57 protein-coding genes and 2 tRNA genes are annotated in these 57,083 nt (G+C 43.7%); 4 read left to right on the plus strand and 55 right to left on the minus strand.

Translation table 11 applies throughout. From position 1 onward, the window contains the following. Positions 1-303 precede the first annotated feature (303 nt). The 19 genes from lysS to spoIIE all read right to left on the minus strand — a co-directional run bounded on the left by lysS (position 304) and on the right by spoIIE (position 20,527). Entirely contained in the window at positions 304-1,794 is a 1,491-nt protein-coding gene (gene lysS, locus AC6CHU_RS21480) for a lysine--tRNA ligase (RefSeq protein WP_311315961.1), read from the minus strand. 210 nt (positions 1,795-2,004) lie between these two features. Continuing rightward, entirely contained in the window at positions 2,005-3,006 is a 1,002-nt protein-coding gene (gene dusB, locus AC6CHU_RS21485; protein ID WP_159870053.1) for a tRNA dihydrouridine synthase DusB, read from the minus strand. 37 nt (positions 3,007-3,043) lie between these two features. Next, on the minus strand, positions 3,044-3,259 hold the full coding sequence (locus AC6CHU_RS21490) for a helix-turn-helix domain-containing protein (protein WP_159870038.1): 216 nt from the start codon (positions 3,257-3,259) through the stop codon (positions 3,044-3,046). Further along, positions 3,211-3,738 (minus strand): 2-amino-4-hydroxy-6-hydroxymethyldihydropteridine diphosphokinase, encoded by a 528-nt coding sequence (folK, locus tag AC6CHU_RS21495; RefSeq protein WP_159870035.1) that lies wholly within the window; start codon positions 3,736-3,738, stop codon positions 3,211-3,213. The genes AC6CHU_RS21490 and folK overlap by 49 nt, the downstream gene beginning before the upstream one ends. Next, the gene (gene folB, locus AC6CHU_RS21500) at positions 3,735-4,097 is read right to left on the minus strand and encodes a dihydroneopterin aldolase (protein ID WP_498122759.1); all 363 of its coding nucleotides are present in this window, start codon (positions 4,095-4,097) and stop codon (positions 3,735-3,737) included. The genes folK and folB overlap by 4 nt, the downstream gene beginning before the upstream one ends. Beyond that, complete coding sequence (gene folP, locus AC6CHU_RS21505) at positions 4,090-4,926, minus strand: dihydropteroate synthase (protein WP_159870029.1); 837 nt, start codon at positions 4,924-4,926, stop codon at positions 4,090-4,092. The genes folB and folP overlap by 8 nt, the downstream gene beginning before the upstream one ends. Beyond that, entirely contained in the window at positions 4,926-5,795 is an 870-nt protein-coding gene (gene pabC / locus AC6CHU_RS21510) for an aminodeoxychorismate lyase (RefSeq protein WP_498122760.1), read from the minus strand. Before pabC ends, folP begins: the two co-directional genes overlap by 1 nt. 3 nt (positions 5,796-5,798) lie before the next feature. Beyond that, complete coding sequence (pabA, locus tag AC6CHU_RS21515; protein WP_159870023.1) at positions 5,799-6,392, minus strand: aminodeoxychorismate/anthranilate synthase component II; 594 nt, start codon at positions 6,390-6,392, stop codon at positions 5,799-5,801. After that, positions 6,389-7,804 carry an aminodeoxychorismate synthase, component I gene (gene pabB / locus AC6CHU_RS21520; protein WP_159870020.1) on the minus strand — a complete coding sequence of 472 codons (1,416 nt, stop codon included), beginning with the start codon at positions 7,802-7,804 and terminating at the stop codon, positions 6,389-6,391. The genes pabA and pabB overlap by 4 nt, the downstream gene beginning before the upstream one ends. Positions 7,805-7,962: 158 nt before the next feature. Further along, positions 7,963-8,892 (minus strand): cysteine synthase A, encoded by a 930-nt coding sequence (gene cysK, locus AC6CHU_RS21525; protein ID WP_159870017.1) that lies wholly within the window; start codon positions 8,890-8,892, stop codon positions 7,963-7,965. Between the two features lie 195 nt (positions 8,893-9,087). After that, complete coding sequence (locus AC6CHU_RS21530) at positions 9,088-9,954, minus strand: peptidyl-prolyl cis-trans isomerase (protein WP_251284661.1); 867 nt, start codon at positions 9,952-9,954, stop codon at positions 9,088-9,090. Positions 9,955-10,105: 151 nt separating this feature from the next. Then, complete coding sequence (hslO, locus tag AC6CHU_RS21535) at positions 10,106-10,984, minus strand: Hsp33 family molecular chaperone HslO (protein ID WP_159870011.1); 879 nt, start codon at positions 10,982-10,984, stop codon at positions 10,106-10,108. A gap of 100 nt (positions 10,985-11,084) precedes the next feature. After that, on the minus strand, positions 11,085-11,864 hold the full coding sequence (locus AC6CHU_RS21540) for a type III pantothenate kinase (protein ID WP_201306604.1): 780 nt from the start codon (positions 11,862-11,864) through the stop codon (positions 11,085-11,087). Between the two features lie 154 nt (positions 11,865-12,018). Next, positions 12,019-14,010, minus strand: coding sequence for an ATP-dependent zinc metalloprotease FtsH (gene ftsH, locus AC6CHU_RS21545; RefSeq protein WP_159870008.1), 1,992 nt, complete (start codon positions 14,008-14,010; stop codon positions 12,019-12,021). Between the two features lie 142 nt (positions 14,011-14,152). Then, positions 14,153-14,698: a hypoxanthine phosphoribosyltransferase gene (gene hpt, locus AC6CHU_RS21550; protein WP_251284678.1), complete on the minus strand. Its 546-nt coding sequence runs from the start codon at positions 14,696-14,698 to the stop codon at positions 14,153-14,155. A 23-nt stretch (positions 14,699-14,721) separates the two neighbouring features. Continuing rightward, complete coding sequence (gene tilS / locus AC6CHU_RS21555; protein ID WP_159870002.1) at positions 14,722-16,110, minus strand: tRNA lysidine(34) synthetase TilS; 1,389 nt, start codon at positions 16,108-16,110, stop codon at positions 14,722-14,724. A gap of 161 nt (positions 16,111-16,271) precedes the next feature. Continuing rightward, complete coding sequence (gene prkT / locus AC6CHU_RS21560; RefSeq protein ID WP_159870047.1) at positions 16,272-17,249, minus strand: serine/threonine protein kinase PrkT; 978 nt, start codon at positions 17,247-17,249, stop codon at positions 16,272-16,274. Then, on the minus strand, positions 17,218-18,012 hold the full coding sequence (locus AC6CHU_RS21565; protein ID WP_268891685.1) for a VWA domain-containing protein: 795 nt from the start codon (positions 18,010-18,012) through the stop codon (positions 17,218-17,220). The genes prkT and AC6CHU_RS21565 overlap by 32 nt, the downstream gene beginning before the upstream one ends. Positions 18,013-18,046: 34 nt before the next feature. After that, entirely contained in the window at positions 18,047-20,527 is a 2,481-nt protein-coding gene (gene spoIIE, locus AC6CHU_RS21570) for a stage II sporulation protein E (RefSeq protein ID WP_498122762.1), read from the minus strand. 356 nt (positions 20,528-20,883) lie between these two features. Between spoIIE and AC6CHU_RS21575 the strand changes: the two genes are divergently transcribed. Both AC6CHU_RS21575 and AC6CHU_RS21580 read left to right on the plus strand, forming a co-directional pair. Then, positions 20,884-20,957, plus strand: a tRNA-Met gene (locus AC6CHU_RS21575). A gap of 53 nt (positions 20,958-21,010) precedes the next feature. Continuing rightward, positions 21,011-21,082, plus strand: a tRNA-Glu gene (locus AC6CHU_RS21580). 126 nt (positions 21,083-21,208) lie between these two features. Here the strand turns inward: AC6CHU_RS21580 and AC6CHU_RS21585 are convergent. The 26 genes from AC6CHU_RS21585 to metG all read right to left on the minus strand — a co-directional run bounded on the left by AC6CHU_RS21585 (position 21,209) and on the right by metG (position 47,754). Further along, positions 21,209-21,664 carry a S1 domain-containing RNA-binding protein gene (locus AC6CHU_RS21585; RefSeq protein WP_159869993.1) on the minus strand — a complete coding sequence of 152 codons (456 nt, stop codon included), beginning with the start codon at positions 21,662-21,664 and terminating at the stop codon, positions 21,209-21,211. 83 nt (positions 21,665-21,747) lie between these two features. Beyond that, positions 21,748-22,158 carry an FtsB family cell division protein gene (locus AC6CHU_RS21590; RefSeq protein WP_159869990.1) on the minus strand — a complete coding sequence of 137 codons (411 nt, stop codon included), beginning with the start codon at positions 22,156-22,158 and terminating at the stop codon, positions 21,748-21,750. 15 nt (positions 22,159-22,173) lie between these two features. Further along, complete coding sequence (gene yabQ / locus AC6CHU_RS21595; protein ID WP_159869987.1) at positions 22,174-22,806, minus strand: spore cortex biosynthesis protein YabQ; 633 nt, start codon at positions 22,804-22,806, stop codon at positions 22,174-22,176. Beyond that, a complete protein-coding gene (gene yabP, locus AC6CHU_RS21600; RefSeq protein ID WP_159869984.1) occupies positions 22,803-23,105 on the minus strand; it encodes a sporulation protein YabP in 303 nt (100 codons plus the stop codon). Before yabP ends, yabQ begins: the two co-directional genes overlap by 4 nt. 154 nt (positions 23,106-23,259) lie before the next feature. Then, entirely contained in the window at positions 23,260-23,526 is a 267-nt protein-coding gene (locus AC6CHU_RS21605; protein WP_159869981.1) for an RNA-binding S4 domain-containing protein, read from the minus strand. Positions 23,527-23,542: 16 nt separating this feature from the next. After that, on the minus strand, positions 23,543-24,997 hold the full coding sequence (yabN, locus tag AC6CHU_RS21610) for a bifunctional methyltransferase/pyrophosphohydrolase YabN (RefSeq protein ID WP_498122764.1): 1,455 nt from the start codon (positions 24,995-24,997) through the stop codon (positions 23,543-23,545). An 8-nt stretch (positions 24,998-25,005) separates the two neighbouring features. Beyond that, a complete protein-coding gene (locus AC6CHU_RS21615; protein ID WP_498122780.1) occupies positions 25,006-26,613 on the minus strand; it encodes a putative polysaccharide biosynthesis protein in 1,608 nt (535 codons plus the stop codon). Positions 26,614-26,774: 161 nt separating this feature from the next. After that, positions 26,775-27,311, minus strand: a complete 537-nt coding sequence (gene spoVT, locus AC6CHU_RS21620; protein WP_159869975.1) for a stage V sporulation protein T — start codon at positions 27,309-27,311, stop codon at positions 26,775-26,777. Between the two features lie 410 nt (positions 27,312-27,721). After that, on the minus strand, positions 27,722-31,261 hold the full coding sequence (gene mfd, locus AC6CHU_RS21625; RefSeq protein ID WP_251284667.1) for a transcription-repair coupling factor: 3,540 nt from the start codon (positions 31,259-31,261) through the stop codon (positions 27,722-27,724). Positions 31,262-31,655: 394 nt separating this feature from the next. Then, on the minus strand, positions 31,656-31,886 hold the full coding sequence (gene fin, locus AC6CHU_RS21630; protein ID WP_251284668.1) for an anti-sigma-F factor Fin: 231 nt from the start codon (positions 31,884-31,886) through the stop codon (positions 31,656-31,658). 129 nt (positions 31,887-32,015) lie between these two features. Continuing rightward, complete coding sequence (gene pth, locus AC6CHU_RS21635; protein WP_498122765.1) at positions 32,016-32,576, minus strand: aminoacyl-tRNA hydrolase; 561 nt, start codon at positions 32,574-32,576, stop codon at positions 32,016-32,018. 365 nt (positions 32,577-32,941) lie between these two features. Further along, on the minus strand, positions 32,942-33,592 hold the full coding sequence (locus AC6CHU_RS21640) for a 50S ribosomal protein L25/general stress protein Ctc (RefSeq protein ID WP_251284670.1): 651 nt from the start codon (positions 33,590-33,592) through the stop codon (positions 32,942-32,944). A gap of 168 nt (positions 33,593-33,760) precedes the next feature. Beyond that, a complete protein-coding gene (locus AC6CHU_RS21645; protein ID WP_095246046.1) occupies positions 33,761-34,717 on the minus strand; it encodes a ribose-phosphate diphosphokinase in 957 nt (318 codons plus the stop codon). A 44-nt stretch (positions 34,718-34,761) separates the two neighbouring features. Beyond that, positions 34,762-36,135 (minus strand): bifunctional UDP-N-acetylglucosamine diphosphorylase/glucosamine-1-phosphate N-acetyltransferase GlmU, encoded by a 1,374-nt coding sequence (glmU, locus tag AC6CHU_RS21650; RefSeq protein ID WP_095246045.1) that lies wholly within the window; start codon positions 36,133-36,135, stop codon positions 34,762-34,764. A gap of 269 nt (positions 36,136-36,404) precedes the next feature. After that, positions 36,405-36,695, minus strand: coding sequence for a septation regulator SpoVG (gene spoVG, locus AC6CHU_RS21655; protein ID WP_009336662.1), 291 nt, complete (start codon positions 36,693-36,695; stop codon positions 36,405-36,407). Positions 36,696-36,859: 164 nt separating this feature from the next. Continuing rightward, the gene (locus AC6CHU_RS21660) at positions 36,860-37,234 is read right to left on the minus strand and encodes a RidA family protein (RefSeq protein ID WP_095246044.1); all 375 of its coding nucleotides are present in this window, start codon (positions 37,232-37,234) and stop codon (positions 36,860-36,862) included. Positions 37,235-37,258: 24 nt separating this feature from the next. Continuing rightward, a complete protein-coding gene (gene purR, locus AC6CHU_RS21665) occupies positions 37,259-38,077 on the minus strand; it encodes a pur operon repressor (protein ID WP_498122767.1) in 819 nt (272 codons plus the stop codon). A gap of 60 nt (positions 38,078-38,137) precedes the next feature. Beyond that, on the minus strand, positions 38,138-39,007 hold the full coding sequence (gene ispE, locus AC6CHU_RS21670) for a 4-(cytidine 5'-diphospho)-2-C-methyl-D-erythritol kinase (protein WP_095246042.1): 870 nt from the start codon (positions 39,005-39,007) through the stop codon (positions 38,138-38,140). A gap of 316 nt (positions 39,008-39,323) precedes the next feature. Then, the gene (locus tag AC6CHU_RS21675; RefSeq protein WP_026041722.1) at positions 39,324-39,497 is read right to left on the minus strand and encodes a small, acid-soluble spore protein, alpha/beta type; all 174 of its coding nucleotides are present in this window, start codon (positions 39,495-39,497) and stop codon (positions 39,324-39,326) included. 118 nt (positions 39,498-39,615) lie between these two features. After that, positions 39,616-39,879 carry a biofilm formation stimulator Veg gene (gene veg / locus AC6CHU_RS21680; RefSeq protein WP_009336667.1) on the minus strand — a complete coding sequence of 88 codons (264 nt, stop codon included), beginning with the start codon at positions 39,877-39,879 and terminating at the stop codon, positions 39,616-39,618. Between the two features lie 310 nt (positions 39,880-40,189). Continuing rightward, the gene (yabG, locus tag AC6CHU_RS21685; RefSeq protein WP_159869957.1) at positions 40,190-41,074 is read right to left on the minus strand and encodes a sporulation peptidase YabG; all 885 of its coding nucleotides are present in this window, start codon (positions 41,072-41,074) and stop codon (positions 40,190-40,192) included. Between the two features lie 177 nt (positions 41,075-41,251). After that, the gene (gene rsmA / locus AC6CHU_RS21690) at positions 41,252-42,130 is read right to left on the minus strand and encodes a 16S rRNA (adenine(1518)-N(6)/adenine(1519)-N(6))-dimethyltransferase RsmA (RefSeq protein WP_159869954.1); all 879 of its coding nucleotides are present in this window, start codon (positions 42,128-42,130) and stop codon (positions 41,252-41,254) included. Beyond that, positions 42,123-42,683, minus strand: coding sequence for a ribonuclease M5 (gene rnmV, locus AC6CHU_RS21695; RefSeq protein ID WP_498122768.1), 561 nt, complete (start codon positions 42,681-42,683; stop codon positions 42,123-42,125). The genes rsmA and rnmV overlap by 8 nt, the downstream gene beginning before the upstream one ends. 305 nt (positions 42,684-42,988) lie before the next feature. Then, positions 42,989-44,182: a G5 and 3D domain-containing protein gene (locus tag AC6CHU_RS21700; RefSeq protein ID WP_159870041.1), complete on the minus strand. Its 1,194-nt coding sequence runs from the start codon at positions 44,180-44,182 to the stop codon at positions 42,989-42,991. Between the two features lie 622 nt (positions 44,183-44,804). Continuing rightward, entirely contained in the window at positions 44,805-45,572 is a 768-nt protein-coding gene (locus AC6CHU_RS21705) for a TatD family hydrolase (protein WP_251284673.1), read from the minus strand. Positions 45,573-45,786: 214 nt separating this feature from the next. Next, positions 45,787-47,754, minus strand: a complete 1,968-nt coding sequence (gene metG / locus AC6CHU_RS21710) for a methionine--tRNA ligase (protein WP_498122770.1) — start codon at positions 47,752-47,754, stop codon at positions 45,787-45,789. Between the two features lie 838 nt (positions 47,755-48,592). Between metG and abrB the strand changes: the two genes are divergently transcribed. Next, on the plus strand, positions 48,593-48,877 hold the full coding sequence (gene abrB / locus AC6CHU_RS21715; protein WP_144546004.1) for a transition state genes transcriptional regulator AbrB: 285 nt from the start codon (positions 48,593-48,595) through the stop codon (positions 48,875-48,877). A 35-nt stretch (positions 48,878-48,912) separates the two neighbouring features. Here abrB and rsmI read toward each other — a convergent pair whose 3' ends face one another. From rsmI to AC6CHU_RS21765, 10 genes are all read right to left on the minus strand, one after another. Beyond that, positions 48,913-49,794 (minus strand): 16S rRNA (cytidine(1402)-2'-O)-methyltransferase, encoded by an 882-nt coding sequence (rsmI, locus tag AC6CHU_RS21720; RefSeq protein ID WP_498122771.1) that lies wholly within the window; start codon positions 49,792-49,794, stop codon positions 48,913-48,915. A gap of 97 nt (positions 49,795-49,891) precedes the next feature. Next, positions 49,892-50,155 (minus strand): GIY-YIG nuclease family protein, encoded by a 264-nt coding sequence (locus AC6CHU_RS21725; protein ID WP_159869939.1) that lies wholly within the window; start codon positions 50,153-50,155, stop codon positions 49,892-49,894. After that, the gene (locus tag AC6CHU_RS21730) at positions 50,145-50,885 is read right to left on the minus strand and encodes a tRNA1(Val) (adenine(37)-N6)-methyltransferase (RefSeq protein ID WP_159869936.1); all 741 of its coding nucleotides are present in this window, start codon (positions 50,883-50,885) and stop codon (positions 50,145-50,147) included. Before AC6CHU_RS21730 ends, AC6CHU_RS21725 begins: the two co-directional genes overlap by 11 nt. 72 nt (positions 50,886-50,957) lie before the next feature. Next, positions 50,958-51,332 (minus strand): DNA replication initiation control protein YabA, encoded by a 375-nt coding sequence (gene yabA / locus AC6CHU_RS21735; protein ID WP_159869933.1) that lies wholly within the window; start codon positions 51,330-51,332, stop codon positions 50,958-50,960. Between the two features lie 12 nt (positions 51,333-51,344). Then, positions 51,345-52,172, minus strand: coding sequence for a PSP1 domain-containing protein (locus AC6CHU_RS21740; RefSeq protein ID WP_035332950.1), 828 nt, complete (start codon positions 52,170-52,172; stop codon positions 51,345-51,347). Next, positions 52,165-53,172 carry a DNA polymerase III subunit delta' gene (gene holB, locus AC6CHU_RS21745; protein WP_498122774.1) on the minus strand — a complete coding sequence of 336 codons (1,008 nt, stop codon included), beginning with the start codon at positions 53,170-53,172 and terminating at the stop codon, positions 52,165-52,167. Before holB ends, AC6CHU_RS21740 begins: the two co-directional genes overlap by 8 nt. A gap of 13 nt (positions 53,173-53,185) precedes the next feature. Continuing rightward, on the minus strand, positions 53,186-53,626 hold the full coding sequence (locus tag AC6CHU_RS21750) for a YaaR family protein (protein ID WP_159869927.1): 441 nt from the start codon (positions 53,624-53,626) through the stop codon (positions 53,186-53,188). Positions 53,627-53,661: 35 nt separating this feature from the next. Continuing rightward, positions 53,662-53,991 carry a cyclic di-AMP receptor DarA gene (gene darA / locus AC6CHU_RS21755; RefSeq protein WP_159869924.1) on the minus strand — a complete coding sequence of 110 codons (330 nt, stop codon included), beginning with the start codon at positions 53,989-53,991 and terminating at the stop codon, positions 53,662-53,664. A gap of 153 nt (positions 53,992-54,144) precedes the next feature. After that, a complete protein-coding gene (tmk, locus tag AC6CHU_RS21760) occupies positions 54,145-54,771 on the minus strand; it encodes a dTMP kinase (RefSeq protein ID WP_159869921.1) in 627 nt (208 codons plus the stop codon). 21 nt (positions 54,772-54,792) lie between these two features. Then, positions 54,793-56,229, minus strand: coding sequence for an aminotransferase class I/II-fold pyridoxal phosphate-dependent enzyme (locus AC6CHU_RS21765; protein WP_498122776.1), 1,437 nt, complete (start codon positions 56,227-56,229; stop codon positions 54,793-54,795). 258 nt (positions 56,230-56,487) lie between these two features. Between AC6CHU_RS21765 and AC6CHU_RS21770 the strand changes: the two genes are divergently transcribed. Beyond that, positions 56,488-56,691, plus strand: coding sequence for a sigma factor G inhibitor Gin (locus AC6CHU_RS21770; protein ID WP_159869916.1), 204 nt, complete (start codon positions 56,488-56,490; stop codon positions 56,689-56,691). The last annotated feature ends 392 nt before the right edge of the window (positions 56,692-57,083 follow it).

The raw sequence follows: 57,083 nt of genomic DNA on the forward strand, positions 1-57,083 counted from the left end.
TATGTTCGTTCAGTTTTCAAAGACCAATCCGCCGCTCAAGAGCGACTTTATTATCTTATCAGATTCAATCATCTGAGTCAATAACTTTTTTTAAAATCTTTTTTCGTAAGTCGCTGTCTTGCAGCAACGAATATAAATATATCACCTCACAGGACAACATGCAACATGTTTTTATCTTTTTTATACGCAAAAATGAAAGAAAAAATATTCCCATTATTCTGCCCGGAAAAACGCATTATTTGTACTCCCCATATAACAGAAAAGACAGAGTACGCATTGTACTCTGCCTTTTTTTATTGAATTTTAACGATGGCGCATTAACGGGAATAACAGAACATCTCTAATAGAAGGTGAATTTGTCAGCAGCATGACAACACGATCGATGCCAATGCCCAGTCCGCCTGTTGGCGGCATGCCATATTCTAGAGCTTCAATGAAATCATCATCCATCATATGAGCTTCATCATTGCCCTCTTCACGTTCTTTCAGCTGTGCTTCAAAGCGCTCGCGCTGGTCAATCGGATCGTTCAGCTCAGTGAAGGCATTTGCATGCTCACGGGCTACAATAAATAATTCAAAACGATCGGTAAAGCGAGGGTCTTCCTCATTTTTCTTCGCAAGCGGCGAGATCTCAACAGGATGTCCATAGATGAATGTAGGCTGAATTAATTTCTCTTCAACCTTCTGCTCGAAGAATTCATTAACAATATGACCATATTCCATATTGTCTTTGATTTCAACGCCATGTTCTTTGGCAAGCTGCTGGGCTTCTTCCTTGCTTGTTTCTTTCCAGAAGTCTACCCCTGTGTATTCCTTAATGGCATCTACCATATGAAGCCTTTTCCATTCAGGCTTTAGATCCACTTCGTACTCGCCGTATTGCACAGTAGTTGTACCAAGCACTTCTTGGGCAATATGTGCAATAAGGTTTTCAGTAAGGCTCATGATATCTCTATAGTCAGCATACGCTTCGTATAATTCAATCATAGTGAATTCAGGGTTGTGACGTGTAGATACACCTTCATTACGGAATACCCGGCCAATTTCATAGACCTTTTCAAGGCCGCCCACAATCAGGCGCTTCAGATGAAGTTCAATCGCGATACGCATATAAAGCTCCATATCCAACGCATTATGGTGAGTAATAAACGGGCGGGCAGAAGCTCCTCCTGCAATGGAATGCATCATAGGAGTTTCAACTTCAAGATAGCCATGGCTGTCAAGGTAGCGGCGCATGGATTGGATAATGCGGCTTCTTGTAATGAAGGTCCGTTTGCTTTCCTCACTCATAATAAGATCCAGGTAACGCTGGCGGTAGCGCTGCTCAACGTCCTTTAATCCGTGGAACTTATCCGGAAGCGGACGCAGGGATTTTGTCAGAAGGACAAATTCCTCCGCTTTAACAGACAGTTCGCCTACCTTTGTTTTAAAGAGATTTCCGCTGATTCCAACGATATCTCCAAGGTCCGCAGTCTCAAAAACGGCGTAGCTTTCTTCTCCAACTGCGTCTTTGCGGACATAGATTTGAATTTGCCCTGATAAATCCTGTATATGAGCAAATCCGGCTTTTCCTTTTCCGCGCTTGGTCATGATGCGCCCTGCCAGTGTAACAGAAACGTTCTTTTCTTCAATTTCTTCCTTCTCAAGCTCACCATAATGCTCAATCAGTTCATTACTTTGGTGTGAACGGTCGAAACGTTTTCCGAAAGGATCCATTCCCTGTTCGCGCATGCTGTTCATTTTCTCGCGTCTTACTTTCAACTGGTCATTTAATTCTTCATGACTCTGGCTCACTGAAATCATCTCCATTTTGTAAATCTTTTTATGTACGCACAATTCTGCGATCCTTCAAAAATGTATATCTCTATTATTTTACACAAACATGGTAAATCAGACATCCTAAATAGTTAAATAGAATAAAAACTGCCAGTTCATGCACTGGCAGTTTCCATTTATCAAAAGTATTATAGGCAAAGAATGTCAGCCTGTCAAACTTTAAGCAGCTTAAACAGCCGGTATTTGGCTTCTTTCTTTTTCTTCTGCTTCAATGGCAAGAGCATTAAGAAGTGTCACCAATTCATCTCTTGTATTGCATTCATTGATTCCATTGCGGACCTTCGCATTCCCGCGGATTCCTTTCAGATACCACGCAGCATGCTTTCTCATTTCGCGGACTGCTATATGCTCGTTCTTCAATGCAATCAGGCGATCCAGATGAAGGATGCACACATCCATTTTCTCGCGTACAGAAGGCTCGCCCATTAATTCCCCGGTCTCCAGGTATTTAACAGTACGGTAAATCATCCAAGGGTTTCCCAGCGCAGCCCGGCCGATCATCACACCGTCACAGCCTGTTTCATCAAGCATGCGCTTGGCGTCCTGGGGTGTTTCCACATCACCGTTCCCAATCAGCGGAATGTTAATGCTCTGCTTTACTTCACGGATAATATCCCAGTTCGCTTGCCCTTCATACAGCTGGACGCGCGTACGGCCATGGAGGGCTACCGCTTTTCCCCCTGCGCGTTCAACTGCCTGCGCGTTTTTAACAGCGTAGATGTGATCTTCATCCCAGCCCATCCGCATTTTTACGGTAACCGGCTTTTCCACTGCAGCTGTTACAGCAGAAACCATTTCGTAGATTTTATCTGGGTCCAGAAGCCACTTGGCACCTGCATCACATTTGGTGATCTTAGGGACAGGGCAGCCCATGTTAATATCGATGATATCTGCATTCGTATTTTGATCTACAAATTTCGCCGCTTCTACAAGTGTTTCTTTTTTGCCTCCGAAAATCTGCAGGCTTAGCGGCTTTTCTCTTTCATCAATATAAAGCATGTTCATTGTCCTTTCATTCTGAAAGACAATGCCTTTGTCGCTGACCATCTCAGCACATACAAGCCCTGCTCCGAATTCTTTAACAGTCAGGCGGAAAGCAGAATTGCATACTCCGGCCATCGGAGCAAGTACCACACGGTTTTTCAGCTCGATATCACCTATTTTAAACATCATTGCACCTCCCTTTATACTTGATCAAACATATATATTAATCTTGCTCCGGTCTCGGAGCCAATTCTTCCTGTGTCACTTTTAGCGCCATGGCGATTTGCTCGATTAAAGCCGGTGCAGGCATGCGGTTTCCTCTTTCAATTTCCCCTAAAATCGAAACCGATACACCCAGCTCTTTTGCAAATCCCTCCTGCGTAAATCCTTTTAGCTTTCGAAAAGCGCGAATACGTCTTCCCCATTTTTCTGCTTCCATATCCGTACTCCCTCTCTGTCAGGTATGTCTTCCAGTATTGAAATTAAGGGCCGCTCCATCTTCGGAAGCCTGATGCTGGAATCAATCTCTAAAAGAGGAACAAGGACAAATGCTCTTTCATGCATCCGAGGATGAGGAACTATTAGCTTCTCTGTTTCAATATTTTCGTGACTATACAGTAAAATGTCAAGGTCTATTGTCCGTGGGCCCCAATGGATTTCCCTTTTTCTCCCAAGCTTCAATTCAATATCCAGGCATGCATCCAGCAATTTAAAGGGATTTAAGCCGGTAGAAATTTGGATTGCCATATTTAAAAATTGCTCCTGATCTTCATAACCGACCGGATCTGTTTCATAAACAGATGAAGTATTTACCACTTCAGTTTCCGGAAGCTGATCAACCATCTCAACTGCTTTCTTCAGGTGGTCAAAACGGCTGCCGATATTCGAGCCGAGCGCAATAAAAGCAGTGGTCCTCATGATCTGCCTCTTGTAATCTCAACAGCTACTGATTGATAGTGGCCGGGAATCGGCGGATCCGGCTTGATCACTTTGACCGTCAGCTGCAGTATGAGCGGGAAACGGGAAAGAAGTTCTGCTGCCAGCTTTTCTGCTACCGCTTCAACCAGCTTATATGGCTTTCCTTCCACAACCTCTTTACACACTGTATACAGCTCACCATAGTTAATGGAGTCATCTAGATTATCTGTTTCCCCCGCCTTTTTCAGGTCTACTTCCACAGTCAGGTCAACAGCAAAGCGCTGGCCAAGGCGTGTTTCTTCCGGAAAAACACCGTGGTATCCATAAAACTCCATTCTATTCACATATATTTTATCCATCGTATTCACCTTTTCCCATTAAAGCGTCCATCATTCTAGCCATTCGGCTCATTTCCTTTACATCATGGATACGGATCATCTGGCAGCCCTTTTGAATGCCATAGCAGACCGTTGCCCCCGTTCCTTCTGTCCGCTCCTCAACCGGAAGGTCCAGAATGGTTCCAATCATCCGCTTCTTCGATGTGCCAAGCAGCACAGGATACCCGACAGCCACCAGCTTGTCCAAATCCCTCATCATTTCCAGGTTATAGTTCAAGTCTTTGGCAAAGCCGATGCCCGGGTCAAGGATAATATTCTCGTCTGTTACACCTGCAGACTTTACAAGCGCAATGCTTTCGTATAAGTCATTCATAACATCACGGAAAAAGGATGTGTATTCCATGTTCTTGCGATTATGCATTAAGATGATCGGAACTCCTGTTTCTGCTGCTGTTGATGCCATTTCAGGATCCGCTTTAGCTCCCCACACATCATTGATAATATGGGCACCGGCTTCAACGGCCTGCCTGGCGACATCAGCTTTATAGGTATCAATCGAAATCGGAACATCCACTTCTTTGGAAATTGCCTCAATCACAGGAAGAACACGCTTCAGCTCTTCGTCTGCAGGAACCGGATCAAATCCCGGACGTGTTGACTCTCCTCCTACATCGATGATATCCGCTCCGTTCTCCACCATCTCGATAGCATGCTTGACTGCCAGATCCTGATGGCTGTATTTGCCTCCATCCGAAAAAGAGTCAGGCGTTGCATTTAAAATTCCCATTACAATGGTTTTCTTCTCGTAATCCAACGTATATGGCCCACACTGAATGGTTGTATTAGACATTATGAATCCTCCTGTAGTTCTTTCCTGCTCCATAAGTGTTCACAGTGCTTTTCATAGTGCATCTGGAGCTCCGATGTTTTCTTCCCGGATATCCCTGGCATTGAATGGCCGTCAAAAGATGAAATTGGCACAATTTCCTGGATGGAATTCGTGACAAAAACTTCATCCGCATTCCGTACAGCTTCCGGCCTGTACATGCCCTCCAGCACATTCATCCCCAGCTTCCCGGCAAGCCTGATCACAAATTTCCTAGTAATGCCGTTAAGTATGCCGGTATGAAGAGACGGGGTAAATAGATGGCCATCACAAATCCAGAATAAATTTGATGTGATTCCTTCTGCCAGATAGCCATCCCTGGTCAAAAAGATCCCTTCCGTGCCAGGATCGTCCCCCGCTTCTTTTTTTGCCAGAATATTATTTAAAAAATGGTGGGACTTCAGACGTTCTGCCCCTTCAGGAGTGTTGCGGGGAATCTCAAGCAGCACTGCCTGCTTTTCTGCGCTTCTGCTTCTTGACGGAAGCGGTTTGCAGAAAATAATCGTATTCGGATTTGTGTAAGGGGTTGTCTGCAGACCAACTTCTCCGTTTCCCGCTGACACATTCATTCGGATATAGGCATTATCGTATCCGTTTCTCTCAAGCAGCTTCTCCAGGGCAGCGAGCACTCGTTCCCGGGTGAAGCTGGCTTCGATGTTTATGGCTTCAAGGCTTCGATTCAGCCTCTCCAGATGGTCGTCCAATAAAAAGGGATGCCCATTGTAGACACGGAACGTCTCAAACAGCCCCATTCCATATAAAAAGCCATGATCGAAAGGAGAGATCATGGCCTCCTCTTTCCTGACAACTTCCCCATTCATATAAATATACAAAGTTTACAGCCCCTCTGCCTGCAGTAAGGCTTTGTAATGCTGAATAAAATTCTGGAGGAGTTCCTTTCCGGCTGTGGTCATAATAGATTCCGGATGGAATTGGACACCCTCTACAGGCAGGTCTTTATGGCGAATGGCCATAATCTCTCCCTCGGCTGTCCATGCCGAAACCTCAAGACAATCCGGCAGTGACTCCTTTTTAACAATCAGCGAATGGTAGCGGGTAGCTGGAAAAGGATTGGGCAGGTCTTTAAATATGGTCTTCCCATCATGAAAAATGTCAGAGGTTTTTCCATGCATCAGGCGCTCTGCCTGCACCACATCGCCTCCGAATACTTGAGCAATCGACTGATGTCCCAGACAAACGCCAAAGACCGGGATTTTGCCTGCAAAAGCTTCAATGGCTTTCAGGCTGATGCCTGCTTCATTCGGACTGCACGGCCCCGGCGAGATCATCAGGAACTTCGGCTGCCTACTGCCTATTTCATGAATCGATGTTTCATCGTTTCTTTTGACAACCAGCTCTTCTCCTAATTCACCGAGATACTGCACGAGATTATACGTAAAAGAATCGTAATTATCGATCATATAAATCATAGCTGATCCCCTTTTGCCTGTTCTGCGAGTTCTTTTGCTTTCCATAGAGCAATCGCCTTCTTCAGCGACTCTTTGTATTCATTTTTCGGATTGGAGTCTATGACAATGCCTGCCCCTGCCTGCACATGAGCCTGTCCATCTTTAACAAGCATGGTGCGGATAATTATATTCAGTTCCAGGTCGCCGCTGAAATTGATCCAGCCAAGAGAGCCGGTGTATGGTCCCCTTGTGACCGGTTCAAGCTCTTCAATGATCTCCATGGTCCTCACCTTAGGAGCACCTGTGATCGTTCCCCCGGGAAATACAGCATCAATAATATCAACTGCATTCTTGCCGTCAGCAAGCTCTCCCTTTACATTGGAAACGATATGCATCACATGAGAGTATTTTTCAATGACCATGAACTCATCCACTTCAACAGTCCCATATTTGGAGACTCTTCCCAAATCATTTCTCTCCAGGTCCACCAGCATTACATGCTCTGCACGCTCCTTCTCATTTTCAATCAGTTCATTGGCGAGCTTGAGGTCCTCCTCATGATCCTTCCCACGGGATCTTGTCCCGGCAATTGGCCTCGTGCTGACGGTGTTTCCTTTTTTCTTAATCAGCAATTCCGGCGATGCGCTCACAAGCTGGTAGGCTGGCGTGTGGAAATACCCCATGTACGGAGAAGGGTTCAACACTCTCAGCTGCTCGTATACATCCATAGCCTGGATATGAATCGGGCGGCTTTGGCGTACCGAGAGATTCACCTGAAAGACATCTCCCTGTGAAATATAGTCCTGTACACTCCGGACAGCAGACTGGAATTCTTCTTCATTCATGGATACACCAAGTGCATGTTCTGGCTCATTGCATCCCGCTGCCTCAGAAGGCTCTCCGCTATCCTTCTTCCATCTCTGCTCCCAATTCTCTGCCCGTTCCTCAATGGAATGCTCCTCCCCTTTTTCATATAAGAGAATAAGCCATAGCATTTCAGTTTCATGATCAAAGACAAAGCATTCTTTATAAATGTAAAAGTGGATATCAGGTATTTGCAGATCATCCCGTGCTTCATTTGGAAGCTTTTCGATATAGCGTGCATAATCATAGCTGATGAACCCAATTGCACCTCCCTGAAAGTCAGGAAGTTCTTCAAGCTTATCTGCTTTATATTGGTTCAGCCATTCCTGCATCAGGTGAAGGGGGTTGCCTTCAAGCACCTGTTTTTCGCCGTCTGCAGCAATTTCAAGTTTTGAATTTTTGCCTGTTAAAATGGCATCCGGCTCAAGAGCTGCAATACTGTATCTGCCGCCCCGTCCGCTTTCCAGCAAAACATGATGCGGCAATCCCTCGGACAGCGAGCGGTATGTACGGAAAAAATGGTTATATGTATATGGTATTTTCTTTGCGTGGATCTGTAGATGCTTCATTGAAAGTCACCCCTATATAGTTCTCATTTTTCATCATACATGATACAGGGCACGCTTTCATAATTTTTATTAACAAAAGCTGAAGCGTATACTCACCAATTTTTGCCGTTCCCGATACAACAAAAAACAGCGGCCATCGAAGACCGCTGTTCTATCAATTATTCAGCATCAAATTGGTATAAAGGAGTACTTAAATAACGTTCGCCGTTACTTGGGAGAATGGCCAGAACCTTCTTGCCCTTGCCAAGCTCTTTTGCCACCTTCAGAGCCGCACTGATCGCCGCACCGGAGGAAATCCCGCCAAGAATTCCTTCTTCCTTGGCCGCGCGGCGGGCATATTCAAATGCCTCATCGTTCGAAATCTGGATCACTTCATCATAAATCTTCGTATCAAGTGTATCCGGCACAAATCCCGCTCCAATTCCCTGGATTTTATGCGGGCCAGGCTTTCCGCCTGATAAGACAGGTGAATCAGTTGGCTCTACTGCGTAAATTTTGATGTCTTTATATTTTTCTTTAAGTACCTGGCCGGCTCCTGAAATCGTTCCGCCTGTTCCAATTCCAGAAATAAAAGCATCCAGCTGGTCGCCCATTTGCTCTGTGATTTCAGGTCCTGTTGTTAAACGGTGAATTTCAGGGTTCGCAGGGTTTTCAAACTGCTGAGGCACGAAATAGCCATTCTCCTTTGCAAGCTCCTGCGCTTTGCGGATTGCACCGCCCATTCCTTCCGGTCCAGGTGTGAGGACAAGGTCAGCACCGTATGCACGAAGCAGGTTGCGGCGCTCCATACTCATTGTCTCCGGCATTACAAGAACGGCTTTATAGCCTTTTGCTGCGGCAATCATGGCTAATCCGATTCCTGTATTTCCGCTTGTCGGTTCAATGATGGTATCACCTGGCTTAAGACTGCCATCATTCTCTGCTGCGGTGATCATTGCCAAGGCAATACGGTCTTTAACGCTGCTCCCCGGATTCATGTATTCCAATTTCAGATAAACATCTGCGCTATTATCATCAACTAAACGGTTTAGTTTCACAATTGGTGTATGCCCAACAAGATCTGCAATTGAATTTGCTACACGTACCATTTTCCCCACTCCTTATTTCCGACTATTTTTATTGGTTTAATATAAATTTACCAACTTCCAATGGGAATGTCAACGAAATTGCTCCGTATTTAAAAGAAAATTCATACTTTTGTCATTATAGACAATTACCCATCTCTATTCATGATACTCATTTTATGCAGAAAAAAACACGGAATTCACTCCGCGTTTTTTTATTTATTGCTCACCATAGTACCATTCCACATCGGTCTCTTTCCAGAATGGTTTGGCAGAGACAGGAACATCCATCTGCTCAAGAGCAATCTGGCGGCGAATCATGTTCTTTACCTCTTTAAAGGAATACTTTTCTCCCTTTAAATGCTCGTGAAGCATGACAATCGCATAGCCATCTTCTGTTTTAATCGGCTTGGTCCATTTGCCGGGCTTAAGTTTTTTGACCTGTTTAAAGACTTCAGCCGGTATATGTTCATCATCTTCACTGACATACCCTGCATTCCCCCCCTGGTTAGCAGTGAATTCATCAATCGATCGTTCCATCGCCAGCACAGAGAAGCTGGAGCCTTCTTTCAGCTCCTTCAATGTCTGTTCTGCTTCTTCTTTTGTTTTCACAATGATTTGAGAGATGTGATAGGTATCAGGTACATGAAATTGGCTGCTGTTCTCATTATAGTAGCTCTTCATTTCCTCTTCTGAGACAGAGACATCTGCCGTCAGCAGCTCTTCAAGAATAAGATTGTTCTTTATTTGCCTGCGCCATTTGTCTTCACTCATCTCATCAGTGAAATTGCCGCCGTACATCGTCTTGACCATTTTCAGCTCAAGCTCTACTGCCTTATCAGAGATCTTGACCCCGTATTTTTTCCCGGCTTCTTCAATGACCTTTTGATCAATTAGTTCGCTTAAGGTGCTTTTTCCGTACTTTGTTTCCATCTCACTCAGCCATTCCTGGCGGGTGATCTTTTCTCCGCCGATTTTTGCGACTGCTTCCCCGCTGCCATCGCCTTTAAAAAGCAAAAAGGCCAATGTGATAAGATTCAGCAGTACTAAACCGGCAATGATTATTAAAAGCAGTCTCTTTTCCAAGTACTCCTCCCCCTAAGAAAAGCGCAAGCACCTTACCCTCCCAATGCCTCGAAGGGCAGGCACTGAAGCTGGACATTTCTCCAAGTTCAAAAAACAAAAGCGCATGCCCCGGCCTCAGGCGAACCTAGGAGACCGGCAAACGCTTATCTTTTCAATTTACTTCGGTCTTTAATTCTTCCAGTTCTTCTTTTGTATAATGATATTTCTCGTTGCAGAAGTGGCAGGCAGCTTCAGCCTGGCCATCTTCATCGATCATCTGCTGGATTTCTTCTTCTCCGAGACTGATGATCGCATTCGCAAAACGCTCTTTTGAACATGTGCAGGTAAAGGACACAGGAAGCTTTTCAAGAAACTTTACATTGTCCTTGCCAAGAATTGTTTCCAATAGCTCTTCAGGCGTTAAGCCCTGCTGGATCAATTTCGATACAGGCGGAATTTCTTTCAGTCTGTTCTCAATTAAAGTAATCGTCTCTTCACCTGTTCCCGGCATGAGCTGCAGAATGAATCCCCCTGCAGCAAGAATGGAGTTGTCAGGGTTAACGAGAACACCCACCCCAACTGAAGAAGGCACCTGTTCAGAAGTAACAAAGTAATAAGTGAAGTCTTCCCCAAGTTCTCCGGAAATCAGCGGGACCTGTCCTGTGAAGTGTTCCCTCATTCCGATGTCCTTCACGACAGTCAGGGTCCCTTCAGTGCCGACCGCACGGCGCACGTCAAGCTTGCCCTGCTCATTCAGATCGAAGTGCGTCTGCGGATTTGTTACATATCCGCGCACCTCTCCATTTGCATTGCTGTCTACCAGAATGGCGCCAATCGGACCGCCGCCTTCAATTTTTATGGTCAGCTTGTTATCGCCTTTCAGCATGGCACCCATCATCACGCCTGCCGTCATGGCTCTTCCCAAAGCAGCTGATGCGGTTGGCCATGTATAATGTCTGCGCTGGCCCTCTCCAACTGTTTCGGTGGTACGGGATGCATAGGCACGGACTTGTCCATCATATGCAAGTGCTTTAATTAAATAATCGCTCATTTTTTGCTCCTTTCCACGAAAAGCGCAAGCGCCTTGCCCACCCCCGATACCTCGAGGGGGTAGACGCTTGCGCAAGACAATTTTCGAATTTCAAAAAGTACTATTTTTTTATGTTTTCCATATTTCGTTTATAAATAATCTGCAGACCCTTTAAAGTTAAAAAAGGATCCACAACATCGATAATATCCGACTCCTGTGCGATGAGCCCTGCAAGGCCGCCTGTAGCAATGACAGTCGGTTGTTCGTCAGCCTGATCTTTCATTCTTTTGACAATTCCTTCAACCTGGCCGACGTAACCATATAGAATTCCAGCCTGCATGGCAGATACGGTATTTTTTCCGACAATATGGTCAGGACGGGCAATTTCTATTCTTGGAAGCTTCGCTGCACGGGAATAAAGAGCCTCTGTCGAAATCCCGATTCCCGGGGCAATGGCTCCGCCCATATACTGCTTATTTTCATTGATATAGCAATAGGTAGTGGCTGTTCCAAAATCGACAATAACTAACGGGCTTCCATATTCATGAATGGCCGCTATAGCATTGACAATGCGGTCTGCCCCTACTTCTCTGGGGTTCTCATACTTGATGTTTAAGCCTGTTTTGATTCCAGGCCCCACCACAAGGGGCTTTACACGGAAGTATTTCTGGCACATTCTTTCAAGCGAAAACATGATTGGCGGCACTACAGAGGAAATGATAATGCCATCTATATCTGAAAAGGAAAGATTTACATTCTCAAACAGAGACTTCACAATCATCCCGTATTCATCTTCTGTTTTATTCCGGTTGGTTTCAATTCGCCAATGATGCTTTAATTCATCTTGGTCATAGACACCCAGAACGATATTCGTATTCCCTACGTCGAAAACAAAGATCACCATTCTCACCACTTTATGATTATTTAAAACGCTTTTTTTCACTGAAAACATCATATCACAACTGCTGTTGATTCGTGTAATCGAAAATTCCGGGCAGCCTGGGAATTGATATTTTGCGGCAAAAAAAAGCGCCCCTGGAGGCGCTTTTCGATGATTATCTGTCTTTGCGTTCTTCGTCGATGGCAGGTGGCACATCCGCTTCAGCTGGACTTGAGCCTTCCCTTGTTTCAGTGATTTCGCCTGTTTCAGCAGGATCGTCTTTCTTGATGCTAATGTTTACTTTCACATCTTCATCTGTTGAAATGGAAGTCGCTGAACGGTCAGGCAGTCTGCCATGGTCTGATAAGTGCTTGATTTGTTCTGCATCAAGCGTTTCAACTTCAAGCAAGGTATTTGCAATCAGATTCAGCTTATCACGGTTTTCTGTTAAGAGCTTTCTTGCTCTTTCATAAGATTCCTTGATTATGCGCTGGATCTCAAGATCGATTTCATATGCGATTGCATCTGAATAGTTCTGCTCATTATGGAAGTCACGTCCAAGGAATACCTGGCCGCCCTGAGACTGACCGAACTGTAATGGTCCTAGCTTGTCGCTCATTCCAAATTCGGTTACCATGCGGCGGGCAATGCCTGTCGCACGCTGGAAGTCATTATGGGCACCTGTGCTTACTTCACCGAAGACGATTTCTTCAGCCACACGTCCGCCAAGCAATCCGACAATTTTGTCGAGAAGCTCAGGCTTCGTCTGGAAGTAGCGGTCTTCTTTTGGAAGCATAACCGCATATCCGCCGGCCTGGCCGCGAGGCACGATTGTAACCTTATGAACCATCTCTGCTTCATCAAGCACCAAACCGATGACTGTATGACCTGCTTCATGGAAGGCAACAATGTTTCTTTCCTTTTGGGAAATAACACGGCTCTTCTTGGCTGGTCCAGCAATAACGCGGTCTGTTGCTTCATCGATATCTTCCATATCGACTTTTTTCTTATTGCGGCGGGCAGCCACAAGCGCTGCTTCATTCAATAGATTTTCAAGGTCTGCACCTGAAAATCCAGGAGTGCGCATTGCAATGCTCTTTAAGTTAACCGACTCATCTAAAGGCTTGTTGCGGGCATGTACTTTAAGCACTGCTTCACGGCCTTTGACATCCGGGCGGTCAACTGTAATCTGTCTGTCAAAACGTCCCGGACGCAATAATGCCGGGTCAAGAATATCAGGTCGGTTTGTGGCAGCAATGATGATAATTCCTTCATTTGCTCCAAATCCATCCATTTCAACAAGAAGCTGATTTAGGGTCTGCTCGCGTTCATCATGTCCGCCGCCAAGGCCGGCACCACGCTGACGCCCTACAGCATCAATTTCATCGATGAAAATAATACATGGCGCATTCTTTTTCGCATTTTCGAATAAGTCGCGGACACGGGAAGCACCCACACCAACGAACATTTCAACGAAATCAGAACCGCTTATAGAGAAGAACGGAACGCCCGCTTCACCGGCAGCTGCCCGTGCAAGCAAGGTTTTACCTGTTCCCGGAGGTCCTACAAGAAGAACCCCTTTAGGAATTCTCGCTCCTAATTCAGCAAACTTGCGCGGGTCTTTAAGGAATTCAACGACCTCAACAAGCTCCTGCTTTTCTTCATCGGCGCCTGCAACATCTTTAAAGCGCACTTTCTTTTTGCTTTCATCATACAGCTTGGCTTTGCTTTTGCCAAAGTTCATCACTCGGCTGCCTCCGCCCTGCGCCTGATTCAGCAGGAAGAAGAATAGAATGAAGATGATGATGAAAGGAATGATTGACGTAAAGAATGTAACCCAGCCGCTTGTTTCCTTAGCCGGCATAACATCAACATCTGATGTCTGGGCTAATTGGTCCACACGGTCAAGGATATTATCATTGTTCATGATATAAGTCAGGAAGAATTTGCCTTCCTCATATCCCTTAAGCTTACCCCGTACTTCAAAAACACCTCTCTCAGGCTGAAGGGAAATGGACGTAACATCGCCGCTTTCCAAATGATCAACAAATTTATTATAAGAGATGTGCTCCGTTGGTTCATTGTTGCCATTAAAGAAGCTGACAACTCCAATAATGACTAAAAATATTAATAAATAAAAGATGGTATTCCGGAAGATCCGATTCATCCCTTACCTCCTCCCACGGTAAACAAACTATAGTGTATAGTATCATAGAAAATCATGCCAATACAAGGAATTAGACTTCTTAAAACCGGGTGATTCTTGTTTCAGTAAAGGGCTTTAATCCAAGATCATGCTTAGGATTTCCTTAATCGTTATTGCTGTATACTTCCGGCTTCAGCACTCCAATATAAGGAAGATTGCGGTACTTCTCCGCATAGTCCAGGCCATATCCGACTACGAACGCATCAGGAACAATAAACCCTACATAATCCGCTTTGATATCAGCCTTTCTTCCTGTTGGCTTGTCAAGCAGTGTTACAATCTTAATGCTTTTCGCTTTTCTGTAGCGGAACAGCTCAACCAGGTAGCTGAGTGTCAAGCCGCTGTCGATGATATCTTCAATGATCAGAATATCTCTGCCTTCCACAGAAGTATCAAGGTCTTTCAGAATTTTGACTTCTCCTGAAGATACCATTGAATTCCCATAGCTTGATACATCCATGAAGTCCATCTCAAGATATGTATCCACACGCTTTAAAAGGTCGCTCATGAAAGGCATTGCCCCTTTTAAAACCCCAATGGCAAGCGGAAATCGATCCTGGTATTCTTCCGTAAGTTCAGCAGCAAGGGATTTAATCTTATCCTGCAGCTCCTCTTCCGAAATCAGTACTTTTTCAATATCATTCTTCATCATTTTTTGTGCCCCCTAGAAGATCATTGCTTTATGTATTGTAAAATAATATAACTTGAGCAGGATTGCTGCTGCCTATCATCATGCGACTTCTTCAAACCTGGCACCCATAGGATCCTGCCCTGTGCATCTGTCACGATTGGCCAGGTTTTCCGATCATGCAGCGGTATTTTATGATCGATGAAAATATCCTTAATCTTTCGGGACCCCTGCATCCCTTTAAGCGTCATACGGTCTCCCTTTTCTCTTGTCCTGATAATGATTGGAAAAGAAACACCGTCCCTGTCTAATACAAGGGTTTCATTGTTTAGATTTCCATCAGGACAGTCAGCATATTCAAGAATAATCGATCCGCCGTTTGGGAGTTTTATGCTTGCAGGTTTGAAGATTTCATATCGATAGGATTGTACAGGTTCCTTCGGGAATAAAAAGTGGCATTGCCGGTAGGAGCGTACAATATGTAAACCGCCTGGAAAATCTAAATTTCCCGATGGATGAGGACTTTTCATTAAGGAAAAAACACTCTCTATATGAGAAGCCGATAACGATGCCGGCCTTTCCTTATAAAGATAGTTTAATATTAGTTGAATCCCTCTCCTTTGTAAAGGCATTGGCATTGCCTCAAAAGCATCAATATCCACACTAATTTCCCCATTGGCATTCTTTTTCATTACTGTATTCATTTTATGGACGGTTAATTCCTGCAGATATGCTTCATCACTTTGCAAATCTTCACTGAATTTTTGAAAATGCTCATGCACCTGAGGATTTTCTTTTCTCAGGAATGGGAGCACTTCTGCCCTGAAGCGGTTGCGGCTGTATATGCCTTTTTCATTGCTTGGATCCCGCCTTGGGTTAAGAGACCCCTTCAGACAATAGTGTTCGATTTCAGCTCTGTTCAAGCACAGGAACGGACGGATAATCGTATAATCGCCGAACGGACGCGTAAAGGGAATTCCGGCTCTGGCGCTGCCTGTGCTTCCTCTTGTAAGGCGCATTAAGATGGTTTCAACCTGATCATCTCCATGATGCCCAAGCGCAATATAATCTGCCCCATATTTATCGGCTGTTCTTTGGTAAAAGCTGTAGCGGCAATCCCTGGCAGCTGTCTGTGAACTCTTCCCGGACTTCTCCATATACTCAGGCACATTCACTCTTTCCATTTCAAATGGAATGGCTTTGTCTCTGCAGTAATCTTTCACAAACATGGCGTCCTGAAGGGATTCTTCACCTCTGAACATATGATCGACATGTGCGGCAATCAGTTCTGTCTGCTGATGCTGCTGCCGGCTCCAAAAATAATGGAGCAGGGCGATGGAATCCGGCCCGCCTGATACACCAATTACTATTTTCTTACCTTTTAAATTCAATCCCTTTTTCTTAAGGAAAGCACTCACTTTCTCTTCGAGCATAGGCTTCTTCCTTATCCTATTTAGATATATTTACTATTACCCCTGCAAAGGGCAGCATAATCCTTCCTATAGAAAAGCATATCACTTTTTAAGGAAAAATATCAAAAGGGATTAAGATTATAATACGGGTCACAGGAAGGAAAGTTTCATTTCTTTGAAATTCACATCAGCTGCCCATAAATATATATGAAATATAGCAGGGTGACAATAAGAGTAATAAGCAGAGTTTCAAAGAAGCTCCCTTTTTTACTTTTCTGCCTGCGCATTTGCCTGCTGGCTGGCTGCTGGCTGGCTGTTTTTCCAGGATTCCTGCTTACCATACTTCTTTGCACCGGATTTGCACGAGTGAGCTGGAGCATATCATTTCTCATTTCACCTGCTGAGCTATACCCGCCCTGCAGTGCATTCAGAATAACATCTTCGTATTTCAGCAGTTCTTTCTTTTGGCGGACCATCATTTTGAGCTGTTTAAGGTCACCCGTTGTCTTGGCAAACCTTTTTGGGTATGCCGTATTGATTAAAATCATGGCTGCAGCAAAGAGATCATAAGCAGGGTCAGCCTTTCTGGTCCCCAAACCCCAATAACCGCGATCATAGAACTCGGTAAATTCTTTTATTGCCCTGCCCTGAATGGTAGTGCCGCCCACATCAATGGTGCGTATTCTCGAGGGAGGACCTGTTACGATTAGATTATCCGGCTTTAAATCACCAAACACCCATCCTGCTTTATGCAGCGCATCCAGATCGTTCAGAAGCTGTACCAATAAAACACCGGTCCAGGATGGCCCCTTCTGCTGAATGAATGTCAGCAGATCAGGCCCCTGAATATATTCCATTACATAGAATGAAACCTTGCCGCTCCTTCGTTCCCAATCATCGACATCAAGCAAAGAAGGCCCGAGGGCAGAGCCTTGGACCTTTGCAAAGGATTTAAGGACGTTCACTTCGGACGTGATGGACATCCCGTTATCACTCATTTTCAAAGCAACCTGCTGATTTTGGTTTTTGGCGAGATAAACAATCCCATTAGCACCATAGCCCAATTCCTTTACAATGGTATATCGGCTGCGGTGCCATTTTCCTTCAATCACAGTACCAGGGTTTACTTTACACTGACTCTTCAAAGAATGATTCATCATCACGGGAAAGCAGACTCCTTAATGAACGTTTTTTCTTGAAATGATTTAATGCCTCTTGAATGGCCGGGCCTGTTGGTGTAATCCCGCCTGTTGTCAATTTCGAGAATATGCTGGTCAGCGATTCAAGATTCGGTGTCCAATCAAGCAGTTTTTCGACATCTTTCTTTTTCCCGGGAAATACAAATACGGAAAAACGGTTATCACCAGAGCGGGCATTGAGGCTTAAGGACAGGTCCAGCAAGGCTTCCTTAACAGTCGGAAGCTTATGCTTCATGCTTGCACTGGTATCAACGAGGACCAGCACTTCAAGCTCGACGGTCTCACCCAATTCATCCACGACCTCCATCACTTCGCCGCGCTGATCCGGCGGGAGATCATCCATTGTTTTGGGGCCGCCGAGGATCTGCTGGAGCTCTTTGTTCACCACTCCCTGCAGAGTCTGTGTCATAGCTTTTCTTGTCACCATCTGTACAGTCTGTGATAGCTGCTGAGAGTAGACTACCTGACTGACTCCTCCTCCTGACATTGCAATACCTTCTATTTCATTCATTCCCTGTTCATCAATGACATCCTGCTCCATAACTCCGATTACATTCACCGTTATTCCCTGCTCCTTGGCTAAAGCCGCCATAGCAATGGGATCTTCACCCTGATTTGAACAGCCATCCGTTATCAATAAAATCTGCTTCAGTGTTCCTGTTTTCATTTTGAAACTCCCCTCCACAATTGAGTTGTTAGCATTTTCGACTGATTGGAGGGGAATTATACATATAAATACTACTCGATGAGCAAATTAATCAGTTGGCCTTTTGGCGGATGGCGTATACAGGGATGCTTGTCCATTTCGGTGTATTATGCTTCACCTTTGAGACCACCACAGTCATATCATCCTCAATATTTCCGGACCTTGACCTGATGACCTCTTCCATAATCAGATCGGCAACTTCCTGCGGATCGTCCGTCCTCAACTCGGATATTTTGCGCTTCATCCACAAATCAAAGTTTTCGACATGCTTTGGACCCTCAAATACTCCATCACTCATCATGATCAATAAGTCACCGGCTTTAAGCTGCTCACTGACCACATCAACATCAAATTCCTGAATGATGCCCATCGGAAGGTTGCTGGCCTGAATCTTCATTACTTTAGGGCCTCTTTTTACGAAACTTGGAGTTGATCCAATTTTCAAAAATTTTGCGTCAGCATTCTGCAGATCGATCATGGCCAAATCCAAGGTCGAGAAAATTTCGTCTGTAGTTCTCAAAGAAAGGACGGAGTTGACGGATTTAATGGCAACCTGCTCTTCTATTCCTGATTGAAGAATTTTCTGCAGAAGCTGAAGTGTTTCCTGACTTTCCGCATGTGCCCTTTCCCCATTGCCCATTCCATCACTGATGGCAATCGCATACTTGCCGCAGCCCAGCTCGATGGTGGAATAGCTGTCACCGGACACTAAGCCCCCGTCCTTGGCCGCATGGGCAACGCCTGTTTCAACCACGAAAGCCTTGGCTGACCGGAATGTGACATGGCAGTATCCATTCGGAAAGGCGGCACATTCCTCTGAATTTACTAATATCGTTTCGCCTAATATATCAGATAGCATCGGTGCAATGAGCTTCTCACATTCCCCATGGCCCTGGCAATATGGGATGGTCATATCAATGTCGACATTTCCCTGCTCCAGACTGTATATTTCCACCTGTTCAATATGGATGCCAAACTCCTGAAGTGCTTCGAGGATTTGTTCTTCCTGTTTATGATGATTTTCCCGCTCTCTCTGTATTTCTTTGGCGAAGTCACCCATTACCTCCGAAACACCCCGCAGCTGGTCAGCTACCAGCCTTCTGCTTTCCTGAACCTGCTTCTTCAGCTTTTGGTTCGCTTTATAATAAGTCAGCTCCTGCTGGACGGCTTCTGTCACTTTTTTCGATCTTGTGCAGTACTTTTCCCACTCTCTTGCCAGTTTAGGAGAAAGGGCACCTTCGTTATTGTCCACATCATGCATAATATCCATCATATAGTCATAGGTTGTATTAAAGTTCTTTGACCAGCAGTGATCCTTCTTAAAGCAGGTCTGACAGGTTTTTTCCGTTACATTGCTTAAGAAATAATCCACTTCCCTGTCACTGTCCTCTTCCCATTGAGACGGCTCATCATGAGAGGAAAAGCTTTTGGAAAGGGCCTGAAAGACACTTGAAAACTGGGCAACGCGCTGTGCTGTCACATCACGCATTTTTCTCATATATTGCTGCTGCTCTGCCGCATATTCAGGCGTTCCCGGGATGTGTTTGGCCAATTTCATCGTTAACACCTGCGGGGTTAATAAAAATAAGAAGATGGCTGCACCTGTTTCTGACAAAGTTTTCATAAGGTTTCCGCTGCCCTCTCCATACATGCCCATAAGCAGTGTCGCAATCAGCAGGCCGAACGCCACTCCCAACTTCCTGCCTTCTTTTAAAAGGCCGCCTAAAAGGCCCGCAAAAGCAAGCAGACTCATATGATAAAAGCTTGATATATTCGCAAGAGAGAAAATCAGGCCGGTTACCACCCCTACTGTGGAACCGACTGTCGCTCCTGCTACAAATGCGAAGAGCAGGACAAGATAGCGTGACATAATATGCTCCACGGAAAGATCATAGACTGTCCAGCCGATGGTTCCCGTCATGACTGAAGCCAGCATAATGATCAGACAGACAATTTCTTCGGTTTTCAGTGATTGTCTGCGCTTATTTATTGATAGCAGGGGCAGTCCCTGCAGAAAAATAAGTGTCAGGATGAAGCCCAGGCTCGACTCAACCCCGGCCATCATGCCATCGTATAAAGTCAGCTTGCCCTTCATAATGAAAGCCTCCAGGAGCTTGCCTGTTAAAAGAGTGAAAAATACATAAAAAGGCAGTGCCCGGATTTCATTAGTCAGCCATTTCTTTGAGACCCGGAAGGCAAATAAAAAGATGAAGGTGATGCCAAAAGCGGATACAGCATCGGATATGGATAATGTGGCAGCTCCTGCGATCAGTCCCACTAATGCAAGCGGCGCCTTATCCCTTCGTATGAAATAAACCGCTGCAAAAAACGGAAGGCTGAATGGGGTAAGCTTCGCCAATATCAAGGCTCTTCCAAGCAAAAAGCCAATGATCAGCAGAACATAGCCTTTTTTCAGAAAGAAATTCTCCAGCCCTGATTGGAGTTTTTTTAAGCCTTTGGCAATATCCAGTTTCGGTTTGTTGAAGGGAACTTCCCCGATCGGCTCCATTACATTCCTTTCTACCTTTTCCATTAAACTACACTCCCCATTTTTTTATCGTTGCTGACAATTATAAATTCATCTGTTCCAAAAGTTTGTCAAAATAGCGGACAAGCCCCGGCTTTTCGTTCGACGGTTTTCCACTATATATGGGGATAGATAACATGATTTAAGATTGAAACTTCCGGAGTCCATTTATAATCTGACAAAAAAAGTAAACAAACCGCTGGAATGACAGCTTTCTGCCGAAAGCGAAGCATGGAAAAAATTGACGAAGGCGGAAGGGAGGTTTACGACATATTTCTTTCAATATCTTATTGACTTCCTTTTTAAAAGTTTGTATTATAAATTTTGTGCTTAAGAGCACAACTATTAATCTATTGAAATTTGGCGGTGTAGCTCAGCTGGCTAGAGCGTACGGTTCATACCCGTGAGGTCGGGGGTTCGATCCCCTCCGCCGCTATCTAAGAAATGCGGAAGCGCTTTGAGGCGATCTGCATAACACAATTTTATCCTGGCCCGTTGGTCAAGCGGTTAAGACACCGCCCTTTCACGGCGGTAACACGGGTTCGAATCCCGTACGGGTCATTTCAAAAGAGCGTCAGCCTTAGGCTGGCGTTTTTTTGATGTTTGAATCAGCGTTAGCCAGCACAAAAAAACAAGCCCTATTCGGACTTGTTTTCCATCCTGCTATATAGATCAATCAGCAGCAAGTTAGCCTCGCCTAGCTCCTCTTCCTCCGCGCTTGGATTCAGTATGACGCTTCAGCGATGATAGACGATCTTCGCTGTCCTTCAGGAAACGGGCCATTTTGGCTTCAAAGTTCTCTTTAGGGCGATGGTCGTTTGGCCGGTTTTGGCGAGGGCGGCCAGAATTTGAATTCGGTCTGAATTCCTTTCTGTCTCCTCTTTCAGGTCTCTCAGAACGCTCAGGCCGGACTTTTGCCTTCTTAATGGATAATCCAATCTTGCCGTCCTTTTCGACATTAATGACTTTCACTTCAACCATGTCACCCACTTTTAGGTGTTCATTAATATCTTTTACATATTTGTCAGCGACTTCACTTATGTGCACCAAACCGGTTGAGCCATCCGGCAGCTCCACAAATGCTCCGAAATTTGTAATGCCTGTGACCTTTCCTGTTAACTTGCTGCCTGCTTCGATTGACATTAAAAAAACTGCCTCCTTGAAAGATATAAAGTGAAACTTTTTATATATTATACAGAAACCAAAAAAAGAGTGTCAATATAGCGTCAGTCGGCCTTTTTTTCTTTTTTCTTTTCTTTTTCCGTCTCTTCTTCAGGGAGGTTAAAAATGATTTCATTATTGTCAGATAGGAAATAATCTTTGCGGGCAAGCTTCGCGATATACTCATCATCATTCAGCTTAACAATTTCTTCTTCAAGCATAACTTCTTTTTTCTTCAGATCAGAAAGCTCCTGATCCAGCCTGTTTTTCTCTTCCACTTTTTCTTCCAGAGCAGCAGACTGCGAAACGAGTGTGGTGATCATAAAAAAAGAAACGACAGCTGCCAGTGTAAAAAATGCTGCTAATCTGCGAAATAAAAGTTTTTTCTTACGGCCTGCACTGATCTCTGCTTCTTCCTGCTGTTTGACATAGCTGGTTTCCATTTTGGCTACATTTTTCTTCTTGGTGGCACTCACTTCCGCACTCCCTCCTTACTCTTTAGGTTTTTTCCACTTTGCTGTCCATTTTAAAACATAATTCTTTATCCGCTGTAAATATCCTGCCAATTTATTATATAACTTCTCGACTGTTTTTTTAATCTTTTTCGGCAAAAGTTTCCATAAAAGTGACAAAATCCATTTGACAGGCAGAAAAGCTGCCTTCAAGGTGAACCAAAGGACTCGAATAATGACTTTTAGAAGGGAATAAAGTCCTTTTCCAAGCATGACGGCAATCGCAATTAATGCCATAATCAGACCCTGAATGGGTTTATAAATAAGGATAGTTACAGCCTTCACGAAAAAGCGGTATATGGAGATCGCCATCCGGATGGAAATCTCCAATACCCGCAGATACATTTTTTTAAATAAACTTTGATAAGCGGCAAAACCGCACAGCAAAGCAATGAAAATGTAAAACCTCAGTTCACCCTTATTCACCAGGAATAATATATAGAAGATTGCCAGACCCTGTACTACCCAAAAAAGAATATCATTAATAAAAACAAGCCAGCTTTTCCGCTTAGTCCTTTGCAGAAAACGATTATACGTATCAAGGGCAGCCCCAAATACACTTCCCATGCCAATCATCGCCAGCATGGTCAAAAATTGAGTAGTCAGCGTCATCGGAACAACTTGCTAAAGAAACCTTTAGCTTTATCTCCATTCTGATCGTCAATATAAACAAGGTCAAATACCTTCCCTTTAATGGAAACAATTCCCTTGTCCACATCCAGATTCTTCATCTGAAGGTTCTGCCCTCTAATCGCCAGGAAGCCCATTACGGTCTCGAGTAAAAACTCTTCATTATCAAAGCTTTCCACCTGTTTAACACCTGTAATATCAAGCAGCCTTCTGCCTCTCATAATGACATCATGTTCCTGAGTATTGGTTTTGTTTGAATTTGGCTCATAATATTGACTCATTATTCATCCCCCGCAATCACATAGTACAACCTTTTTGTACATGTTTATGAATGGGGGGAAAAAAATAGAACAAGCCGTGATGAAAAGCAGGAGCTCTGCTGATTTGGAAACAGAAATTCCGCTTGTTTCCGGTTATCGGACAATGCAGGCTAGCTTATGCTTCCGATTCCACTTTTTCTTCCTTCACAATTGAGTACATGTTAGCCGCTTCTTCCTTGCGGGTCGTTTCCTGGAGACGTTCCACCTTGACCGTTACCAGCTTCTGGCCGAAGCGGACTTGAAGCTCATCTCCCACTTTAACAGTGGAGCTTGCTTTCGCCTGCTGTCCATTTATCGTAATCCTTCCCTGATCAGACACCTCTTTAGCCAGTGTTCTTCTTTTGATAAGTCTTGATACTTTTAAAAATTTATCTAATCTCATGTATGCCACTCCTCTATTAATAGCCTTTGGATTTTGCCTCATTCCAGAATTCATCGAGCTGTTCGAGTGTAAAGTCTTCAAATGTTCTGCCGCTCATCATTACCCGTTCTTCCACATACTTAAAACGGCGGATGAATTTTTCATTTGTTTTTCTCACTGCTTCTTCGGCATCAATTTTATAAAAACGTGCAATATTCACAAGAGCGAACAGGATGTCGCCAAATTCCGGCTCCATCTCCGCGCTGAAATCCGCAGCTTCCTTCTCGAATTCGGCAATCTCTTCTTTTACCTTCTCCCAGGCAGGCTCTACTTCCTTCCAGTCAAAGCCGACTTTCGCTGCTTTTTTCTGGATTTCAGTCGCTCTCATTAAGTTCGGGAATGATTTCGGGACTGAATCCATCATAGATTCCTGTTTTTCTCCCTTTTCTTCCTGCTTAATGCTCTGCCAATTTTTCAGGACATCTTCCTCATTTTCAGCCTGCACATCACCAAAAACATGGGGATGACGGCGGACCATTTTTTCGGAAAGCCCTTCAATCACTTCATCGATGGCAAAATAGCCTTCATCCTCGCCGATTTGAGCATGGAGCATCACCTGAAGAAGGACATCGCCAAGCTCTTCTGTCATATGCTCGGTATCTTCATTATCAATCGCTTCGATCAGCTCATAAGCTTCTTCAATTAAGTATTTCTTTAAACTTTCATGAGTTTGCTTTTTATCCCATGGGCAGCCATTTGGTCCGCGCAATTCAGCGATAATGCTCCGCAGTTTTGAAAAATCTTTATAGAGAACAGCCTCATCTTTTACAGGGGGCACATATACAGAAGTTAAGTTATTCAGCTCCATATTATGATCCAGTTCATGCAGCTGCACTTTTTTTATAACCTCATCTTTGCTGCCGGCCGCTGTTACAATATAAACCTCATAATCGTAAGGCAGCTTTTCCATCAGAGTCAGCTTGACTTCGCCCGCAGTAAACTGATCATACACCTGTCCAATGATGACATGCTGTGCCACCTGGATCTCATCCCTTTTCAGATCGGTTCCATCCAAAAGCTGAAACCCCTCGATCGGGTCGATCTTCAAAGCCTGAAATAAAGGATCCAGGAAACTTTGTCCTCCTCCGATCATAATTTCAATTCCTCTCTGCGGTCCATGCTCAAGGAGAAGCTGCACGGTACGCTCTGCTACAAGCGGATGCCCCGGTACTCCATACGTAATATCTTTCGCAAGGGCTTCACGGAGGAGAAATTCACAAATCTCCTCGTATACCTCTTCAAACTGCTCATGCTTTTCGTATATATGATCAAAAGACTGATATGTCAGACCTTCTTGTTCGAGATCAAGCAGAACTGGATGCTCCTTCGTGCGCAGATATAGAGCCTCTGAATTTTTAAGCTGTCGATACACACCAAAAGGAAGCTGATCCAAATCTCCTGCTCCAAGTCCGAGAATGGTTATTTTTTTCATAAAGCAATTCATCTCCTAGTCTTTTTGGGAAGCAAGAACATGAGTTTGCTTCCAAGCGGCAGCAAAGCAAGCTCTTCCTCTTTAAAAGTATTGCCTTTAAACATGATATACAAATACGTAAGGCCCCCCAGCACTACGCCGCTTAATGCCTGGAATCCGGAAAATATCCTGCCCGATTCTGCGATTGGCAGCATGGCCAGGGCCTGAAGGTATAGCTGCAAAACAATCGTCATTATGAAAGCAGCAAATCCGGTCAACAATAAAAACCGCATAGAGATCAATGATATGTTTAAATATCTATGAAGCTTTATACTAAGAAGAAACAGGATAGCAGCAAGGGCCAGAGCTGATGCAGCCGCTGCACCGGCTGTACCGTAAGATGGCACCAACAGGATGTTCAGGCCAAGCTTTAACGCAAACCCCACCAGAATGGCCGCAGCTGGGAAAAAGATAAATCCCAGTCCCTGCAGGATGCCAGTGATGGTGATGATCAGGCTGCTCAGCAAAATCATCAGACTGAGGATAGCCAGGACACCCGATCCTGACGAGTTTTCAAACAGCATAATATTTGCAGGCTTTATGATATTCCAGAGCCCAACGGTTGCGGCAGCTCCAACCAGTATGCCGATTTTCAGGGCAAGTCTGATTTTACCGTGAAGGAATGCGGGCTGATTTCTCAATTTTTCTTTGGAAATAAGCGGTACCAGTGACAGGGACATGGATGTTGCCACCACAATGCCAAGCTGAACAAGCGGCTGTCCGCGGTCATACACGCCTTTTAGCGCCTTCGCTTCTTCTCCTTCCAGCCCGGATGCCAAAAGAAGCGAGTATAAATTGAACGAATCTGCCAGCTGAATGAAAATAAGCACCAGACTGCTGATGCAGATGGCAAACCCCTGTATGATAATCGTTTTGGCCAGCTTCCCGCTTTTTTTAAAATCAAGCGCAATGGAAGATGGCAGGCTTCTTCTCTCATTTATATAAAAGTACGTAATTAAAATCAAAATGGCGACCATTCCCCCGGTAATAGCCCCGAACATGGCCCCGCCTCCAACCATATAGAGAGAATTCCCTCCCTTAACAAGCAGATAAGCAGCCAGCAGGATCGTAACGACCCTGATTAACTGTTCTCCTACCTGGGAAACAGCGGTTGGAACCATGTTTCCTTTCCCCTGAAAATATCCCCGGAAAAGAGACAGAATGGGAAACATAAGGAACACAACTGCCACTACTTTAAGCAGAACTGCCAGCTGCGGATCACCCATCCTGGCTGCCAGCCAATCCGCACCCCAGTAAAGGGCGGAAAACCCGATAATTCCTATTAGGGACAGAACCAGGACTGAAATCGCAAATAAATTGTGAATATCCTGCTCTTTCTCTAAAGCAGCCTGCTCGGCATAAAGCTTAGAAATAATAACAGGAAACCCATATGTAGATAACACAATAATGATTCCATAGAACGGATAAACTTGCTGATATATATAAAATCCTACATCCCCGACAATATTCTGGAAAGGGACCCGGTAAATAGCGCTTAAAATTTTGGTAATCAGGGCAGCGATTGTCAGGATAAACGCACCCCTAAACAAATCGCCGGATGTCTGAACGGGCCTCAGGTTGCCCATCTCCTTCCAATTGAATTCGAAAGTATTATAGCATATTGGGGCATAGTACGCGGATTCTATACCTTATTCGCTGCTTGCGTGCACTTCATTTTAGTCTGCACGCCAAAGAAAAAAGGCAGCATTCCGCTACCCCTTTCAATAAGTATCCATTTTTATGATTCCATTTGTCTTGCCAGGAAGCCAGCTGCTGTTTCAACTGCTTTTTGTTCCACGTCTCCAAGAGAATCTTCTTTAGCAAAAATGATAACTGCTCCAATTGGATCGCCGTTAGCAATGATTGGGCCAATTGTATAAGCGGAGGAAGCTTCAGTGTTCCCGTCCACAAGCGAAATGTCGCCTGACTGGTTAACCAGAACTGAACTGCGTTCTTCCATTGTTTTTTCAACAAGATCGCTTATATTTTTGTTTAAGTAATCCTTTTTAGAACCGCCTGCCACAGCGATATAAGTATCTCTGTCACAGATTAACACTGGATTTCCCAGGCTGTCATATAATGCTTCTGCATATTCTTTTGCAAAATCGCTTAATTCACTGATTGGTGAGTATTTCTTTAAGATGACTTCTCCATCACGATCTACGAAAATCTCCAGCGGGTCCCCCTCACGAATACGCAATGTTCTGCGGATTTCTTTCGGAATGACTACACGACCCAAATCATCGATACGACGAACTATACCTGTTGCTTTCATCCAACGTTGCCTCACTTTCATCTGATGATTTTTAGAAAAGCGGAAGCGCCTTGCAGAGCCCCGACAAGCATAAGACGAATCACACAGGAAATCCTGATTTCTGGAGTGATTTGGCTTATGACCCAAGGGGCTAGGCGCCGAAGCTAGACCATTCTCACTTCAGCGCAGCACTTACTCTTTCCTCTTTTGGCTATGATCCATAATTGGGAGAAAATGAATGCATCGCCATGTTTGAACTTAGTATCTTTCATATGGAAAGTTATATACGTGCACAAAAACTTTTTCTCGTAGATGTTATTCATTCCATTTTCGGATAAACATTCCAAATGGTTCTTCACTTAAAAATACCCTTGCCAGAAACAAGATAAACATTTCTAATGTTTCATTTTATTGACAGGAGTGTGTCCAAACTAGGCAGTTGGATGTTCTTGCTCCTTTTTAGCTTCGTGCATTCCTTTAATCACTTCATAGGCAATATTGAGCCATTCATTTGTTTTGACGCCTTTAATATGAAGGACTGCTTTCAGCTTCTTGCCATCCATGCCCAAGCCGATCATGCGGCCATATTTGCTGGTAATCTGGAAAATCTTCTGTCCGTCCACATTTTCGCTGGCCTTTTCAGATAAAAGAATCAGCACTTCCTGTTTGGATTGCTTAACGGTTTCGACTCCTGCCAATTCACCGTAAGCCTTCATTTCGGCAATCTGGAATAAGTAGCCTACCTCATCTGGATATTCGCCAAAACGGTCGATCATTTCATCCTGAAGCTCTTCTACATCTTCAAGAGTTGAAATGCCCCGGAATCGCTTATACATTTCAATTTTCTGATGGCCATCAGACAAGTAGAAATCAGGGATATAAGCATCCACGTCCAGATCGATTTCAATTTTAGCCGGCTTTTCCTCGATGCCATCGAGCTTATCCTTCCGTTCTTCAATCGCTTCTTTAAGCATTTGCGAATACAGATCAAAACCGACGGAGTCGATAAATCCATGCTGTTCGGCTCCGAGCAGATTGCCGGCGCCCCTGATGGACAAATCCCGCATGGCAATTTTGAAGCCTGAACCGAGCTCCGTAAATTCCTTTATGGCCTGAAGCCGCTTTTCAGCTACTTCTGTTAATACTTTATCTTTTCGATACGTAAAATACGCATAGGCAACCCTGTTGGAACGGCCAACCCGGCCCCTGAGCTGATAAAGCTGGGACAGACCCATTTTGTCTGCATCATGGACAATCAGCGTGTTGACATTTGGAATATCTACGCCTGTTTCAATAATCGTGGTGCTGACGAGAACATCGGACTCGCCTTCAAGGAAGCTTAACATAACAGATTCTAACTCATTTTCCGTCATTTTCCCATGGGCATATGTTACCCTTGCATCTGGAACCAGCATGGATATTTCCTCGGCTTTTCGTTCTATATCCTCCACCCGGTTATATAGGAAATAGACCTGTCCATCCCTCGCCAGTTCCCTTTCAATGGCTTCACGGACCAGTGCACCATTGTATTCCATTACATAAGTCTGAACCGGGAATCGGTTTTCAGGCGGTGTTTCAATAACTGAAAGGTCCCTGACGCCCAGCATTGACATATGAAGGGTTCGCGGGATTGGCGTGGCTGTCAGAGTAAGGACATCCACATTGGTCTTAAGCTGTTTAATCTTTTCTTTATGTGTCACGCCAAAGCGCTGCTCTTCATCAATAATGAGCAGGCCTAAATCTCTATACTGAATATCCTTTGATAAAATGCGGTGAGTGCCGACAACTACGTCAATAGTCCCTGCCTTTAATCCTTTAATGGTTTCAGTCTGCTGTTTTTTTGTTCTGAATCGGCTTAACAGCCCAATTTCAATCGGGTAATCCTGGAATCGCTCTCTCATCGTTTCATAATGCTGCTGAGCCAGGATGGTCGTTGGAACGAGAATGGCAACCTGTTTTCCATCTGCAATCGCTTTAAAGGCAGCACGAATGGCTACTTCGGTTTTCCCATAGCCCACATCTCCGCATAATAAGCGGTCCATTGGGCGCTCCCTCTCCATATCCTTCTTAATTTCATGGATAGAGCGGATCTGGTCCTCTGTTTCCTGGTAAGGGAAGGCCGCTTCAAATTCTCTCTGCATATCGCCATCCGGATTGAAGGCATAGCCCTTTGATGCCTCACGCTCTGCATAAAGCTTGATCAGGTCATCCGCAATATCCTGAACAGATGATTGAACCTTTTTCTTAACCCGCTTCCAGTCGTTTCCGCCCAGCTTATAAATTTTAGGCTCTTTTGCTTCAGAGCCGACATATTTCTGGACAAGATCAATCTGCTCCACCGGCACATACAGCTTGTCGCTGCCCTGGTAGCGGATATGAAGATAATCTTTATGGACTCCGTTAATCTCGAGGGTTTCAATCCCCAAGTATTTTCCGATCCCGTGATTGACATGAACAACATAGTCCCCTACCTTCAGTTCGGAATAACTTTTAATTCTTTCAGCATTTGAAAGCTTTTGCCTGCGGGTTTTCTTTTTCGTGCGTTTGTTAAAAAGCTCTTCTTCCGTAATAACGGCCAGCTTTTGACCTGGAAGCTCAAAGCCAGTCTGGAGGCTGCCCTCTGTAATTTGGATTTTTCCTGTTAAGACTGGATCCTCCTCACTCACAAACGCCGCTTCAATTTCATAGTCTTCAAGCACTCGTTGCAGCTTTTTGATCCGCTCTTCATCCGGGCCCAGGAATACGACCGAATATTTGCCTTTTTTCCATCTGTCCAGTTCGCCCTTCAGCACATGCATCTGGCCATGGAAATTCTGCATCTGTTTGCAGGTGACATTTATAATGTTTTGCGGATTGGTATTCGGTACATGCCTCAGGAACAGCGACATATATGTAATCGAATGCCTGGAGCGGTGAAGGAACTCTTTTAAGGTATGGGATACCTTCACATCATGTATGATCTGGCCCTCACCTAAAAGACTCGTATACCACTCCGCCTCCTCCTTATCAAGGGTGTCATTCATTTCCTGAACACGGCTGATTTCATCAATGAAAATTAAGCCATTGGCAGGGAGATAGTCTACTAAACTACTTCCGTCCTCAAAGGCAAACGATAGGTATTTGAAAAGCTGTTCAGGCTTGTTCCCCATTCGCAGCTGTTCTAATTCATACCCGATATTCTGGGCCAGCTGTGTTTTCGCTTTATCATCCTTCAGTTTTTTCAGGCTTGATCCCAGACCTTTTTCCAATTTTTCAATGATAGTCTCGAAGTGCTCTGATTCAAGAGGAATTTCAGTTGCCGGACCGATTGAGATCTCGGTTAGTTTTTCTTTTGATCTCTGATCCTCCAAAGAAAAAGTCCGGATTGAGTCCACTTCCGTATCAAACAGCTCTATCCTTACCGGATCAGCTTCAGTCAGCGGATAGATATCAATGATTCCGCCTCTGACACTGAATTCCCCGGGCGAGGAAACCATTTCAGAACGGACATAGCCCATTTGAACAAATCTTTTTAATTGATCTTCAGTCAAATCATCGCCTATTGCTAAAGACAGCTGGTAATTCTTCCAATGGCTTGGAGGCGGAAGAATTTTTCTTAGCCCTGCCATCGGGACAATCATGATTCCTGTCTTATGTGTACTCCAATAATTTAAAGCCTCGATCCGCTGGGCCTTTAACTCAGGGCTGGCAATCCCCATCTCAGCTGCGATCAATTCATTGGCAGGATACAAAAATACTTCCGATTCCCCTGCCAGACTGACGATATCATCATATAGTTTCTGTGCCTGCAGAAGGTTGTGCGTTACAACAAGCATCGGCCTTCCCGACTGCTCATATATGGAAGACAAAAACAAGGTGCGTGCCGATCCTGATAAACCGGCAAGCATCTGCTCCCTTAGTCCTCCCTCTATGCCAGACAAGATGGAACTTACATCATCCTGCCGGCTAATAATCTCTTTAAGACCAAACATGAAAGCCCCTCCTATAACGAAAAGCGCAAGCGCCTCGATCACCCCTAAAATAGCATAAGACGAGCCCTGCAAGGGATTGACTAGTCTATCGTCCCTATGAGCTTATGACCTCGAGGGGGTGGCGCTGGAGCTAGACAATTCTCAACGTTCAAATTTCCCTTAATCTTTTCAAAAGCATTTTTTTTAAATGCTCCGGCAGTTCAACCGCCAAAAAGCAGATGCCGTTCCAGCCCCATTGAGACAGAAAACTGACAGTCTGCAGATCCATTTTTCCTATCATTAATCTTACTAAAAATAATAAGGTTCCAACAAGAAACTATAGAACGGTTTCTATTAAATATAATGATGCCCAAAATAGAAATAGAAAAACGCTTTGGATTGCCTCCAAAGCTTGTTAATGAATAATAAAGTCGTGCTGATGATAATCCGGATTGCGCTCCAGGGATTCCTGGCAATCCTCACAGATCGCTGTTACATGCATATCTCCTGATTGATCATACGAGATCATCTCCTGGCGTTCCTGTTCGTTTAGCTTATGGAACCCAAGCTGCTCTGAATAAACAGAGCTGTTCTCCAGAGAACCAAGTTTTGTTCCGCAATGACGGCAATGATAATGAATAGCCATGCCTGTCCCTCCCGTTTAACTGTCCATGATTCTATTATGGACCTCTGGCAGGGAACTTATTCACGCATCCGGCACTGCCGCCAATGATGAGATACATTATTCTATGATAAGATTCATAAAATATGAAGCTTATTGATTAAAATCGTTCATAACCTGTAAAAATGGTTTTCTAACCCATTCCTCACAGGCCTCTGCGCACTTTTTAACCGTTTCATCCATAACGGCCTGTTCTTCTTTCGTGAAGCGGCCGAGCACATAGTCTGGCACCTTCATGCCGCTTGGCGGACGGTCAATGCCGACTCTGATTCTGTTAAATTCCTGTGTCCCCAGATGGGCAATCGTTGATTTGATCCCATTATGGCCGCCTGCGCTTCCTTTTTGGCGGAGCCGAATCTTGCCCACAGGAAGATCCAGATCATCATAGATCACCACAAGTTCATCATCATTAATTTCAAAATAATCCATAACTGCCCGGATGGACTCTCCTGACAAATTCATATATGTAAGAGGCTTAAGCAGAAATACTTTTTCTCCGTTCACATAGCCTGCGCCAAATACGCCTTTCAGCTTAGCCTGATTCAGAGGAATATTCAGCCGGTCTGATAAAACATCAATCACTTCAAAGCCAATATTATGCCTTGTTTTATCATACTGCTTGCCGGGATTTCCGAGCCCTACAATCAATTTCATTTTCTCACCCCATATTAGAACAGCATCATACGCCCGTTAACTGCCTGGCGTGTGTGCTGATTTAATCCATTCTCTTTTTTATTATAGTTGAAAGTGTGTGGTTCGGTAAGAAGATTCTGTTTGGAGGTTGCGGGTTTGGACTTTGCTGGCGTTTTTTCCGGCGCCTTGTCCGAAGATGTGCCTGGTTCTGACTCTACTGGCACGTTTCCGTCTTTTTGTGTCAAAGTTAAACCAGATTCGGACTCTAACTGCTATTTTTTCGTTTCCTCTGTCAAAAGACAAGCCAATCCAAAACCCATTCCCACACCAAGCAAACAGGGGCTTGCCATATTGCAAAGCCCCTGTAAGAATAGCTTCTCTCGAGCTTATTCTCCGCCTGTTTTATCTTCATTGGCAGTTGTTTCTCTGCCTTCTTCATTTTCAGGTGTACCCGCTTCCTGTTCTTCACCGCTGTTGATTTCTTCTTCCTGTCTTGGAGGAAGGATGGAAGCGATAACCTCATCTTCTTCATTGTTTATTTCATAGCCGCGATTTGCTTTGATATCTGCGACAGTCAAAGTCTCGTTTACCTGAAGGCTTGTTACATCCACCTCAACAGTGGATGGAATATTATTCGGTGTCGCCGTGACTGAAACTTCATGCAGAGATTGCTGCATAACGCCTCCATCTTTTACACCTGCTGCATCACCGGTCAAGACGACGCGTACATCAGCCGTCATTTCTTTATTCATATCGACCGCTATGAAATCTGCATGGACGATTTCATTTTTAATCGGGTTGGATTGATAGTCACTAAGTACCACATCATGCTTGCTGCCATCCACATCCAATGAAAATACGCCATTTCTGCCCACTTCCTTGATCGTTTTCAGAAAGTCAGCTTCACTTAAGTAAATGGATTTGCTTTGCAGCTTCGACCCGTACACAACGGCCGGAATATTCCCTTCCTTGCGCAGTGAAGTTAAGTTAGAGTTGCGTGAACCTTTTCTTTCTTTTGCCTGCAATACAGCTGTCATAAATACGTCCCCTTCCTCATTTAAAGAATTAGTCTTGTCTATATAAAAAAATGCCCTAAAATGAGGAAATCTAAACGTTTTTGTTTTGAAGCCTTATTATTTTTTTTAGAAAGAAAAAGCAAATCAGGCTTGCTTTGCAGCAAGCCTGGACAGTTATTTTATTGCCGATCAATCAAACAATGTGCTGACAGATTGCTCTTCATGAACCCGGATAATCGCTTCACCGATTAGCGGTGCAACCGATAGTTCGACAATCTTGTCTGTTTTCTTTTCTTCCGGAAGAGAAATGGAGTTTGTTATAACCAATTCTTTAATAGTTGAGTTTTCAATTCTTTCGATGGCAGGTCCTGATAGAACCGGGTGTGTACAGCATGCATAAACTTCTGATGCACCGTTTTCAATCAGGGCATTTGCTGCTAATGTAATAGTTCCTGCAGTATCAATAATATCGTCGATTAAGATGGCCGTTTTTCCATCGATGTTTCCTACAATGTTCATAACTTCAGCCACATTTGGTCTTGGACGGCGTTTGTCAATGATGGCAATCGGCGCTTTTAAGCGATCAGCCATTTTACGCGCACGTGTTACGCCGCCATGGTCCGGTGACACGATTACGATGTCGCTGTCAGTGAGTTTGTTCTTGAAGTAATCAGAAAGGATTGGCACACCCATTAAATGATCAATAGGAATATCAAAGAATCCTTGAATTTGCGGCGCATGCAGGTCAAGTGTTATCACACGGGTTGCACCAGCAGTTTCCAAAAGGTTTGCTGCAAGCTTAGCAGTAATCGGCTCACGCGCTCTTGCTTTGCGGTCCTGACGGGCATAGCCATAGTAAGGCATTACGATGTTGATCGTCTTGGCAGATGCACGCTTAAGAGCATCGATCATGATCAAAAGCTCCATTAAATGCTCATTAACAGGTGAGCTTGTTGACTGAATCACATACACATCGCATCCGCGGATGCTTTCTTCAATGTTAATTTGGATTTCGCCGTCGCTGAAGCGCGTTACGGAACACTTACCAAGCTCCACACCAATCACATTGGCGATTTCAGCAGCTAGCCTGCGGTTTGAATTTAAACTGAACACCTTTAAATTTGGATCTAAATACTGGTTTGACATTTTGGGCCTCCATCGATTTATTTCTTACAAATAGAAAGTTCGGTTTATTTCTTAATGTTTAATTTGTGCGTGTAGTTTTCTTTGTTCACCTGGCGTGCGCGGGCAATGGAAAGAGCTTCTCCCGGCACATCTTCAGTAATCGTTGAGCCTGCTGCCACATATGCACCTTCCCCAATCGTTACCGGTGCCACGAGATTGGAGTTGCATCCAATGAATACACCATCTTCGATTTTAGTCAGGTACTTATTTTTGCCGTCATAATTAACTGTGATTGAGCCGCAGCCCAGGTTAACACCTTTGCCTACTTCTGCATCGCCAATATAGCTCAAGTGAGAGGCTTTGCTTCCTTTTCCGAAAACAGATTTCTTCACTTCAACAAAGTTGCCGATTTTCACTTCATCATGAATATCTGATTGCGGACGAATGTGAGCAAACGGGCCAATGTTCACTTTTGAACCGATATGGCTGTCATGTGCTGCAGATTGGCGGATCACTGTACCTTCCCCAATATGGCAATCAGAAATCTCCGTATGAGGTCCGATCACACATTCAGCACCGATGATGGTATTTCCGGAAATGATGGTTCCAGGGTAAAGAACTGTATCTGAACCAATTTTCACATCCGAACCAATATATGTGTTGGATGGATCAATAATGGTCACGCCGTTACGCATATGTTCTTCATTTATCCGCTGTTTCATGAATGATTCTGCCTGAGATAGGGCTACCCGGTCATTGACACCCAGAGTTTCGCCGAAATCAGCCGTCTGGTAAGCTGTAACGACCTCCCCTTCATTTTTCAGGATCTCAATTACATCAGGAAGGTAATACTCGCCCTGCACATTATCATTTGTTACTTTGTTCAAGGCTTCGAATAATGCTTTATTATCAAAGCAATACGTTCCAGTATTAATTTCTTTTATCTTGCGTTCTTCCTCGGAAGCATCTTTCTGTTCAACGATTTTTTCAACCATCCCCATGTCATTGCGGATCACGCGTCCATATCCGAATGGATTTTCCGCATGAGCTGTTAAAATAGTCGCTTTGGCAGAAAGCTCTTCATGATGCTTGAAAAGCGCTTCCATTGTTTCATGCCTGATGAGCGGTGTATCTCCGCAGACTACGATCGTGACACCCTCTTTGCCTTCAAGCATTTCACGTGCCTGCATAACGGCATGAGCAGTGCCAAGCTGCTCCTCTTGAAGAGCATATTTGCTGCTTGAGCCAAGCTGCTGCTCTACCATTTCCGCTCCGTGTCCAGTAATTGTGACAATTTCCTTTATGTTAAGCTTTGTAACTTGATCAACTACATGTTGAACCATCGGTTTGCCGCATACAGGGTGAAGGACTTTGTAAAGCTTTGACTTCATTCTTGTCCCCTGGCCTGCGGCTAAAATAACCGCGTATCGATTAGACATTTACAGGCCTCCAATTTAACCTTTTTATCCATAACGAATATATCTTAAATGGGCTCTTATTTCAAGAATTGATGATAAAGTACATATATTTGTCATTACCTTAAACGGTATTTATTTAAATATTGGTTTACTATTTTTAGAGAAAGGGTAAGGAGGAAGAAAGAAAAAGCCCTAAGCACCGCCTTCAATAGGGGGCTTAGAGCTAGTTTTTAACAGCTGAAATAAAAAAGAGCCTTACTTATGAAGTAGGCCCTTGTTGATTTATTTTCTTAGGAAGCACCGGCTTCTTCAAATTCAACTTCTAATTCACCTAAGCGGTGGTACTCGGCTAAAACAGCCTCCTGGATTTTACCGCGCGTTCCTGAATTGATTGGGTGCGCGATATCTCTAAACTCCCCATCCGGAGTACGTTTGCTCGGCATGGCTACAAATAAGCCATTATTTCCATCAATCACACGAATATCATGAACAACAAATTCATGATCAAGCGTAATAGATGCAATTGCCCTCATTCGTCCATCCGTATTAACGCGGCGTAATCTTACGTCTGTCACTTCCATCCTGTTCACCACCTTTTCGAGAAGATATAATCCTAATTGTATAAATTCAACATATTTCCTTAATCTCCTTCTTTAATAAAAAATATTTTTTGAATATTTTGTTCAAAGGTTTTTTCAAATAAAAAAACGCCCGTCATATGAACGAGCGAGTGAATTGCGGTTATTTATTTTACAAGAGCTACAACTTCAATTTCCACTAGGACATCCTTTGGCAGGCGTGCCACTTCCACACAGGAGCGCGCAGGCTTGTGGGTGCTGAAGTATTCCCCATACACTTCATTAATAGCTGCAAATTCGTTCATGTCCTTAATAAATACTGTCGCTTTTACCACGGTATCTAATGACGCGCCAGCTTCTTCAAGCACTGCTTGAAGGTTTTTAAATACCTGATGCGTCTGCTCTTTTACATCCCCATCCACCAAAACGCCTTCAGCTGTAAGCGGAATTTGCCCTGAGCTATAGAATAGGTTATTTACTATAATCCCCTGAGAATAGGGTCCAATTGCTGCCGGTGCCTGATTCGTTTGAATGACTTTCATGAATTCTCCCCCTAAAAAATATGATTATTTTTTAAAATAGTTGCCTTCACTTACATTGATTTTCTTTTCCCTTACATCCACATCAGATAGACGCACTAGAGAAAGGTACTCATCAACCAGCCGTTCTTCTGCCTTTTCTGCCTCAACCAGGACTGCAATGCCCGCAAGGTTTGCCTTGAATTCTTCCAGCATGCTGACCATGCCATTAACCGTTCCGCCGGCTTTCATGAAATCGTCAATGATTAAGACATTGGAACCCTCTGCCAGGCTTCTTTTCGAAAGTACCATGGTTTGAATCCTCTTAGCAGATCCTGACACATAGTTAATGCTTACCGTGGATCCTTCTGTCACCTTGCTGTCACGTCTTACGATCACAACGGGCACATTGAGGTAATTGGCGGCAGCATAAGCAAGCGGTATTCCTTTTGTAGCTACCGTCATAACCACATCAACGGGCTTATCCGCAAAGGCTGAGGCAAAAAGCCGTCCTGCACGCTGGACAATTAAAGGATCACCGAGAATGTCAGTCATATAGAGATAGCCCCCGGGAAGAAGCCTTTCCGGGCTGGCAATCAAGCAGCAAAGCTCCTCTACAAATGGCCGGGCTTCATCATCAGGTACTTTAACATGGAACTTGACGCCGCCTGCTGCTCCGGAAACGGTCTGCAGTGTACCTATTCCTCTTTGCTCAAAAGTTTCTTTGATAATGGCGAGATCTTCACTGATCGAAGACTTGGCGGAACCATACCTTTCTGAAAAGAAAGTTAAGGATACCAGCTGACGCGGATGGTTCAATAAATAATTGGTCATATCTATCAACCGTTCGCTTCTGCGAAATTTCATTTGTGGAACCCCCATTTAAATCCGAATGTTTTAACGATAATATACCATTAACATACGGATTTAATCAAGCTTATGTCTTTCTCCGAGCATTCTGACTGCAAAAACCTGGTCACAAAACCCTCTAAGGCCATTATAGATCCGATGCATTCTTGAATCATGATGCACAAGCCCAAACACAGTTGGACCGCTGCCGCTCATCAGGACAGCATCTGCACCAAATCGTTTCATCTGATCTTTTATTTGCAGGACCTCAGGGTGCATACTCAGTGTGACATCCTCGAGAACATTGCCCATGTTCCGGCAGACATCCTCATAGCAGCCCCATTTGATTGCTTCAACCATTCCTTTTGTATTTGGATGCTGCACCTGCTCTACATCCAGTCTCCTGTATACATCCGCTGTCGATACGCCGATGAACGGCTTAGCAAGTATGACCCAGCAGGTTGGAGGCGCAGGAAGCTCCTGAATTTTCTCTCCACGCCCAGTAGCTAATGCAGTGCCTCCGTATACGCAAAAAGAAACATCAGAACCGATTTCCGTCCCTATTTCAGCAAGCTCATCTAATGAAAGCCCCAGCCCCCACAGCTTGTTAAGCCCTCTGAGAGCCGCTGCTGCATCACTGCTGCCGCCGGCAAGTCCAGCCGCAACCGGAATCATTTTTTCTATTGTAATGGCTACACCTTTTTTTACTTGAAACCGTTCTTTAAGAAGGTGTGCAGCCTGATATGCCAAATTCCGCTGATCATCCGGAACAAAACGGTTATGAGAGATAATTCTGATCTCGTCTTTATCTAAAAGTGTTAATTCCAGGCGGTCAGCCAAATCAATCGTTGTCATTATCATTTCCACTTCATGATAGCCATCTTTCCGTTTATGTAAAACATCCAATGACAAATTGATTTTAGCAGGCGCCTTCACCATGACCTTCAACATTTCCACCTACTTCTTTCCTTTAAATCGGACTCCTGTCCAGCTCCACAAGCGAAGCGCTTTGCCCTGCCGGTTCATTTCGAAGGGAAAGCCATACCTTCATTCAGTATTGACTTCATTTTACCCGGCAATAAGCGGAGGCTTAAAGCTTTTCTTATAGAGCGTCTCCATTTTTTGTCCTATTTTACCACAAAATAAACATAAAAGCCCAGGCGGCTTGGAATATAGAGGGAATCGCTATTGAACAGAAAAAAAGCCGAGGCATAAGCCTCGGCAGACGCAGTGCATATTAATGCTCAGAACTAGTGTGCGAATGCTATTTGTTAAGAAGGTTCTGCTGTGCGATTTCGATGGCCCGCTTAACCATATTGCCGGCATCTTTCGCACGGATGCCGCCCCAGCCTTCCTTTTGGACCACATCATAAAAGCCAAGCTCTTTCGCAATTTCCTCTTTTAAACCATCTGACATAACGCCGCGTCTTCTGCCCAACATTAACATCCCCTTTCGCACTGCGGTATGTATAGTATGTGAAAGGGTACTGTTATTCATGAAAAAGGCAAACAAAAAGCAGTAAACAATTTGTTCACCGCCCGCTGTCATATATATATTAGCTTAAAGCAACCTGTCCTGATGTATCTTCATAGAATGTAATTTGAACCGTTTCTGTTAAAACATCCGCATAGCTGTAAGATACCCGTTCAAATGCATTTTCATCCTGATCTAACTCAATCACAAATACAGAAGGATACGTTTCTGCCAGAACTCCTGAGCGTTCGATGGTCTTTCTGCGCCCGCCATTGGCTTTTAGCAGGAGCCTCTTCCCAAGATTTGAATCAAGAGCTTTTTTAATATCTGATAATGTTTTTGCCATTCGGTCCACCTCACTATGTTAAGTATATCACACTGACACTAGACTGTCAAACAAAAATATAAATTATAACAGTGTTTAAAATTAAATGTCAATATGTTTTGTTCTACTTTTTCTTCTAATTTTCAACAATTTTAGGATTGCCCTAATTGGAAAAGATTATGTATAGTTTTTAGAAAGCTTATCAGCATGCCGTTCATTACCTGGGAAATAGACGAATGCCCCTGCGCGAAATTTCTCGAAAAATGCTTAAGTTCTTATTAAAAACAAACATAAAAAAACAAGCCGCTATATCTTGCAAACGGCCCGCTGATTATGATTCGTTTAAATCTTCGTCATTGTATGGCATACCAGTTCTAAGTACTCCCCGTGTTTCAATGCCTCCAAGCCCCTTTTCACCTGTTAGTGTATTTCTTAAGATATCCCATAAATTGATTCTTTCCATAAATGGAGTAAGGCTGACTTTCGCAACAATGTATACAGGATCAAGGGCATGAATATTCACTCTGGAAGGAGAACTGGCAAAATTAGCTCCAGCATGGATGAGTGATTCGAAATGTGACTGGCATGCTCCTGCAAAAATAACAAGCTGATCAAGGTGCGGAACTTTTTTGCGCGCTTCCCTTACCGCCTGGACAAATTCTCTGGAGTGCCTGTAAGCATTGATGTCAGATTTTTTCCCCTTGGCCTTTGAATAAGCATCATGACCGGTTATAACGAGGATATCCGGCCTGTAATGATCGATGAGCTGTCCGATTTTCATCGGCATTTCCTTTTCATTGCAATGTATGCCTGTTACAGGTATGCCTATTTTTTCATACACACTCAAGCATTTTTTCAAATAGGATGGATCACCATCCAAGTGAAGCACCCTGCCTGGTATTTGAAAATAGTTAAGTGTCTTGCTGTAGCCGTCTGTTACTTCATACTCCTGCTTCTCCCTTAAGAGAGCCACATCCTGCCTGAATAGCTGGAAGGACTGTTCCTCAAGTGACCTGAACTCCTGCTCGAACTTCATCCGCTGCGCCTGGTTAATGACGATTAAGTCCTCACAGGGAGCATCCGCAACTAGACGGATATCCTCTCCGAATAAAATGGCAAACCTTTTGCCGCCCTGTTCTTTAATATCAATCACGCGGAATAAAATATCACAATGATACGAAATTCTTCCGACGATATCCATCGTATTTATAGTCAATGTCGTCACTCCAATTTCCCGAGGTAAACGCGGGCTGCATCTAAGCACTTGTTTGTGATTTATTATTTATGTCATAAATTATGCATTTGACTATGAACATGTGCGTAGAAAAGGCGAATGGGGAAGAAGGCTTTTGAACGAAAAAAAGCCTGCTGGTTAGTCAGCAGGCCTGATCAATTATGAAAAGTGTGGCAGCAGGGCATCGCTCAAACGGGCAAATTCTTCGATGGAAAGTGTTTCTCCTCTTCTGCCCGGCTCGATAGCAGCTTGTTCGAGAGCAGAGAGGATTTTTTCCTTTTTCTGCTTTCCTTCAGGAAGCTGGCTCGTTAAGTTATTCAGCAGTGTCTTTCGCCTTTGGGCAAAGCTTGCTTTTGTGACCTTGAAAAAGAAGGATTCACTTTTAACCGCCACTGCTGGCTCTTTGCGCTTTGTCAGTTTAATGACGGCAGAATCAACATTCGGCTGCGGCACAAAGACTGTCTTCGGCACGATCATGGCTGTTTCAGCCTCTGTATAGTACTGGACAGCGATGGAAAGGGAGCCGTACTCTTTCGTGCCTGGACGGGCCGAAATTCTGTCTGCCACCTCTTTTTGGAGCATACAGACGATGCCCCTGATCGGAAGCTTGTCCTCGAGCAGCTTCATGATAATCGGCGTTGTAACATAATATGGAAGATTGGCGACAACCATAATATCGTCAACCCCTTCGAACTTCTGTTCAATCGCTGTCTTAACATCTGCCTTCAATACATCTTCATTGATGATGGAGACATGGGGATATGGCGATAAAGTTTCCTCTAAAATAGGAAGCAGCCGCTGGTCGATTTCAAAAGCAAGCACCTTCTTGCTTCTCCGGGCCAGCTGTTCAGTTAATGCCCCAATCCCCGGTCCGATTTCGATGGCGCCCGACTCCTCCGTTAATTCAGCATGATCGACAATCCTCCGGAGAATATTCGTATCGATCAAAAAGTTCTGTCCCAGGCTTTTCTTAAAAGAAAAACCGTATTTATCCAAAATCGCACGTGTTCTGGCTGGCGTTGCAATATCTTTATGCATTTTGTTCCTCCTTGCGAATAGTTTCGATTGCCTCTGCAAAATCCTTCCGGCAAATTTGAAACATCATTAAGCGCTTATGAAGCTGCTTGCCATTTGTGTAGCCGATTTTTAGCAGTCTGCCAAGCTTTTCTCTTCTTTCCTTGGCACCTTCCCCGCCAATCAGGCCAGCAGTGACCAGGTCTTCCTGGGTAATGGTTTCTTCATAGGTTTCCTTCATAACCTGGGCGTCCTTTAATGCCTGGCGGATCATTTCAGGCGATGCATGCTCAACGCCCACTCCTCTGCCATGCTTGTGGAGGGCATCCGCTTTTTCTATAAAAGCATGCTTGCATTCCGGGACTTCATTGGTAATCGTATTCCTGATTTTTTGGCCGGGAAAGTCCGGATCTGTAAATACGATGACCCCTCTTGTCTTCTGGGCAAGCTTTATTTTTTCAATGGTTGCCTCATTTATGGCAGATCCATTCGTTTCAATTGTATCGGCATCCAGCGCCCTTTTAATCGCCGCTGTATCATCCTTGCCTTCTACAACGATAATTTCCTTGATTTTCATGGTTCCTCCTAAGAAAAGCGAAAGTCTCCGCCTGCCCATGAATGCTCGAAGGACAGGCTCTTTGCGCTAGACTGTTATCAATGTTCGAATTAAGAACTGCTTGTTTTTAAAAAAAAACAATAAAATGAAAAAAACTTGAAACATTTCTGTAATGTAATTCGTCTAAATAGATGTAAAAAGAATATATTTATAAAGAATAGTTCTTATTATATATGAACCAGCTTCAAAATGAAAAAATGTTATCCATTAACCTTCTCTCCAATGAAATAAAAAATGCAGGGGGAGCCCCCTGCATCATAAAAAATTTAATTCAGTATTTTAATTTTTACCGTTTTTCTTCCCCACTTGTAAGCTTCTGATTTGGATGAGAAGAATACGTCGATTTTGTTTCCTTTAATCGCGCCGCCAGTATCAGCTGCAACAGCATAGCCATAGCCATCTACATAGACTTTCGTTCCAAGAGGAATGACACTTGGATCAACCGCTATGACCTTAGCACCCGGATTGGCGCGCAGATCCATACCGGTAGCCGTTTTGCCTGTGCATCCGCTGCAATTGGCCGTATAGGCTGTAGATGATACATATATTTCTTTGCCGCTTGCCTCGCTGCTCGTTCCGCGGGAAACCACCTGTGTTGCCGCAGCCACCTTTGTTCCAACAGCAACGACTTTATCCTGCTTCTCTTTCACTTGCTTTTCACTGATCAGCTTTCTGGAAATTTCCTTGCCATTCTCCATGACAACCTCAAACTTTTTCGTCTTAAGGCCTTCTTTTCCAGCATTCATTACTTTTTCAGTGCCTTTTGCCAAACTAGTATCCTTCTTTGTCACAACTGCGAAATTAATTGGTTCTTCCACTACATCGGTGACTTTTTCAACTCGAATGACTTTTATTTCGTCATTGGCTTTGACTGTCTCTTCCAACTTTGGTTCAACACGGTCTAAATCATTAAGCTTGATTCCCTGCTGTGATAAAAAGTCAGCGACCGTAGTCGAAGTTGACCAAACCTGCTTCTCTTTGCCGCCATTATTCAGCGTTAAAGCGAAAGCCTTCTCTACTTGAATTTCCAGGTTGCTTTTAATGGGTTCTTCTGGCTTTGGCTGAACCTTGTCATGTTCAGTCAGCGTAATATCCTGTTCTTTTAAAACGTCTCCGACCGTCTTTGCAGCCGTCCAAATCGTTTTCTTCCCGTTATCTGTTACTACTTTCACCTGTTTAGCCGGTTCATAGACAATTTCTGTATTGTCCTTAACCTCTGTGTTTACCGAGGGAAACACATAATCTTCTGAGCGGAGTGAAATATCTAGATCATCGAATATATCTTGAACTGTTGTTGCATGCGTTTTGATGACTTTCTCTTGGCCTTCTATTGTCAATGCTACTGTTTTCTTTGTCGTCTCATATGCAATGAAACCGCAGGCAGCAGCAAAAACTACTAAACTAGCAGAAAAAATGGCCAATTTCTTTTTACTCAAAGACTTGGATAACAGGTTTTTCATGTTTTGAATCACGATGAAAAACGCCTCCTTTTCTCTCGGAGTGATTATATAGAGTATCTAGCCGACTGTCAACTCTTTCAATTTTCCAGCTTCCGAAAGGCTGGAAGAATGCAGGCATTGGGCATTTTTGCCTGTATTCTCAGAACTGCACTCTATCTCTATGTATGAATGATAGTTCCCTTCTATGCATGCAATCTTGCAAATGTCCTGTTTTCGGTCATGCTTGCCTTGGATTTATACTTTCCACATCCATGAGAAAAATCCTTCTTTTTTTGATTTTGGAGTTTTTCACTCATCTGGAAATCCTTTGTATTCTGCTGACCAGGCGCTCGGCAATCGGGAACAATTTCAGAACATTATTCAGGACTTCAGGCTTCCGGCCCTCCATCTTTCATTCTCCCCGACTGTCATCAAACGCCCTCCGCTCGATCAACAGGGTGCCAGAACAGCACCTTTTGGCAAGCTCTCTCGTAAACATATTTCCTATTATGCAAAAAAACAAGATGAAAGAAAAGAGAGACTTATCGACATGGTTATCCTATGAGAGGAAGGAGACGTGTAGAACTTTTTAGAATCAGAAAAAATTTGGACAAGCTCCTACAGACTTCGACAAATTGAGCTATCAGTTTATGCCGAATAATTTTTTTGCATTTTCTGTGGTTGCCTGTGCAACTTCCTCTGTTGTAAGTCCTTTTATTTCTGCAATCTGCTCTGCTACCAATTTGACATAACTGGGTTCATTCCGTTTTCCTCTGTGTGGATGAGGGGTAAGGTATGGGCAGTCTGTTTCAATCAGCAGCTTTTCAAGCGGAATAATATCGGCTACTTCCTTTGGTTTTTTTGCGTTTTTGAAGGTCACCGGACCGCCCAGGGAAATATAAAAATTCATATCCACACACTCCTGGGCAATCTCCGGGCTGCCGCTGAAACAATGCATAATTCCGCCTACTTCTCCTGCTCCTTCTTCCTTAAGGATTTCGACTATATCGGCTGTGGCATCACGGTTATGGATGACGATGGGAAGCTTAACTTTCTTCGCCAGACGGATCTGCTTCCGGAAGACTTCCTGCTGAATATCCTTCGGGGACTTGTCCCAATAATAATCCAGGCCCATTTCTCCCAGTGCGACCACTTTTGGATGACTGGAAAGCTTCTCAATCCATAGCAAATCTTCTTCAGTCATATCGATGGCATCAACCGGGTGCCATCCGACACTTGCATAGATAAAATCGTATTTCTCAGTCAGCTCCATCGCTTTTTCTATCGTTGGACGGTCAAATCCCACAACCACTATGTTGGAAATACCCTCACTCAGGGCCCTGTCGATTACCTCTTGTAAATCTTCGTTATATTGTTCGGCATTAAGGTGTGCGTGTGTGTCGAAAAACATCAAAAAACTCCTTTTTCTTCATATTATTTTTCTATTACTATTATGTCAGTGATGTAACAAAATCACTTTACTGGAAATGTGGTTCCAATTTCATAATCCCACCAGAAATTACTTTCTGACAATAATTTTTTCCAAAAATAAAAAACATAGAAATGCTTACGTTATACGCTTAACACTTCTATGTTTTTATGTTTAACAGGAAAAACAAATAATATTATTTTACCCTTGCACCTAATGGAAGAGATTCAGCGATTGTGGCAAGTGACAGCTCACCGTCTTTACCTCCTGCTAAAATCATTCCTTCTGAAAGCTCGCCGCGAAGTTTAACAGGCTTTAAATTGGTTACACAGATAACTTTTCTGCCTACCAGTTCTTCCGGTTTGTAGAATTTAGCAATTCCCGAAACGACCTGGCGCTTTTCATAGCCAAGATCCAGCTGTAATTTCAGAAGCTTATCAGCTTTTTTCACAGGTTCTGCCTCGATAACCTGAGCCACTCTTAAATCGACCTTCATAAAGTCATCGATTGAGATTTCCTCACTATCCGGCTTTTCCTCTTCTTTTGCTTCGGGCTTCGCTTCTTCTTTAGGAGCAGCAGATCCCTGCATTTTTGTTTTAATGAACTCAACTTCTTCCGTAATATCCAGGCGAGGGAAAATCGGTTCTCCCTTTAATACCTTTGTGCCCTCAGGAATCAGGCCGAATGTCTCAAGGCTTTCCCAGGATGTTAAGGCTTCCTCATTTACATTCAGCTGTTTGAAGATTTCCTTCGGCGTACGCGTCAGGAATGGCTGCAGAAGCACTGCGATTCTGCGCAGGGATTCCGCCAGATGAACCATTACACTTGCAAGCTCTTCTCTTTTTTCTTCCTCTTTAGCTAAAGTCCAAGGCTGTGTTTCATCTATATATTTATTCGTTCTGCTGACAAGCTGCCATACAGCAGACAAGGCAACAGAGAACTCCATTTTTTCCATCGCTTCCTCGTACTTGGAAACCGTTTCACGGTTCATTTGGAGCAGCTGCTGGTCGAACTCGCCTTCTGAACCTGCATATACCGGAATAACACCGTCAAAGTATTTATTCACCATCGCAATAGTGCGGTTTAACAGATTGCCTAAATCGTTAGCTAGATCAAAGTTGATTCGTTCCACAAATCCTTCCGGTGTAAAGACTCCGTCCGCACCAAATGGCACTTCGCGAAGAAGGTAATAACGCAGTGCATCCAGGCCATAACGGTCAATTAGGGTAACAGGATCCACTACATTTCCCTTTGACTTGGACATTTTGCCGTCCTTCATCAAAAGCCAGCCGTGCGCAAATACCTTTTTCGGAAGAGGCAGATCCAAAGCCATCAGCATGATAGGCCAGTAAATCGTATGGAAGCGAACAATTTCTTTTCCTACCAGGTGAACATCTGCAGGCCAGTAGTTCAGATACTTGGAATCATCTTCGGTTCCATAGCCAAGCGCTGTAATGTAATTTGATAAAGCATCAATCCAGACATACACCACATGCTTTGGATTATTTGGCACTTTTACGCCCCAGTCGAAAGTTGTCCTGGATACCGCCAAATCCTCAAGTCCCGGTTTAATGAAGTTATTGATCATTTCATTTTTGCGTGATTCAGGCTGTATGAAAGCTGGATTCTCTTCATAATACTGCAGAAGTCTGTCAGCGTATTTGCTTACCTTAAAGAAATAGGATTCTTCCTTCACTTTATGAACAGGGCGTCCGCAGTCAGGGCAGTTGCCATCAGCAAGCTGGCGTTCTGTATAATAAGACTCGCATGGAGTACAGTACCAGCCTTCATATTCACCAAGATAGATATCGCCCTGTTCTACAAGCTGAGCAAAGATTTTTTCGACGATCTGCTTATGCCTGTCCTGTGTCGTGCGGATAAAGTCATCATAAGAGATATCAAGCTTTTTCCAAAGATCCTGAATGCCGGCAACAATTTCATCTACGTACTGCTGAGGTGTTACCCCTTTTTCTTCTGCCTTCTCCTGGATCTTCTGTCCATGTTCATCCGTTCCTGTCAGATACATAACATCAAAGCCGCGCATGCGCTTGTAGCGGGCCATTGCATCACCGGCCACTGTTGTATAGGCATGCCCTATATGTAAATTTCCGCTAGGATAATAAATTGGAGTGGTTAAATAAAACGTCTTTAATTTGTCCTCCACAAGATTCCCTCCCTCATTTAATGAAAACATCAGTGCATATCTATATGCAGCTATGCTTTTTGCTGTCTCACAATGAATACTAAAAAAGCGCAGGAGCCCTCCCCCCGAAGTAGCACAGACTGAGAACACCACATCCTGCGGCATCATCTGCATGACCCCCATCCCGGGGGCCTCAAGCACAAAACGGACTTCACAGAAGGTAAATCTTTACCTTTTTGGAAGGCTTGGCTTGTGACCTCGAGGGGGTAGGCTGCTTGCGCTAGACAGTTATCGAATTTTAATTTTTACTTTCTTATCTCTGTAAAAAAATCCCGCCCCATTTGGACGAGAGTTTTAATCAGAAAATCTTGCCGTTACTGGGCCTGCTATATCGATATTTTACAAGAAGTTATATTCGTCAGCATAACCTCTTATACCATCAAAATATACCTAAAAACTTGAAATTGTGCAACCAATAGGCAGATAGGAACAGCAGGATTTTTTTCAAATAAAATTTTTTTATTTTCTATCCCTAAAAAAGGAAACTGCCTTTCGAATATTATTATTGTAAAAGCAAGATTTTTGTAGAATTTTGTCGAAATGTCGAATATCATTTATACATTTTATTTTTGGCATCTCTTTTCCATTTACCCGTAAAAAATTACTTTTATTTCGATAATCGTAGTTCTATCAACGCTTCATTAAACATCCTAAAATTTACTATTTCATTCCAAAATAAAGTAATTGACGTATATGGGAATGGCTGGTATTATAATTGTAACAAAGATTTTGTCGAATAATGACGAAACGATATAGATAGAGAAAAATATTATTGGAGATTTGAGAGGAGAATTTAATTATGAAATCGACAGGTATTGTTCGTAAAGTTGATGAGCTTGGCCGCGTAGTAATCCCTATTGAACTAAGACGCACACTTGGAATCGCTGAAAAGGATGCTTTGGAAATCTACGTAGACGACGAAAGAATCATCCTTAAAAAGTACAAGCCTAACATGACTTGCCAGGTTACAGGGGAAGTATCTGATGAAAACATCTCACTTGCTAACGGCAAGCTAATTTTAAGTCGTGACGGTGCAGAACAGCTATTAAAAGAAATTCAAAACACGTTTGAACTTGTAAAATAATAAAAAAAGCTTCTCACTTGTGTGAGAAGCTTTTTTTATTCTTCAATATGATAAGCATGATAAACATCCCGCTTACTTAATCCCCGATCTTTTGCCGTTTGCTTAATGGCATCCTTGCTCGGGAGACCAGTTTCTTCTATATAATGTCTGACATGATCCTCAATCGAAAGATCCTCCCACCAGGCTGTTTCTTCTGCATTCTGCCGTGTCTCGGAAGTCCCTTCAATAATAATCACAAATTCTCCTCTTACTTCGCCGCTTGAAGCCCATTCTATCACTTCTTCTACAGTACCCCTGATAAACTCCTCATATCTCTTGGTCAGTTCGCGGCATAGCGCAATATTTCTGTTGCCCATAATTACAGACATCAGCGAGAGGGTTTCCTTCAGGCGGTGGGGAGCTTCATATAAAATAATGGTTGCCGACAGTCTGGAGAGATCCTCCAGCTCCTGTTTCTTGAGTTTCTTCTGCCTGTTCAAAAATCCATAGAAATAAAAGGGCTGGGTATTGATGCCGGATGCAATCAGGCCGGTTAAAGCAGCATTCGCACCGGGAAGGGGCACCACAGTCAGCTTTTCTTCAGCAGCGGCTGTTACAAGATCATAACCCGGGTCTGAAATTGCAGGCATTCCTGCATCACTGACAAGAGCAATTTTTGCACCATTGGCCACTTTATCAAGCAACTTCTGACCGCTGATTTCCTTATTATGTTCATGATAGCTGATGATCGGTGTGGCAATCTCAAAATGATTGCATAGCTTTTTGGTATTTCGCGTATCCTCAGCTGCTATAAAGTCCGCTTCTTTCAGGATTCTGACAGCCCGGAAACTCATGTCTTCCAGATTCCCGATCGGAGTCGGGACTAAGTATAGAATTCCTTTTGTTTCTTCATGCTCAAAGCTTTTTTGCTGCCACATATGTACCACCCGTCTCTTTCTTGAAAAGCGCAGCGCACCCGCTATCGGCTAAAGACCTCGAGACGAGGATGCTCGGCGCTAGACAGTTTTCAAATGATTAAATTGAAATATTGTGCTGCTTTAAAAACTCGTCCTTCTTTTTGCGGGACCATTGCTTGAATTCATATTCCGCCCTCATCGCTTCGCTCTTATCTGAAAAAGAACGGGAGAAGACTAGCTCAACCGGTCCTCTTCCTCTGGTATACTTGGCCCCTTTTCCTTCATTATGGGCCTTCACCCGTTTTTCAAGATCATTGGTATAGCCGGCATATAAGCTGCCATCACGGCAATGGAGAACGTAAAAAAAATGGCTATTCTCCATATAAAATCTCTCTCATTTCAGGTGTGTATTCATTTTCTTCATTATATACATATAAAGGAGGCAGGATTTTCAAATCCGGATTGCCGTTTTTGACTCCCTCAATCAGCAGGGTATTCGCTTCTTTTCCAGCCTTCGGGTAGACAAATTGCACCCTTTTTGGCTCAAGCTTATATTTCCGCATGAGCGTGACAATGTCCAGGAGCCTGCCAGGCCTGTGCACAAATGCCACCTTGCCTCCCTGTCTCGCAAGCCCGCTTGACGCTTTCACCGCATCTTCAAGTGTACAGAGAATTTCATGGCGGGCAATGGCCAAATGCTCATTCTCATTGATTTCTTCCTTAGAAGGAGTGGGGAAATATGGCGGGTTGCAGGTCACAACATCGTATTTTCCATAACCTAATACCTGATGGATCTCTTTAATATCCCCATGAATCATCTTAATCCGGTCTTGAAGCTTATTGTATGCAATGCTTCTGACTGCCATATCATGCAGACGCACCTGAATTTCGACGCCTGTAATAGCCCCTTTTGTTCTTGTGCTTAAGAAAAGCGGAATCACGCCATTTCCGCTGCACAAATCAATGAGATTGCCTTTTTGGATCGGCACATACACAAACCGGGCCAGCAGGACAGCATCCAGTGAAAAAGAAAAAACGGCCGGGCTTTGAATGATCCTCATATCTTCAGCCAGCAAGTAGTCCAGCCGCTCCCCTTCTTTTAAAAAATCCATTCTTGATCCTCCATGCTTCTTTTCTTTGTTTTTATGGAAAAATAGCCTTCCTATCATAGGAAGGCTAAAAGGTTACTTCTTATTAAGGAAAGACAGGCAAAACAGACAATCGCCCTCTTTACGCGGGCTTCCGAAATGGAGATTGCAAATGTGAAAGCCTTCCTGATAGAGGCGGGCCAGGTTATCATAGCCTTCGCCTATATCAATTACTTTATCATCATCTGCAGCATCGGCCGACTGCTCTGATTTGCCTTTTTTCACCGATTTGCTTTCCTTTTCCGCAGGTATGTCTAAATGACGTCTTAAATGTTCATTTTCCAGCTTCAAAGAGTTATTCTCTTCAAGTATTTCTGCCAAATGCTGCTTTAACTCACCAAGCTGCTGATATAACTCTCCAATTTGGGTTTCCATATTACTCACTGAGTCAAAGATTTCTTTTTTATCCACGGCTTCCACCTCTTAATCTGTGGACTGAACTGATACAGCACCTTGTTTTAAAATTTCATCCAGTGTATATTCGAGGACGCGCTCGGCTTCTTTTACATCAACCTGCAGCACACGCTCCAATATATTTAAGCCTACCACTTTTCCGGCTCCATCCGGAGTCTGAATCCATTCTCCAAGATCCGGAAGCATTTCTTTCGCTGCTTCATACTCATCATTTTCATATTTCAGGCAGCACATTAAGCGGCCGCATAAACCCGAGATTTTCGTTGGGTTCAGCGATAGATTCTGATCCTTTGCCATTTTAATGGATACAGGATCAAAATCACCCAGGAAGGTGGAACAGCATAGCATTCTTCCGCATGGGCCAATTCCGCCCAGCATCTTTGCTTCATCCCTCACACCAATCTGGCGAAGTTCAATCCTGGTACGGAAGATGGCAGCAAGATCTTTGACAAGCTCGCGGAAGTCCACCCTGCCATCAGCCGTAAAGTAGAAAATGACCTTATTTCGGTCAAATGTATATTCAACATCGACCAGCTTCATATCAAGCTGATGTGTTTGTACCTTTTCACAGCATACCTCGTATGCTTCCTTGGCGGCCTGCTTGTTCTCCTCAACAATCATGCGATCCTTTTGATCTGCAATACGAAGAACCTTTTTTAATGGAAGGACAACATCATGCTCATCGACCTGCTTCGGGGCAATTACCACTTTTCCGTATTCAACGCCTCGGACAGTTTCGACAATGACAAAGTCATCCTTTTGTATTGAGAGATCTCCGGGATCAAAATAATAAATCTTGCCCGCTTTTTTAAAGCGCACTCCTACTACATCATACAAAGGAAGATCCCTCCTGCAATTTTAGCACAAGCTGTTCCATCAACAGCTGCGGATTCATATTTGCCTGCAATTTTCTTTTTGCTTCCAAAACAGCCGTCATCTGTTCCGTCAGGCGCTTAGCTGAAGATTGCAGCGCAAACTGCTCTAAACGATTTCGTTCGTTCAGATGGACAACTTGGTCTTGTTTTCCAAGCTGAATATATAGTAAATCTTTAAAAATAAGAAGTAATAGATCCAAGCCGCGATCAATCTGCTCTTTTTCTTTAAAGTGCAAGAACCAATCCTCCTGCAGGGCAACCATGGCCTCAAGCGGATTTTTTCTTACCACTTCATATAATTTTAACACTATTTTTTGTGCTTGTACAAACCAATCATCAGAACTATATTGCAAAGCTTCATCCAAATTATTGGTAATTTGTGCAAGTAATGGTGCCTGGGCAGGATCCACTCCATTATTTTTTAATTGCTGGATCATTTCAGCAGGAGATAATGGTTTAAAAGAAATGGCCTGGCAGCGGGATAGAATAGTAGGAAGGATCTGCTGTGACTGCTCGGTAATTAGCACAGCGGTCGTCTCTGAATGGGGTTCCTCCAGAAATTTAAGCAGACTGTTGGCAGCGTTCACTGTCATTTTGTCAGCATGAACAATCACATAAAGTTTCCGCTTGGATTCGACCCCGGTCTTTGAAAACTCTTCCTGAAGGCTTTGAATCTGATTTTTTTTGATAGAAAGCCCATCCGGCTCCAGAATATGAACATCCGGATGATTTCCGCTGTTTATCCTTTTGCAGTTTGAACATGTTTCACATGGAACATACCCTTCAAGCGGCTCATGGCAGAATCGGCTTTTGGCCAAAAGCATGCTAGCTTCCCGCTTTCCTGTGCCTTTCATTCCTTCAAATAAGTAGGCGTGGGCCAGCCGATCCTTCACTATGCTATTTTTAAACATTTTTAATACAACTGGCTGTACGGCCTCCAGCTGTTCCCACGTTTTTCCCACAAGTATCACTCACTTACATATATAAATTTATTAGAAGTCCCTTTATCTCTCCGACTTTCCCTAATATATCAATAGTAGATTCTTCTTTTTTCATTAATTCATCTGTCAGCTCCGAAAGTTTTTCATCAACCGTTTCCACCACTTTCAGAGACCGTCCCTGTCCATGCTGATTCCAGCTGTGAGATTGCTTCATCTCCATTCCAAAATCAACAGCTTCTTTTACAAATCGCTTCACAAGTGTTTTAAATTTAGCTAAATCCTTAAAGGTTCTGGAGCGGGCAAGCCGTTCTCCTGCAGCATCTATATCCTTTAACAGACCTTGAAGCTGGGAAGCCTGCATCTTCCGGTCCTGCTTCTGCACCATTTCAGAAAATTTAACGCCGTTGCCGTCCGACTGCTTCTGCTCATTGCGAAAATTTTCCATCTTGAGCCGAAGTTCCTGATTAATTTTCATACCTGTTCCTCCGCAAAGGGCTCTCTTTGTATTAATTAAAAATGATGAAATTGCTCAACTGGCAGAACAAACACTGTCGCACCGCCAACTTCTACTTCCACAGGGTATGGCACATAAGAATCCGCGTTGCCGCCCATCGGCGAAACCGGTGCGACCAGCTGGTCCCTTGCTCTGCAATTTTCCTTAATAACCTGCAGGGCTCTCTCCACGCGAATATCCTCTGTCCCAATCATGAACGTCGTATTCCCTGATTTCAAGAATCCGCCTGTACTGGCCAATTTCGTTGCACGAAAATTATTATCAACCAGCGCATTCATTAGCTTATTGCTGTCCTGATCCTGAATAACTGCGAGAATTAATTTCATAAGTCCATCCCCTTTACAAAGTTTTTTTCCGTATTGTCTTACTTTTATTATATCAATTATTTTATCTTCAAGCAGAAATTAAGGGAATACAGGAAAAATAATTTTAAAGTCTGTAAAAAAACCTTAAAGATATCAAATCTTTAAGGCCCATTTTTATATTCGTTCTTTCAGTTTGCTCTCTGCCTGCTGATACACTTCCTCCAGTGGCTTTGAGGCATCAATCTTAAAAATGCGCTCTGGGTAAAGCTCCATCAGCTTCAGATAGCCCTCTCGCACTTTATGGTGAAACTCGAGCTTTTCCAGGTCCAGGCGGTTCACTTCCCGTCCTTTATGCTGGTTGATCCTTTCCAGCCCGGCTTCAGGTTCAATATCAAAATACAGTGTTAGTTCAGGCATCATGCCTTCAATCGCAAAGCTGTTGATAGAATAGACCTCTTCAATGCCAAGGCCTCTTGCATAGCCCTGATAGGCAAGAGAGCTATCAACAAACCGGTCACATAGTATAATGTATCCCTTATCCAGTGCCGGCTTTACTTTCTCAGCCAGATGCTGCCTTCTGGCTGCCGCATACAGAAGAGCCTCTGTTCTCGGGTCCATCTTTGTATTTTTTTTATCGAGAATTACACTTCGGATCTGCTCAGCTATCTCAATTCCGCCAGGCTCTCTTGTCTGTAGAACCTGATAGCCTTCCTCTGCCAAATTGCTTGCCAGCATATCAATAATTGTTGTTTTCCCGGCACCCTCAGGTCCCTCGACTGTAATAAATTTCCCTTTTTTCATTTTTACTTCCTCCAGCTGCTTTTATAGATCCTGATAAATGTTAATACTTCCTTTTTTTAGATTGTTCCCATTTTGAAACCGGGCTCCGGCCTGAACTTGAAATTTGATGTTTGCGATATCCTCACCCTCAATGATTTCACCCGGATATAAGAGCGGAATGCCCGGCGGATACGGAATTACCTGCTGTGCACATATTTTCCCGGCCGCCTCTTCCAGTGCCACCGTTTTAATGGTGTGCTGGCTCTGTTCCTTTTGCTCAAGGGCAAGGCCGGAAACAGACTTTTTGCTGAAAGTGATTTTTTCCTGGCGGACTGCCGGTCCGAATGACTTCAAGTCCTCTTTCAAACATTCAATAACCCGTTCAAATGGATAATCCATATCGTTCTTTAGGAGAGGTAAAACAAACAGGACATTATGGGGATCTGCCATTTCCGTAAAAATCCCTCTCTTCTCCAGAAGAGTCTGCAGTTCAAATCCGCTGAGTGAGATTTCCGACTGGATGGTTACCTTTAAAGGGTCACCGTTGTATTGATCGTATGGCAGTACCTTAATGCCTTTAATCCTGTTTAAATTCCTCCTGAAACGCCCGACCTTTTCAAGCAGCGCCTCCTCATCCTTTTTCGTAAATGAAGATAGATACGCTCTTGCCAAATCAAGAGAAGCCATAATCGGATAGGAAGGGCTGCTTGATTGAAGTATCTCCAGATATTTGGATACCTTTTCTTCCTTAATAAAACGGCTATTAAAATGAAGATAAGCCCCCATCGTCATAGCAGGCAGCGTTTTATGTGCTGATTGTACAGTGAGATCTGCCTGAAGCTGAACAGCCGAATTGGGAAAATGGGCTCCGCCTATGAAATGTGCCCCATGTGCCTCATCCACCAGCACTGGAATGCGATAATTATGGGCACACTGAATAATGCTTTCAAGATCATTAATCATTCCATAATAATTCGGATAGGTTAAGATGATTGCTTTTGCATCGGGATATTGCCTGATCGCCTCTTTAACCGTTTCTAAAGCCACTCCCCCGGCGACACCCCACTCGGCATTAAACTCAGGTGCCAAAAAGACAGGCTTTGCCTTAGCCAGAGTAATGCCATTTAAGATGGACTTATGGCAGTTCCGCTGGACTAGCACCGTCTCATTTTCCCCTGCAGCTGACAGAACCATGGCAAGATTCCCGGCAGTCGATCCGTTCACAAGAAAAAAGCTTTTTGAAACCCCATACAGGCCGGCAAGCAGCTCTTGTGCCTCGAGGATGACTCCTTCAGGAGAATGCAGATCATCCAGGCCGCTGAGTTCCGTTGCATCGAGCTTTAAAATCTGGTTAAAATAATCTGTTCCCGCACCGTCTGCAAGATAACCGTTTTTATGGCCCGGCACATGAAAAGATAGCGGCTGGCGGGAAGCATATTTTCGTAATTGGTCCCATAATGGGGTATTTTCCTGGCTCATACTTTTCATCACTTTCCTATAATTCTTCTCTTATTTTAACAAAACCAGTATATAACTGCTACATAAGGGCGATCTCTGCGCCAGTCCCAGAAGAATCAGGCAAAATTTAAAAGAAATCCTTTATAGACATACACCCAAATTAGATTTCCATCATACAATATTAATCAAGTAACCTCAGAAAAACCCGCCAATGAATATTCGAAAAATTGTATACAATACAACTAATCTGGGCAGAATAAGGGTATGGAGGTGGAGTGATTGGGTTCGCTATTAGCAAAGAAACAGGCAGGAGAAGAATGTGTCATATGCGAGCAGGCTAAAACCAGGGGAATACATCTATACACTTCTTTTATCTGCACAGATTGTGAAAATGATTTAATTGCCACGGATACAAGTCATCCAAAATATAATTATTATTTAAAGAAACTGCGGAAAATAACGATGCCGGAGATATTTTCTTGAAAAGTAAGCCCTTTGATAGGGGCTTTTTATTTTGGGTCCGCAGCTGGCGCTGAGGTTTTGGTTTGGCATGCTTCGGTAGAATCTGGGCGGCTTATACCTGTCTTGGCGGTTTATCTCGCATGTTTTGAATGTTATTTAACAGGTTATGGGTTTTATCTAACATGACTGTAAATTTATCTAACAGGTTATTCGATTTATCTAGCATACTTTGGATTTTATCTAACATTTAGCACTAGTTATCTTTAGAGAGAAAAGCTTTGAATTTTAAAACAGACGCGGAAATAAGGAGTAGCACATATATTTTGGTTCTGGCACATTTATGTCTGAAAGCGACACATAAAATGAAAAAGCAGCACATATGCGGGCAAAGTGACACATATAGGTATAATTCT

This window comes from Cytobacillus sp. GQ23 (assembly GCF_059758675.1).

Excerpts from the sequence above, each read along its gene's own strand:
- AC6CHU_RS21605 (WP_159869981.1), bottom strand. The coding sequence starts at position 23,526 with ATGAGATTAGATAAATTTTTAAAAGTATCAAGACTTATCAAAAGAAGA.
- yabQ (WP_159869987.1), bottom strand. The coding sequence starts at position 22,806 with ATGACGCTGACTACTCAATTTTTGACCATGCTGGCGATGATTGGCATG.
- AC6CHU_RS21705 (WP_251284673.1), bottom strand. The coding sequence starts at position 45,572 with ATGTTTTTCGACACACACGCACACCTTAATGCCGAACAATATAACGAA.
- tmk (WP_159869921.1), bottom strand. The coding sequence starts at position 54,771 with ATGAAAAAAGGGAAATTTATTACAGTCGAGGGACCTGAGGGTGCCGGG.
- darA (WP_159869924.1), bottom strand. The coding sequence starts at position 53,991 with ATGAAATTAATTCTCGCAGTTATTCAGGATCAGGACAGCAATAAGCTA.
- spoIIE (WP_498122762.1), bottom strand. The coding sequence starts at position 20,527 with ATGGAAAAGGTAGAAAGGAATGTAATGGAGCCGATCGGGGAAGTTCCC.
- dusB (WP_159870053.1), bottom strand. The coding sequence starts at position 3,006 with ATGTTTAAAATAGGTGATATCGAGCTGAAAAACCGTGTGGTACTTGCT.
- pabB (WP_159870020.1), bottom strand. The coding sequence starts at position 7,804 with ATGAAGCATCTACAGATCCACGCAAAGAAAATACCATATACATATAAC.
- rnmV (WP_498122768.1), bottom strand. The coding sequence starts at position 42,683 with ATGAAAATCAAGGAAATTATCGTTGTAGAAGGCAAGGATGATACAGCG.
- yabN (WP_498122764.1), bottom strand. The coding sequence starts at position 24,997 with ATGAAAAAAATAACCATTCTCGGACTTGGAGCAGGAGATTTGGATCAG.
- AC6CHU_RS21725 (WP_159869939.1), bottom strand. The coding sequence starts at position 50,155 with ATGGAGAATAGCCATTTTTTTTACGTTCTCCATTGCCGTGATGGCAGC.
- AC6CHU_RS21765 (WP_498122776.1), bottom strand. The coding sequence starts at position 56,229 with ATGAGCCAGGAAAATACCCCATTATGGGACCAATTACGAAAATATGCT.
- folP (WP_159870029.1), bottom strand. The coding sequence starts at position 4,926 with ATGTCTAATACAACCATTCAGTGTGGGCCATATACGTTGGATTACGAG.
- hslO (WP_159870011.1), bottom strand. The coding sequence starts at position 10,984 with ATGAGCGATTATTTAATTAAAGCACTTGCATATGATGGACAAGTCCGT.
- AC6CHU_RS21585 (WP_159869993.1), bottom strand. The coding sequence starts at position 21,664 with ATGTCAATCGAAGCAGGCAGCAAGTTAACAGGAAAGGTCACAGGCATT.
- AC6CHU_RS21730 (WP_159869936.1), bottom strand. The coding sequence starts at position 50,885 with ATGGATTTTTTAAAAGAAGGGGAGCGGCTGGACTACTTGCTGGCTGAA.
- rsmA (WP_159869954.1), bottom strand. The coding sequence starts at position 42,130 with ATGCATAAAGATATTGCAACGCCAGCCAGAACACGTGCGATTTTGGAT.
- folB (WP_498122759.1), bottom strand. The coding sequence starts at position 4,097 with ATGGATAAAATATATGTGAATAGAATGGAGTTTTATGGATACCACGGT.
- AC6CHU_RS21700 (WP_159870041.1), bottom strand. The coding sequence starts at position 44,182 with ATGAAAAACCTGTTATCCAAGTCTTTGAGTAAAAAGAAATTGGCCATT.
- AC6CHU_RS21645 (WP_095246046.1), bottom strand. The coding sequence starts at position 34,717 with ATGTCAAACCAGTATTTAGATCCAAATTTAAAGGTGTTCAGTTTAAAT.
- spoVG (WP_009336662.1), bottom strand. The coding sequence starts at position 36,695 with ATGGAAGTGACAGACGTAAGATTACGCCGCGTTAATACGGATGGACGA.
- hpt (WP_251284678.1), bottom strand. The coding sequence starts at position 14,698 with ATGAAGAATGATATTGAAAAAGTACTGATTTCGGAAGAGGAGCTGCAG.
- tilS (WP_159870002.1), bottom strand. The coding sequence starts at position 16,110 with ATGCTCGAAGAGAAAGTGAGTGCTTTCCTTAAGAAAAAGGGATTGAAT.
- veg (WP_009336667.1), bottom strand. The coding sequence starts at position 39,879 with ATGGCAAAAACATTATCAGATATTAAAAAAGCTCTTGATTCAAATCTT.
- AC6CHU_RS21750 (WP_159869927.1), bottom strand. The coding sequence starts at position 53,626 with ATGAAAATTAATCAGGAACTTCGGCTCAAGATGGAAAATTTTCGCAAT.
- cysK (WP_159870017.1), bottom strand. The coding sequence starts at position 8,892 with ATGGTACGTGTAGCAAATTCAATTGCAGATCTTGTTGGGCATACACCA.
- AC6CHU_RS21490 (WP_159870038.1), bottom strand. The coding sequence starts at position 3,259 with ATGGAAGCAGAAAAATGGGGAAGACGTATTCGCGCTTTTCGAAAGCTA.
- purR (WP_498122767.1), bottom strand. The coding sequence starts at position 38,077 with ATGAAATTTCGCAGAAGCGAACGGTTGATAGATATGACCAATTATTTA.
- pth (WP_498122765.1), bottom strand. The coding sequence starts at position 32,576 with ATGAAATTGATTGTAGGGCTCGGAAATCCCGGCAAGCAGTATGATAAA.
- fin (WP_251284668.1), bottom strand. The coding sequence starts at position 31,886 with ATGGCTATTCATTATCATTGCCGTCATTGCGGAACAAAACTTGGTTCT.
- glmU (WP_095246045.1), bottom strand. The coding sequence starts at position 36,135 with ATGTCTAATCGATACGCGGTTATTTTAGCCGCAGGCCAGGGGACAAGA.
- spoVT (WP_159869975.1), bottom strand. The coding sequence starts at position 27,311 with ATGAAAGCAACAGGTATAGTTCGTCGTATCGATGATTTGGGTCGTGTA.
- yabP (WP_159869984.1), bottom strand. The coding sequence starts at position 23,105 with ATGAGTCAATATTATGAGCCAAATTCAAACAAAACCAATACTCAGGAA.
- mfd (WP_251284667.1), bottom strand. The coding sequence starts at position 31,261 with ATGTTTGGTCTTAAAGAGATTATTAGCCGGCAGGATGATGTAAGTTCC.
- ftsH (WP_159870008.1), bottom strand. The coding sequence starts at position 14,010 with ATGAATCGGATCTTCCGGAATACCATCTTTTATTTATTAATATTTTTA.
- AC6CHU_RS21660 (WP_095246044.1), bottom strand. The coding sequence starts at position 37,234 with ATGAAAGTCATTCAAACGAATCAGGCACCGGCAGCAATTGGACCCTAT.
- folK (WP_159870035.1), bottom strand. The coding sequence starts at position 3,738 with ATGAGGACCACTGCTTTTATTGCGCTCGGCTCGAATATCGGCAGCCGT.
- abrB (WP_144546004.1), top strand. The coding sequence starts at position 48,593 with ATGAAATCGACAGGTATTGTTCGTAAAGTTGATGAGCTTGGCCGCGTA.
- AC6CHU_RS21640 (WP_251284670.1), bottom strand. The coding sequence starts at position 33,592 with ATGACAGCTGTATTGCAGGCAAAAGAAAGAAAAGGTTCACGCAACTCT.
- prkT (WP_159870047.1), bottom strand. The coding sequence starts at position 17,249 with ATGATGAATCATTCTTTGAAGAGTCAGTGTAAAGTAAACCCTGGTACT.
- rsmI (WP_498122771.1), bottom strand. The coding sequence starts at position 49,794 with ATGTGGCAGCAAAAAAGCTTTGAGCATGAAGAAACAAAAGGAATTCTA.
- pabA (WP_159870023.1), bottom strand. The coding sequence starts at position 6,392 with ATGATTTATATGATCGATAATTACGATTCTTTTACGTATAATCTCGTG.